The organism is Mesorhizobium sp. M1252, assembly GCF_040318265.1.
Classification (GTDB): Bacteria; Pseudomonadota; Alphaproteobacteria; order Rhizobiales; family Rhizobiaceae; genus Mesorhizobium.
Genome location: NZ_JAMYLX010000002.1, coordinates 169,703 through 226,535, shown reverse-complemented (window position 1 = coordinate 226,535; position 56,833 = coordinate 169,703). Strand labels below are relative to the sequence as shown.

Genomic DNA, 56,833 nt, shown 5'->3' with positions numbered 1-56,833 from the left:
TCACCGCATGGGTGGTGCCGGCAAACGAGAACGCCACCGGCGTCTCCTCCGGCACCATGCGGTTGGCCGCCGCGGTGCCACTTGCACGGTGGGCGAGGCGAGAGATCTGGCTGATTGGCTGGCGGGAGCGCATCAGGGTCCCTTCATCCAATCCGGTGTCAGTTCCGGAACATCGCGCGCGATGGATTCATAGGCCTTATGATGCCCGTAGCCCATTATGTACGCGACAATGCGGCGAAGGTTGTTGAAATCCTCCTCGGAAGCATGTCCCTGGATATCGAACAAAAACTGGTTCAGGTCGGCGCCTTGCTTCTCACATAGGCGCAGAAGCGTTTCGTAGGCTTCCTTTTGAGTCACTCTTGTTTCCTCCGGGGACGAGTCTACCCAGACTACTCCGCCGCCTGTAGCGGAGCGATGCGGCGGCTCTGCTCGGCCTGCTCGTTATAATCGCGCTGCCAGTCCGAAGGCCCGTTGGAGGCGCCGACCTGCACCGCGGTCACCTTGTACTCCGGGCAGTTGGTCGCCCAGTCCGAGAAGTCGGTGGTGATGACGTTGGCCTGCGTGTCGGGATGGTGGAACGTTGTGTAGACCACACCTGGCGACACCCGGTCGGTGATCAGCGCACGCAGCGTCGTCTCACCCGAACGGCTGGTCAGCCGCACCCAGTCGCCATCGCGCAGGCCGCGGTTCTCGGCATCGTGCGGATGGATCTCCAGCCGGTCCTCCGAGTGCCACATGACGTTTTCGGTGCGCCTTGTCTGTGCACCGACATTGTACTGGCTGAGGATGCGACCGGTGGTCAGCAGCAACGGGAAACGCGGCCCGGTCCGCTCGTCGGTCGCCACATATTCTGTGCGGATGAACTTGCCCTTGCCGCGCACGAAGCCGTCGATATGCATGATCGGCGTGCCGAGCGGCGCCTTCTCGTTGCAGGGCCATTGCACCGATCCGACACGGTCGAGCAGATCGAAAGAGACGCCGGCGAAGCTTGGCGTCGTTTTGGCGATCTCGTCCATGATTTCGGAGGGATGCTGGTAGTTCCAATCCAGCCCGATCGCGCGGGCAAGCTCCTGTGTCGCTTCCCAGTCGGCATAGCGCGCCTTCGGCTCCAGCACCTTGCGGACCATGTTGATGCGGCGCTCGGCATTGGTGAAGGTGCCGTCCTTTTCCAGGAAGGTCGAGCCCGGCAGGAAGACATGCGCGTAGTTAGCTGTCTCGTTGAGGAACAGGTCGTGCACGACGACGCATTCCATCGCCGCCAGGCCGGCCGCGACATGCTTGGTATCAGGGTCCGACTGCAGAATGTCCTCGCCCTGGATGTAGATGCCCTTGAACGAGCCGTCGACGGCGGCATCCAGCATGTTGGGGATGCGCAGGCCGGGTTCGTCGTCGAGCTTCACCCCCCAAAGGCTCTCATAGATGTCACGCACCGCCTCGCCCGAGATGTGGCGGTAGCCTGGCAGTTCGTGCGGGAATGAGCCCATGTCGCAGGAACCCTGCACGTTGTTCTGGCCGCGCAGCGGGTTCACGCCGACGCCGGGACGGCCGATATTGCCGGTCGCCATGGCAAGGTTGGCGATAGCCATAACCGTGGTCGAACCCTGGCTGTGTTCGGTGACGCCAAGGCCATAATAAATCGCGCCATTGCCGCCCTTGGCATAGAGGCGCGCAGCACCCCGGATCAGTTCGGGGTCGACGCCGGACAGCTTGCCCACGATTTCGGGGCTGTTTTCCGGCAAGGCGACGAAAGAAGCCCAATCCTGGAACTCCGCCCAGTCGCAGCGATCGCGGATGAAGGCTTCGTCGAAAAGCCCTTCGGTAACGATGACATGCGCCAGCGCCGTCAGCACCGCCACGTTGGTGCCGGGCTTCAGCGGTAGGTGATAGTCGGCCTCGATATGCGCTGACTTGACCATTTCGGTGCGGCGCGGATCGAGCACGATCAGCTTGGCGCCCTGGCGCAGCCGCTTTTTCAGCCGCGAGGCGAACACCGGGTGCGCGGAAGCCGGATTGGCGCCGATGATGACGGCGACATCGGTGAAGTCGACGGAATCGAAATCCTGCGTGCCGGCCGAGGTGCCATAGGTCTGGCCGAGGCCGTAGCCGGTCGGCGAGTGGCAGACGCGGGCGCAGGTGTCGACATTGTTGTTGCGGAAGCCTTGGCGCACAAGCTTCTGCACCAGATAGGTCTCTTCATTTGTGCATCGCGAGGACGTGATGCCGCCGATCGAGGTGCGGCCGTATTGATACTGGATACGGCGGAATTCCTTGGCCGTATGGGCGATGGCCTCTTCCCAACTCACTTCGCGCCAGGGATCGCTGACCTTTTCCCGGATCATAGGCGACAGGATGCGGTCCTTGTGGGTGGCATAGCCATAGGCGAAACGGCCCTTCACGCAGGAGTGGCCGTGGTTGGCCTTGCCGTCCTTGTAGGGCATCATGCGAATGACTTCGTCGTCCTTCACTTCGGCCTTGAACGAGCAGCCGACGCCGCAATAGGCGCAGGTGGTGACGGCGGAGCGCTCGGGCATGCCTTTCTCAAGCACGGTCTTTTCACGCAGCGCATCGGTCGGACAGGCCTGCACGCAGGCGCCGCAGGATACGCATTCGGAGGCGATGAAATCCTCGTGCATGCCGGCGACCATGCGCGATTCGAAACCGCGGCCCTCGATCGTCAGCGCGAAGGTGCCCTGCACCTCCTCGCAGGCCCGCACGCAGCGCGAGCAGACGATACATTGCGCCGGATCATAGGTGAAATATGGGTTGGACTCGTCGCGGGCGATGTAGTCGACCGCCAGCGAGCCATGGCCGGGCGCGACGCCGTTTTCCTGCTTGACGTGGTTGCGGCCCTCGATGCCGAAGCGGTTCTCGGTCAGGCCGACCGATTTCGCCACAACGTCGAACTCGCTGGCGCCGGTGCCGGCCTTCTCGTTCCAGCCGGTCGGGTGGTCGGAGACGTAAAGCTCCATGACACCGCGGCGGATGGCGTCGAGCCGCTCGGATTGCGTGCGCACCACCATGCCTTCGCCGACGGGGGTCGTGCAGGATGCCGGCGTGCCGCCGCGCCCGTCGATCTCGACCAGGCAGACGCGGCAGGAGCCGAACGAGTCCAGCATGTCCGTGGCGCAGAGTTTTGGGATCTCGACCCCGCCTTCCATCGCCGCGCGCATGATCGACGTACCCTCCGGCACGCTGATGCTGCGGCCGTCGACGATCAGCGTAACCTGCTTTTGCGCCTTCGATTCCGGGGTTCCGTAATCGAGTTCTTCGATGAGTGTCGGGAAGTCGGCCTTGATATTCATCTGCCAGCTCCTATTCAGCAGCCACGCGCGCCGGCGCGGGCTTGAAATCTTCGGGGAAATGGGTGATCGAGCTCATCACCGGATAGGGCGTGAAGCCGCCCAGCGCGCAGAGCGATCCGAACTTCATCGTGTTGCAGAGATCGGTGACCAGTGCCAGGTTCTTCTCCGGCTCGATGCCGGCGGCAAGCCGGTCGATGGTCTCCACCCCGCGTATCGAGCCGATGCGGCAGGGCGTGCACTTGCCGCAGCTTTCGATGGCGCAGAACTCCATGGCAAAGCGCGCCTGCTTCAGCATGTCGGCCGTGTCGTCGAACACGGTGATGCCGGCATGGCCGATCAGCCCGTCGCGCTTCGCGAACTCTTCGTAGTCGAACGGCGTGTCGAACAGGCCGCGCGGGAAATAGGCGCCGAGCGGACCGCCGACCTGCACCGCCTTCACCGGGCGACCTGTGGCCGTACCGCCGCCGATATCGTCGACGATCTCGCCCAGCGTCATGCCGAACGCCGCCTCGAACAGGCCGCCGAACTTGACGTTGCCGGCGATCTGTATCGGGATCGTGCCGCGCGAGCGGCCCATGCCGAAATCCTTGTAGAAGGCAGCACCCTTGTCCATGATGATGGGCACGGAGGCTAGGCTGATGACGTTGTTGATCACCGTCGGCTTGCCGAACAGACCCTGGATTGCCGGCAGCGGTGGCTTGGCGCGCACCACGCCGCGCTTGCCTTCAAGGCTGTTCAGCAGCGACGTTTCCTCGCCGCAGACATAGGCGCCGGCGCCGACGCGGATTTCCATGTCGAAGGCGTTGGGCGAACCCAGCACGCTGACGCCGAGCACGCCTGCCTTGCGGGCGACCTCGACAGCCTTGTTCATGACAGCCACCGCATGCGGATATTCCGAGCGGATATAGACGAACCCCTTGGTCGCGCCGGTGGCGATGCCGGCAATCGTCATGCCTTCGATGAGCACGAAGGGGTCGCCCTCCATAATCATGCGGTCGGCAAAGGTGGCGCTGTCGCCCTCGTCGGCATTGCAGACGATGTATTTGCGGTCAGATGTCGTATCGAGCACCGTCTTCCACTTGATGCCGGTCGGGAAGCCGGCGCCGCCTCGGCCGCGCAAGCCCGATTCCGTGACCTGTTTGACGATGTCGAGCGGCGCCATGGCCACCGCGTTCTGCAGGCCCTTGAGCCCGCCCAGTGACTTGTAGGCATCGAGCGATAGCGGGTCGTTGATGCCGCAACGCGCAAAGGTCAGGCGCGTCTGCTTGGCCAGGAACGGGATTTTGTCGGGCGCGCCCAGCCAGCGCTTGTGATGCCCGCCGGTGAGAAAGCCGCTGTCGAACAGGCTCTTGACGTCCGATGGCTTGACCGGCCCGTAAGCGACGCGGCCCTTTTCGGTCGCGACCTCGACCATCGGTTCGAGGAAATAGGCGCCGCGCGAGCCGTTGCGGACGATCTTGGCCTCGACGCCCCGTTCAGCCAGTTCCGCACGAACAGCCTTGGCGACCTTTTCGGCGCCGAGCGCCAGCGCGCCGGAGTCACCTGGAATGTAGATGCGCGGGATCATGAGCGTACCTCCCCGACGATCTCTTCGATCTTCTCGTCATCGAGCCGCCCGATCACCTCACCATCCAGCATCGCCGACGGTGAACAGGCGCACAGCCCGAGGCAATAGACAGGCTCAAGTGTAACCGATCCGTCGCGGGTGGTCTCATGGAAATCGATGCCCAACAACTGCTTGACCTTTGCGGCGATCGCATCCGAACCCATCGACTGGCAGGCTTCCGCCTGGCAGAGCTTGAGCACATGCCGGCCGGCCGGCCGGGCACGGAAATCATGATAGAAGGTCACAACGCCATGCACTTCGGCCCTCGACAGGTTCAGCCCATCGGCGATGACGGGCACGGCGTCCTGCGGCACGTGGCCAAATTCTTCCTGGATCTCGTGCAGGATCGGCAGCAGCGGGCCTTCGAGGCCCTTCAACTCCTGGATGATCGCCGCCGTGCGCGACTGTATCTCGGTACTTGCTGGCTGCATCGTCACGCAGCGCCCTCCCTATCGTAGCGATCGATGCATATATCGTCCAAAAGCATGAAGCGGTTTTGGAACAACGACATGCCTACGCCGCTTAATCGCTAAGTGCTTAAGAAATCAGAGAAAACCTCTGAAATCAATAAAGCGGTTTCGTTGCACGATAGAAAATTTCTATCGTGCCGATTGACCAGTTATGACTAGCTCAGCGATTGGCGCGGAAATCGTCTGCCAGCGCCATCGCCTCGTCCAGCAGCGCCTGCACCAGCGGCGTGTGCGGTTCGCGCGGCGCGGCGACCAGCCCGACCGTGTGGCTGGCATCCGGTTCGACGATCGGAATGGCCCGGATCGGCTCGGAAAAACCGAATGTTTCCGCCAGGTTGAGCGGCATGATCGACGACCATTTGCCTGTCCGTATGTGGGAGAACAGCACGATCATCGAGTTGGATTCCAGTGTCGGCCGCACCTGCACGCCGGCCTCGGCCAGATGCTGGTCGATGATGCGGCGGTTCTGCATGTCCGGCGTCAACAAGCAGAGCGGCAGCTGGCTGATTTCGGCCCATGTCACTTTGTCGCGATCCGAATAGGGATTTCCGACCGCCGTGATCAGCTGGTAGCGCTCGTCATAGAGCGGCACGCTGGTCACCCGTCCGAGAGGCTCGTTGTCGAGATAGGTGATGCCGGCATCGACGTCGAAATTGCCGAGCAGCGACAACACCTCGATCGAGGTGCGCGACAGGATAGAGAAGGTGACGCCCGGATGCTTCTCGCGAAATGGCGTCGTAAGCCGCGCCACCATGGCGAGGGCGGTTGGGATGGCGGCAATACGGATACGCCCGGACAGGCCATGTCGCGCCGCCCGCATCTCTTCGCGCATGGTCCTGGAATCGCCGACGATGCGACGCGCCCACACCAGCACCTGCTTGCCTTCCGGCGTCAGCCCCTGAAAGCGCGAACCGCGATTGACCAGCATGACGCCGAGCTGGCCCTCCAGCTGCTTGATCCCGGCCGACAAGGTCGGCTGCGTGACGCCGCACGCTTCCGCCGCCCGGCCGAAATGCTCCTCCTTGGCCAGCGCGATGAAGAATTCGAGCTTGTCGATCATACCATCCGTCCGTTCGTTGCGCGCAAGGTCGGGGAAATTGCCTTTCGCCGCAAGCTCTACCCGCAATTGGCCATGCATCCACATCTTTGGGCCGGCTGGCTGTTTCCCCCGGCCGAACACGGCGCTATGTGGTTGGATGGAATACGAGGAGATCGGACATGCTGGGCTGGTTCCGCAAGCTTTTGCCGCGCGAAGATCGCTTCTTCGACCTCTTTGAACGGCATTCCCGCACCGTGGTCGGCGGCGCCGAGGCGCTGGAGCAGCTCCTGCAGGGCAAGGACATCGATCGCTGGTGCCAGAAGATCATCGATCTCGAGGACGAGGCCGATCATATCACGGCCGAAGTCCTGCTGGCGGTGCGGCGTTCCTTCATCACGCCTTTCGATCGCGGCGACATCAAGGACCTGATCCAGTCGATGGATGACGCCATCGACATGATGCACAAGACCGTCAAGACGGTGAAGCTGTTCGAAAAGAAGGAATTCGACCCGCTGATGCAGGAGATGGGTGGCGTCATCGTTGCCGCCTCCAAGCTGGTTGCCGAAGCAATCCCGCTGCTCAGCAAGGTCGGCACGCACACGGTACGCCTCAACGCCATCGCCGAAGAGGTGATGCGCGTCGAAAGCCGCGCCGACGATCTGCATGAGCAGGGATTGAAGGACCTGTTCAAGCGGCATGGCCGCAGCGATCCGATGGCCTACCTGATCGGCTCGGAGATCTACGGCCAGCTGGAGAAGGTGGTCGACCGCTTTGAGGACGTCGCCAACGAGATCAGCGGCATCGTCATCGAGAACGTTTAGGCAATGGAAGCCACCATCGCCTTTCCCGTGCTGATCGGCCTTGTCGCCGTCGCGCTGTTTTTCGATTTTCTCAACGGCCTGCACGATGCAGCGAACTCCATCGCCACCATCGTCTCCACCCGCGTGCTGAGACCGCAATATGCGGTCCTGTGGGCGGCTTTCTTCAATTTCATCGCCTTCATGTTCTTCGGCCTTCACGTGGCTGAAACCGTGGGAAAAGGTATCGTCGACGTCAGCATCGTCACGCCGGCGGTGATCTTCTCGGCGCTCGTCGGCGCCATCGTCTGGAACATCGTCACCTGGATTGCCGGCATCCCGTCCAGCAGTTCGCATGCCCTGATCGGCGGGCTTGTCGGCGCCGGCGTTGCAAAGGCTGGGCCCGGCGCCATCGTCTGGACCGGGCTTGGCAAGACGGTCGCCGCAATCGTCGTGTCGCCGGCGACAGGGTTTGTTCTGGCGCTGGTCCTCATCCTGGCCGTTTCCTGGCTGTTCGTGCGCCAGACACCGTTCGCCGTCGACAGCACTTTCCGCGTCATGCAGTTCTTTTCGGCCTCGCTTTATTCGCTAGGGCACGGCGGCAACGACGCCCAGAAAACCATGGGCATCATCGCCGTGCTGCTCTATTCGCAAGGTATGCTCGGCGGGACGTTCTACGTGCCGCTGTGGGTCGTCCTCACCTGTCAGACAGCACTGGCGCTCGGCACTTTGTTCGGCGGCTGGCGCATCGTCCACACGATGGGCTCGAAGATCACCCGGTTGAACCCGATGCAGGGCTTCTGCGCCGAGACCGGCGGCGCCATCACCCTGTTTGCCGCCACCTGGCTTGGCGTCCCCGTGTCGACCACCCATACGATCACCGGGGCCATCATCGGTGTCGGCGCTGCCCGTCGCGTCTCGGCCGTGCGCTGGGGCATTGCCGGCAACATCGTCATCGCCTGGATCGTCACCTTGCCGGCCACGGCTGCAATTTCGGCGCTCACCTACCTTGCGGTTGGCCTGGCAGGGTGAGGCGGACACCGTGGTGCTTGGAGTCGCTGCCAATCTGCACTATCTGAGCCGCAGCCAAACGCCTTAGGGAATAATGCATGTCCGTCACCAAGGAAATCGTCACCGAGCGTCTGAAGACGGTCAACGGGCCGGACTTCACCGGCAACATCGTCGACCTCGGCATGGTTTCGGAGATTTTCATCGCCGATTCGAAAGTGTTTTTCTCGATCACCGTTCCCGCCGCCCGCGCACAGGAGATGGAGCCGCTGCGCGCTGCAGCCGAGCGTGTCGTCAAGGCGATCCCTGGTGTCGCCGGCGCCGTCGTCGCGCTGACGGCGGAGAAGAAGGGCGGCGGCATGGAGGCTCCGGTTGCGTCGCGCCCCGCGCCCAGGCCGGCACCGACGGCCGCGCCCGCCGCGCCGCGCCCAGCTCCACACTCTCCAGCCCCGCACGCCCCGGCCTCGCAAAGCTCGGGCAAGCGCGGCGTGCCCGGCATCGAGGCGATCATCGCGGTGGCGTCCGGCAAGGGCGGCGTCGGCAAGTCGACCACCGCTGTCAACATCGCGCTTGGCCTCGCCGCCAACGGTTTGCGTGTCGGCGTGCTCGATGCCGATATTTATGGCCCGTCCATGCCCAGGCTGCTCAACATCCATGGCCGGCCGCAGACCGTCGACGGCAAGATCCTGAAACCGATGGAGAATTACGGCCTTAAGGTGATGTCGATGGGCTTCCTCGTCGACGAGGAGACGCCGATGATCTGGCGCGGTCCGATGGTGATGTCGGCGCTGACGCAGATGCTGCGCGAGGTCGAATGGGGCCGCCTCGACGTGCTCGTCGTCGACATGCCGCCCGGCACCGGCGACGCCCAGCTGACCATGGCCCAGCAGGTGCCGCTGGCCGGCGCCGTCATCGTCTCGACGCCGCAGGACCTGGCGCTGATCGACGCCCGCAAAGGATTGAATATGTTCAAGAAGGTCGACGTGCCGCTGCTCGGCATCGTGGAGAACATGAGCTATTTCATAGCCCCCGATACCGGCAAGCGCTACGACATCTTTGGCCATGGCGGGGCGCGGCGCGAGGCCGAGCGACTCGGCGTGACCTTCCTCGGCGAAGTGCCGCTGGAAATGGGCATTCGCGAAAGTTCTGATGAAGGTGCTCCGGTGGTGGCGTCGAAGCCAGACAGCGCCGAGGCGAAGATCTATCGCGGCATTGCTTCGAAGGTCTGGGACCGGGTCAACGAAGAACGCGGCGCGGCCGAAGCGGCGGTGCCGAACATCGTGTTCGAGTAGCTCGGATATCCCTTCCCCTTGAGGGGAGGGTGGCCCGAAGGGCCGGGTGGGGTCCGCGGTGACACGCTCGACGCTATTTCTTTACAAGTCGAGGCAGCTCAACTCACGTTGAGGCAGCTGAGGCGACCCCACCCGCCTCGCTTCACGAGGCACCCTCCCCTCAAGGGGGAGGGGAGCCCACCTTCTCGCCAAAGCTTGAAAAGAACTGCCCGGCCAGCTTCTTCGAAGTCGATTCGATCAGCCGGCTGCCGAGTTGGGCGATCTTGCCGCCGACTTCGGCCTTGGCCGCGTATTTGAGGACCGTCGCATCCGGCCCGTCCGCCGTCAGCGTCACGTCGGCGCCACCCTTCGCGAAGCCGGCAATACCGCCCTTGCCCTCGCCCTGGATGGTGTAGGAGTGCGGCGGCTTCAGGTTCTTCAACGTCACCTCGCCGTTGAATGCCGCCTTGATCGGTCCGATCTTCAACACCACCGTCGCCGCCATTTCGGTCGGCGATTTCATCTCCAGGTGCTGGCAGCCGGGAATGGTCGCCTGCAAAACCTTCGGATCGTTCAGCGCGTCCCACACTTTCTGCAGGGGGGCGGCAATGCGTTCCTCGCCTTCGATCACCAAAGCCATCGACACCTCCCGGACAGACTTCGAAGGCCTAACGCACGGTCTGGTCTGTGTCTATCGCACCAAAGTCCGGTTGCGACGGTGCGCCCTCTTGCCTGCTTCCGCGCGTTGCCATATCGATTTGTCTTACAAATACGGAGACCATGATGGCAGGCGCCCCCACCGGAAAGAAGAAATTTCGCTCGCAGGAGTGGTTCGACAATCCCGACAATCCAGGCATGACCGCGCTCTACCTCGAGCGCTACCTGAACTACGGCCTGACGCGGGCCGAGTTGATGTCGGGCAAGCCGCTGATCGGCATCGCCCAGACCGGCTCGGATCTGTCGCCATGCAACCGCCATCATATCGAACTCGCCAAGCGCGTGCGCGAAGGCATCGTCTCGATGGGCGGCATCCCCTTCGAATTCCCGTGCCATCCGATCCAGGAGACCGGCAAGCGCCCGACCGCGGCACTGGACCGCAACCTTGCCTATCTCGGCCTGGTCGAAGTGCTTTACGGCTATCCGCTCGACGGCGTCGTACTGACCATCGGCTGCGACAAAACCACGCCGGCGCTGCTGATGGCGGCGGCCACCGTCAATATTCCGGCCATAGCACTTTCGGTCGGACCGATGCTCAATGGCTGGCACAAAGGCAAGCGCACGGGATCCGGCACCATCGTCTGGGAATCGCGCCAGCGGCTCTCCGCCGGCGAGATCGACTATGACGAGTTCATGGACATCGTCGCCTCATCGGCGCCGTCGACCGGCTATTGCAACACCATGGGCACCGCCACCACGATGAACTCGCTGGCCGAGGCGCTCGGCATGCAATTGCCGGGTTCGGCCGCCATTCCCGCACCCTACCGCGAGCGCGGCCAGATCTCCTATGAGACCGGCAAGCGCATCGTCGAGATGGTGCATGAGGATCTGAAGCCGTCCGACATCATGACGCGCAAGGCCTTCGAGAACGCCATTGTCGTCAATTCGGCGATTGGTGGCTCGACCAATGCGCCGATCCACCTCAACGCGATTGCCCGTCATCTCGGCGTGCCGCTCACCAATGACGACTGGCAGACGGTCGGCCTCCATGTGCCGCTCATCGTCAATCTGCAGCCATCGGGCGAATATCTCGGCGAAGACTATCACCATGCCGGCGGCGTGCCGGCTGTGGTGGCCGAGTTGATGAAGGCCAAGCTGCTGCCTTATCCCGAAGCGATGACCGTCAATGGCAAGACTATCGGTGACAATTGCAAGGGTGTCGCCAACGAGAACACCGACGTCATCCGCACCGTCGCCGAGCCGCTGAAGGCCAATGCCGGCTTCATCAATCTCAGCGGCAATCTGTTCGATTCCGCAATCATGAAGATGAGCGGCATCTCGCCGGAATTCCGCGAGCGCTATCTCTCCAACCCGAACGACCCGGAAGCCTTCGAAGGCAACGCCATGGTCTTTGACGGGCCGGAGGACTACCACGCCCGCATCGACGATCCGGCGCAAGGCATCGACGAGCACACCATCCTGTTCATGCGCGGCGCCGGCCCGATCGGCTATCCCGGTGGCGCCGAGGTCGTCAACATGCAGCCGCCCGCTTATCTCATCAAGAAGGGCATTCACGCGCTGGCCTGCATCGGCGATGGCCGCCAGTCGGGCACATCGGGCTCGCCCTCTATCCTCAACGCTTCCCCGGAAGCCGCCATTGGCGGCGGCCTGGCGCTGCTCAAGACCGGCGACCGTGTGCGCATCGACTTACGCAAAGGCACTGCCAACATCCTCGTCACCGACGAGGAAATCACGCGCCGCCGTGCCGAACTGCAGGACGATGGCGGCTACCACTATCCCAAGCACCAAACGCCATGGCAGGAAATCCAGCGCTCCATGGTCGACCAGTTCTCGGAGGGCATGGTGCTGAAGCCGGCGGTGAAATACCAGGACGTCGCGCACACCAGCGGCGTGCCGAGGGACAACCACTGAGCGTTGCAAGTTTGGTGAAATCGAAGGCGGCTTGCCATCGGGCAGGCCGCCTTTCATGGCAACGCTCTTGTATCGATTGGGCCAAGTCTACAGATACGTCGTGTCGATAGGTCCTGCACAAGGGATAACACCCATCAATGACGAAGCGGCGCTCTTCCCTCGGTTTCCTCGGCATGTTCGGCCGCTCGGGTGATTTGCGGGAACTGGACAACGCGCTGCGCGGCGCCGATCTTCATCCGGCGCTTGTTCCCGAGGGGGTAAAGCTCACCATCGTCAATTTGATGAAGGATCATTGGCCGGACGAGCCGCCGCCCGACGCCTACCGGTCCGTGGCGCAGCTGTTCGGCTTTTGCATCGCGGGCCCACAAACCTTCGAGCAGGCCAATGGGCCGGAGCGGCGGCTGGAGGCTGAGCGCCGCATGGAGGCTGCGCTTGAAACCGGCGACAGCCTGGATGCCCAGATCGTGTTGATGGCGCTGCATGGCAAGCTGATCAGCGCCGAAGTCGTCGAGCGCTTTGGGCTAAGTGCGGACTGACCTTCGTAAGGTGAAGCTTACCCGCCCATGCCGCTGCGTGGCAGCTTGATCATCTCGCCGAAGCGGGCACGCAATTTGTCGTCGAGCAGCTTCGGCACATGGCGCGGGAAGCGCTCGGCCAGCACGCGCTTCTTTTCGATGATCGCCCGCTGCAAGATGTCGGGCCGGCCCTTCTCGTTCCATTCCTTGGGCGAAAAGCGGTCGCCGACGGCAGGATAGAAATACTCCGTCTGCATCAGGCGCAGCGTCTGCTCATTGCCGAGATAGTGGCCTGGGCCATTCATGCAGACTTCGGTGATGGTGTCGATCGACAGCGCTTCGTCGGTCACTTCGATGCCCCGCACGCAGCGCAGGCAGTGGCCCAGCATGTCATTGTCTATGATCAGGCTCTCCAGGCAAAAGCCGAGCAGCGAGGCGTGCATGCCCGCCGATTCATAGACCAGATTGAGGCCGGCAAGGCCGGCCATCACATCGGTGATCCCCTTTTCATAGCCGGACTGGATGTCGGGCAGTTTCGAATCCGTCATGCCGGCGGCCGAACCGCCCGGCAGATCGTAGAACTGCGCCATCTGCGCACAGGCCGAAGTCAGTACTGCCTGCTCGGCCGAGCCGCCCGACATCGCACCGGTCCTGAGGTCGGAGACGAACGGCCATGTGCCGAAGATCGCCGGATGCCCCGGCTTGATGGCGTTTACATAGATGAGGCCGACCAGCACTTCCGCCACCGCTTGCACCACAGCGCCGGCAATCGCCGCGGGAGCGGTGGCGCCGGCCTGGCCGGCCGATAAAAGCAGGATCGGAATGCCGCCTTCGACGCAGGCTTCGAGCACGCCGCAGGCGTCCTCGGCAAACTTCATCGGCGGTACGACGAAGCAGTTGGAGTTCGACACGAACGGCCGGGCGCGGAAATTCTCCTCGCCGCCGGCGATCGCATAAAGCATGTCCAGCGCCGGCTGCACGTTCTCGCGCACCGTGAACGAGGTGCCGACATGCTTCGACGTCCCCATCACGCAGGCGTAGAGCGTGTTGAAGTCCATTTCGAGCGGATCGGGAATGTCGCGCGGCACCATCGGCCGCTGGAAGAAATGGATGTTGTCGAGCCCTTCGACGAGGCGGGCGGCATCGTAAATGTCCTGCACCAGCGACTCGCGGTATTCGCGCTTTTCGACATCGACCAGATGCACCGCCGCACCCGCCGTGCCGTAATGCACGCGCTTGCCCTGGATCAGCATGTCATGCCTGGGGTCCTGGCCGTGCAGCGTAAAATTTCGCGCGGCTCGTCTGATCGTGTCCATCACAAGCCCACGTGGGAAACGGACGCGGCCGTCGTCGCCGTAAACGGCGCCGACCCCGGTCAGAGCCTCGATGCAGGAGGGAATGGCATTGGCGAAGCCGACGGTCTCCAGTAGCGTCAGCACCGCTTCATGGATGCGCTCCTGTTCGTTCTGGTTGAGCGGCCCGTAGCTGCCGCCTTCGAGGCCGGCGCGCACCGGCCGGATATCGTCGGCAAGCGGTGCGGCCCGCATGGCGCGGCGCGCTTCGCGCCCGCCGGATCGGCGCGAACGCTGGTCGGCTGATGCATCCTTAGGAGCCGCATCCTGCTTCTCAACAGCCACTGACATGGGGGGGCACTCCACCTTTAGTTTGCGAAACACGACGCGATGATTGGTCCACCGTCGGCTTGCTTCGTCCCTCTGTCAGCCGACTATGCCGTTGCCATTGGCCCAGCCTATGGGCCAGTCAACGCAGCCGAGTATGCCAGAGAGCTAATGCAGAATGTTGGTGATCATGCCAAGGGCCGGGGCTGTTCAAAGCTCCGGCACAGGCAAATCAGGCTGCAGCGGGCCTGCGTCCGGCCGCGGTCGCGAGCTCGCGAATACCCGGCTCGATGTGCTGCAGTGCGATCGAGGAAATGCCCAAGCGCATGAAACGCGACGGCTTTTCGGTGCGATCGAAGAAGCGGTCGCCCGGCTCGATGATGACGCTGCGCGAGGCCGCGGCCTCGGCCAGTCCACGTGAATCGGTGCCGCGCGGGCCTTCCAGCCAGAGCGATGTGCCGCCGGCCGAATCGGTTGAGCGCCATTCCGGCAGGAATGCGGAAATCGCATGGACCAGACGCTTGCGCCGCTCGTCGAAGGCCGACGACAGCCGCCGCACCAGCGCCTCGTGATGGCCGAGCGACAGGAACAACGCGACCGCGCGCTGGTTGTTGGCCGGCGGGTGCCTGAGCATGAAGCGGCGCAGCGCCCTTAGCTCGGAGATTAGTCCAGCCGAAGCGACGATGTAGCCAAGCCGCAGGCCCGGAGCCAGCGTCTTCGACATCGAGCCGACATAGACGACGCGACCCGAGCGATCGAGGCTCTTCAGCGCCTGCTGCGGCGCCTCGTCGAGAAGCTGGCTGTCATAGCCGTCCTCGATGATGATCTGGTTGTGGCGGTTGGCGCGCGCCAGAAGGTCCTGCCGCCGCTCTGCCGACAGCGGCACCATGGTCGGGCAGTGGTGGCTGGGGGTGACGAAGACAAAGCCGGAATCGTTGGGAATGGACGAGGTGACGATGCCGGACTGGTCGACCGGGACCGGCTGGATCTCGGCGCCGGCCAGGCGGAAGATCGAGCGCGCGTCGGGGTACCCCGGGTCTTCCATCGCGACCTTGGAGCCCTTTGTCATCAGCAGTGTCGCCAGCATATAGAGCGCGTTCTGGGCGCCGAGCGTGACGATGATCTCGTCCGGATTGGCGAAGATGCCGCGCCGCGGCAACAGCCGCGCCTGGATCTGCTCGATCAAGAGCGGATCGTCGCGGTCGACCATGTCGGAGGCCCAGTTGCGGATTTCGAGCACGGCCAGCGCCATGCGGTTGCACTCACGCCATTCGGCTGTCGGGAACAGCGCCGGGTCGAACTGGCCGTAGACGAAGGGGTAGGACGACTTGATCCAGTTGTCGTGCTTGGCCGGCGGCGGCATGTCGCTGGCAGCGATCTGCCGGCGTGCCTTCCAGTCGATCTCGTTTTGCTGGTCCGGCGCCTTCTGGTGCGGCTTGGCGGGGGTGGCCAGCACATCCGGATTGACGAAATGGCCGCGCCGTTCGCGCGCCACCAGGAAACCTTGGTCGACCAATTGCTGGAACGCCAGCACCACAGTGCCGCGTGCGACGCCGAGTTTTTCAGCCAGGATGCGGCAGGACGGAAGCGGCATCGAAGCGGCGATCTGCCGGTCGAGAATGGCGGCGACGATCGCCTGACGGATCTGCGCCTGCAGGGTCTGGCCCGATTCCGCCGAAATCCGGAACAGGCCGGACCATATGGCCGTGTCGTTACGCTGTGGCATGGAAGGTGTTCCTCGATGGCCAGTCTTTTTTGCTTGGCTGGACCAGCGGAAGGTAACCGTGGCACAAGGGGTTGCGCCAATCAATTTTTCTGATCGCTGGGATTTATGCCAGTGATCTATGCGCGACGCGCAGCGTCGTCGCATCCCCGGGTGACGCTTGCGTCATCCCGCAGCGCGGACGCCCGCGCGATGCGAAGCGTCGTCGCGCCTCACTATCATCCAGCGCGACGCGCAGCGTCGTAGCTCCATCACATCGCACTATGCTGCACTGCGTCATCCCCACGCATTGAAACATGGGGAATTCGGCTCAATAAGATCAGCGCGACGACACGCGCCGGAAACATCCGGTCTGATAAGATGTCGTGAAAAACGATCAGGAGCCGGCAGTGGATCATTCCTCCTTCGACAAACAGCTTGTCGCCTTGCGTGCTGCGCGCGCGGCGGCATCGGGCACGATGCGCGAGGCGTTTGCCGCGGACCCCAAGCGCTTCGAGACATTTTCGGCCAGCGACGGCGACCTTTTGCTCGACTGGTCGAAATGCGCGGTCGACCAGCGCACGATGGAACTGCTCGAGAAGCTCGCCGCCGCCGCCGATCTCGAAGGTCGCCGGGCCGCAATGTTTTCCGGCAAGAAGATCAACATCACCGAGGATCGCGCCGTGCTGCACACGGCGCTACGGAACCTCTCGGGCAAGGGCGTCACGGTCGATGGCCAGGACGTCAAGGCGGATGTGCTGTCCGTGCTCGACGCCATGGGCGCTTTCGCCGATGCCATTCGCTCCGGCAAGGCCGCCGGCGCCACCGGCAAGAAAATCACCGACATCGTCAACATCGGCATTGGCGGCTCCGATCTCGGCCCGGCCATGGCGACGCTGGCGCTGGCGCCCTATCACGACGGCCCGCGCGCGCACTACGTCTCCAACATCGACGGCGCCCATATCCACGACACGCTGAAGGGCCTGTCTGCCGAAACCACCCTGTTCATCATCGCCTCGAAGACCTTCACCACGGTTGAGACGATGACCAATGCCGAGACGGCACGCGAATGGGTGCAGAAGGCGCTCGGCAAGGAAGCAGTCGGCAAGCATTTCGCCGCCGTCTCGACCGCGCTCGACCTGGTTTCCAAGTTCGGCATCGAAGCGGATCGCGTGTTCGGCTTCTGGGACTGGGTCGGCGGCCGCTATTCGCTGTGGGGCGCCATCGGCCTGCCGGTGATGATCGCCATCGGCCCGCGCAACTTCCGCGCCTTCCTCGATGGCGCGCATGAGATGGACGAGCACTTCCGCACCGCACCCCTGCAGAAGAACCTGCCGGCGCTGCTGGGGCTGGTCGGCTGGTGGCATCGCGTGATCTGCGGTTATCCGGCGCGTGCGGTCATCCCTTATGACCAGCGCCTTTCCAGGCTGCCGGCCTATCTGCAGCAGCTCGACATGGAATCGAACGGCAAGGGCGTCACCCTCGACGGCACGCCGGTGACGACGCCGACCGGACCGCTGGTCTGGGGCGAGCCCGGCACCAATGGCCAGCACGCCTTCTTCCAGCTGCTGCACCAGGGCACCGACTTCATCCCGGTCGAGTTCCTTGCCGCTGCCGTCGGCCATGAGCCTGATCTCAAGCACCAACACGATCTACTGCTTGCCAATTGCCTGGCCCAATCGGAAGCGTTGATGAAGGGCCGCACGCTGGACGAGGCGCGCGCGCAGATGCTGGCCAAGGGCATGAAGCCGGCCGATGTCGACAGAATAGCCCCGCACCGCGTCTTCTCCGGCAGCCGCCCCTCGGTGACGATCCTCTACCGCAAGCTCGACCCGCGCACCTTCGGCCGGCTGATCGCGCTTTACGAGCACCGCGTCTTCGTCGAAGGCACTCTGTTCAACATCAATTCCTTCGACCAATGGGGCGTCGAGCTCGGCAAGGAGCTGGCGACCGGCCTGTTGCCAGTCGTGGAAGGCAAGGAGAGCGCCGCCAAGCGCGACGCATCGACGGTCGGGCTGGTGGCGCGCATCCAGCAACTGCGGGGGGCTCAATGAAAAATCCGGCCGACATCAAGGGCATCTTGTTCGACAAGGACGGCACGCTTGTCGATTTCAACGCGACCTGGCTCGGCATCGCCGATTTCATGGCCATGGACGCCGCCGAGGGCGATCGCTGGAAAGCCGACAGGCTGCTTTCGGCGGCGGGCTTCGATTTTGTCGCCAAGCGTTTCAAGCCGGATTCCATCTTCGCCTCGGGCACCAACATGGATGTCGTCGAACTATGGTTCCCGCGCCTGTCCGACGAGGACCAGATGCTGGCCGTCGCCCGCTTCAACGAGATCACCTCGGTGCAAGGCTCATCGATGGCGGTGGCCCTGCCCGGCATCGTCGCGGCGCTGACGGCTCTGCACAAGCGATCCTACCGGCTCGGCGTCGCCACCAACGATTCGACTGCCGGTGCCGAAAAGACCATGGTCACGCTCGGCGTCGCCCAGCTGTTCACCGCCGCCTATGGCTATGACGCGGTCGCCAATCCGAAACCGGCGCCGGACACGATCGTCGCCTTTTGCGACCTGACCGGGTTGAAGGCGTCCGAGATCGCCATGGTCGGCGACAACCGCCACGACCTGGAGATGGCGCGTGCTGGCGGCTGCGGCCTGGCGGTCGGCGTGCTCTCCGGCACCGGCACGCGTGAATCGCTGTCGGCGATCGCCGATGTCGTTTTGGATTCGGTCGCCGATTTGCCAGACTTTCTCTCGGCGCGGGTCAAGGAGACGGTCTGAAGGGGGCCTGGGGCAAACTCAATTCGACTCGAGATTTCCCGCCAATGGCCGAGTTGGGCGAAGCAGCCCATGAAAACTATGGAGCTTCTGGTTTGTTTTCGGACACAGTGGGCCACTCATCAGCAGAGCAAACGTACCCGCATTTGCCGCACCTGATCTTGGCGCTTGCGTTATCGATGTCTTCGCCCGGCTGAAGGTCGAAGCCGCGATTTTCGCACTTTGGGCAAACTGTGAAACCGATACGTTGAACAACTTTAATCCACGCCATTCGACTTCTCCTATCAACGGCTAATCGAATCTATTTTCTGCCCCTTGAGGTTTGTCCACAATGAGTAGAATCCGGCCATTCAGAGCGACTGGGCTTTGCCGCGTCGCGCTAGCAAATCTTCCGGCTCGAACCAAAACACACCGCTCGGCCTCGTCGCAGCCCCCTTTGCGTCGCCGAAATCCGGCACTTGATACTCGGCCAGCAACCGCAGCCGTGACAACGGCAAGTCGTTGCGGCGGGGGTCGCCGACCAGCACTTCGATGCCGGCTGCCAGGCAGCGGTCGAGGAACGGGATCACCCGCAGAGCAACCTCGCGGCCGTAGAACACGTCGCCGGCAAGCACGAGGTCGACGGCCGGCGGCGGGCCTGTGGTGATGTCCTTGTCGACAATGGTGATCTCGACGCCGTTGGCCAACGCGTTGAGGCCGATCGCGGCGACGCCGTTGCGATCGATCTCGGCCGCGATCACCGCGCTGGCGCCGGCCTTGGCGGCGGCGATGCCGACGAGGCCGGAGCCGGCGCCGAGATCGAGCACGCGTCGGCCGGCTACGCTTTGCGGATGGTCGAGTATATAGCGCGCAAGCACCGCCCCGCCGGCCCATGGATAGGCCCAGTAGGGCGGCGGTGGCTGAGGCGCGTCGTCGACTGGCTCAACCGCATCGTCGTCCGCGCCTTGGTGCGGATCGACAAGCCGCCTCAGGCCGCTGCCGGGATGAGCCGTGTAGAGTTGGATTTCAGGAAGTGCTGGAACAGGCGCAAGGCGCATGTTCGCCTTGATGAACGTCGCCGCGTCGGGACGCGGATTGTCGTCTACACTTTCGCCGCGACTAGGCTCGTCGTTCAAATCTATTCCCGCAGCGCCCGGCGCAAAATCTTGCCCACCGGAGTCTTCGGCAGTTCGGTCCTGAACTCGATGTATTTCGGCCGCTTGTAGCCGGTCAGGTTTTCGCGGCAATAGGCGGTGATTGCCTCAGCGGTCAGCGCCGGATCTTTCTTGACGATGAACAGCTTCGGCACCTCGCCCGAATGCTCGTCCGGCACGCCGATCGCCGCCACTTCGAGCACGCCCGGATGCTGGGCGACGACTTCCTCGAGTTCGTTCGGATAGACGTTGAAGCCGGAGACCAGGATCATGTCCTTCTTTCGGTCGACGATCTTGGTGTAGCCGCGCTCGTCCATGAAGCCCATGTCACCGGATTTGAAAAACCCGTCCTTGGTCATCACCTTGGCGGTCTCGTCCGGCCGGTTCCAGTAACCGGCCATCACTTGCGGTCCGCGGATGCAGATCTCGCCGACTTCGCCCAGCGGCAGGTTGTTGCCGTCATCGTCGCGGATGACGATCTCGGTCGACGGCAGCGGCAGGCCGATCGTGCCGGTGAAATTGCTGTCACTGAACTTGTTGGCGGTGGCCACCGGCGAGGTCTCCGACAGCCCGTAGCCCTCGGTGATCGAATTGCCGGTCAGCGCCTTCCAGCGCTCGGCAACCCCCTTCTGTACCGCCATGCCACCACCCAGCGTCATGATCAGCGGCTTGAAGTCGAGCTTGCGGAAATCCTCGTTGTTGAGCAGCGCGTTGAACAGCGTGTTGAGGCCGGGGAAAATGTGCATCGGGTATTTCTGCAGCTCGTTGACGAAGCCGGGAATGTCGCGCGGGTTGGGAACGAGCACGTTCTGGGCGCCCTGCTGCATGCCCATCAGCGCGTTCACCGTCAGCGCGAAGATATGGTAGAGCGGCAGCGCGCAGATGAAGTTGAGATGCGCCGGTTTCGGCTTGATCGCATAGGCGTCCTGCAGCCACAGCGTGTTCTGCGCGACATTGGACAGCACATTGGAGTGCAGCAGCACAGCACCTTTGGAAATCCCCGTGGTTCCGCCGGTATATTGCAGGAAGGCGACGTCGCCGGCCTCCATCTTGGCCGGTTTGAAGGCGATGCCGGCGCCGGCCTTCACCGCCGCATTGAACTTGACATGGCCGGGCAGCGACCAGGCCGGCACCATCTTCTTCACCCGGCGCACGACTAGGTTGACGATCGTGCCCTTGAGGGCGCCGAGCATGTCGCCCATCGCCGCGACCACCACATGCTTGACCGCCGTCCTGGCAATCACCGCGTCCAGGGTGCTGGCGAAATTCTCCAGAATGACGATCGCCTGCGCGCCGGAATCCTTGAGCTGATGTTCGAGCTCGCGCGGCGTGTAGAGCGGATTGATGTTCACCACGACATAGCCGGCGCGAAGCACGGCCATCATCGCCACCGGATATTGCAGCACATTCGGCATCATCAGCGCCACGCGTGCGCCTTTCTGCAGGCCCTTCGATTGCAGATAAGCGCCGAAGGCGGCCGATTGCCGCTCGAGTTCGGCATAGGAGATCGACTTGCCCATGCAGACGTATGCCGGCTGGCCGGAAAACTGCTTACAGGCGCCGACGAGGAAGTCGCCGATCGAACTGTAGGGCAGGGCGCCGATCTCCGCCGGCACGACTTTCGAATAGCTTTTTAGCCATGGCTTTTCCGGCAAGCCCGCGGCAAGCGCCGTCAGCGTATTCGGCAGTTTTTTGGCCGCGCCCGGCGACGGCTTCGAGGCGGGCTTCGCCGCGGCTGTCTTGGCGGCTGGCGGCTGGGCGGGCTTTGCAGCGGGTGCTGTCTTCGCCGCGCGCTTGACCACAGGTTTCGCTGCCGGCTTGGCGCTTGCCTTCGCCGGCGTCGAGGTTGCCGTTGGCTTGACAGCGGGAGTGGCTTTGGCCGGTGGCGCTTTCGACTTGGCGGCAGCGGCGGCCGGTTTTGAAGCTTTCGCCGCTTTTGCTTTCGCCGGGGCCGTTGTCTTTGTTGCTTTCGCCACCTCTAGCCTCCCTCGGTCGTTCTGTTGCCTGCTCCTGCTACGCCGCCTCGATGTGGTGAGGCGTCCTCCGCTGCAGCGATGTCGCGGATTCCCGGAAAATCCAGCGTGTCATCTATCTATTGCGACTATCGGCGGCCGTGCAAGTCTTGCCCCAGCGGCAGGACGGCAAAGATTTGCCGCCGAAATCCTTCCCGCGACGCCGGCTCGGCAATGCCGTCCTGTCATCTCGGTGGCGAAACCCAGGCTTGTGGATTTTTGGCTTACGATTGCTGCGATCAATGAAAAAATGCGGTCGTTAACAATCCCGTGATTAGCAGATTTTGCTATTTGTTTCTGCAGTTCGTCAAAGACCGAGAAATATTTTCTGCTTACGGTGGGGTAGGCAAACAGGGTGTTCCAAAGCCGGAAAAACGGTGCTTATATGCGCGCTTCGCGAGCCTATAGAGGGGCTTGGAAGAACATCAGGGAGTGCTCAATGAAAAAGAAACTGACTTTTGCAGCCGCGTTGCTGGCTGCAAGCGTCCTCGGCGGTGTGGCCAATGCCAAGACGCTGGTCTATTGCTCGGAGGCCTCGCCGGCCAACTTCGACCCGGGTACCACGACGGGCGGCAACGACTTCGACGCCTCGTCGCGCACCGTCTATTCGCGCCTGGTCGAGTTCAAGCATGGCGGCACCGAAGTTGTGCCCGGTCTCGCCGACAAATGGGAGATTTCGGACGACGGCCTGGTCTATACTTTCCACCTGCATCCGGGCGTGAAGTTCCAGACGACGGATTTCTTCAAGCCGACGCGTGATTTCAATGCCGACGACGTCGTCTTTTCGTTCGATCGCCAGTTCAACAAGGAAAACCCCTGGAACGGCGAGAAGTACCTGCCGAACCTGACCTGGGACTACTACACCGGCATGGACATGCCGAAATACGTCGCCAAGTGGGAAAAGGTCGATGACCTGACCGTGAAGCTGACGCTGACCGAGCCGAACGCGCCGATGCTGGCCAATCTCGGCATGGACTTCGCCTCGATCGTGTCGAAGGAATATGCCGACCAGCTGGAAAAGGACGGCAAGATGGCCGACTTCTCGACCAAGCCGGTCGGTACAGGTCCGTTCCAGTTCGTCGACTACCAGCTGGATTCGGTCATCCGCTATGCGGCCAACCCGGACTACTTCAAGGGCAAGGAAAAGATCGACGATCTCGTCTTCGCGATCACGCCTGACGCCACCGCCCGCATCCAGAAGGTGCTCGCCGGCGAATGCGATATCGCGCCCTATCCGAATCCTGCCGACATCGGCACGATCAAGGCCAACGCCGACGTGACCCTGATGGATCAGGCTGGCCTCAACATCGGCTATATGAGCTACAACACCACCATCCCGCCGCTCGACAAGCCTGAAGTGCGCCATGCGCTCAACCAGGCGATCGATCGGGAATCGCTCATCAAGTCGCTGTTCCAGGACGCCGGCGCCACGCCGGCCGTAAACCTGATCCCGCCGACCATGTGGTCGTGGAACAAGGACGTGAAGTCCGACGCCTATGATCCGGAAGCAGCCAAGAAGGTGCTGGCCGATGCCGGATTGAAGGAGATCCAGCTTTGGGCCTCCGACCGCGTCCGTCCCTACAACCCGAACTTCCAGCGCGCCGCGGAACTGATCCAGGCTGACTGGGCCAAGGTCGGCGTCAAGGCGGAGATCGTCAGCTACGAGTGGACGAAGTACCGCGAAGAAGGCAAGAAGAAGGAACGCCCGGGCGCCTTCCAGATCGGCTGGACCGGTGACAATGGCGATCCGGACAATTTCTTCGCCACGCTGTTCGCCTGCTCGGCCATCGGCGTGTCGAACTACTCCAGCTGGTGCGACAAGGACTTCGAGGATCTGATCCAAAAGGCCAAGAAGACCAGCGACCAGGCCGAACGCACCAAGCTCTATGAAGAGGCGCAGGTTGTCTTCCAGAAGCAGGCTCCGGCCTTCCTCATGGCACACAGCCAGGTTTACGCAGTCGTGCGCAAGAATGTCAGCGGCTTCATGATGGACCCGCTCGGCATTCATCGCTTCGACGGCGTCGACAAGGCCGAATAGAACTGTTAGGCGGGCGGCGCGCAATCAGGCGCCGCCCGCTTTTCAAGATGCTCCGATATCTCCTAAACAAAATCGTCTTGGTGCTGCCGACGCTGATCGGCATCACCATCTGCGCCTTCGCTTTCGTCAGGCTGCTGCCCGGCGATCCCATTCTTGCCATGGCCGGCGAGCATGGCGTGTCGCCCGAGCGTTACGCGGAACTGAAGGAACAGTTCGGCTACAATTTGCCGATCTGGCAGCAATACGCGCATTATGTCCGCGATGCCGCGACCGGTAATTTCGGCGTGTCGATTTCGTCCAAGCGGCCGGTCATCGAAGATTTCATGACGCTGTTCCCGGCAACCATCGAGCTCTCCGTCTTCGCCATGATCTTCGCCATGGTGCTGGCCATACCGGCCGGCATCATTGCTGCGGTCAAACGCGGCTCCTGGTTCGACCAGGGGCTTATGGGCACCGCCCTCGTCGGCTATTCCATGCCGATCTTCTGGTGGGGCCTGCTGCTGATCATCTTTTTCTCCGGCTATCTCGGCTGGACCCCGGTTTCAGGCCGCATCGGCCTTCAGTTCTTTATCAAGCCGATCACCGGCTTCTTGACCCTCGACAGCCTGCTCTACGGCAAGTGGGATGCTTTCCGCTCGGCATTGAGTCACCTGGTGCTGCCGACAATTGTGCTCGGCACCATCCCGCTGGCGGTGATCGCGCGCCAGACGCGCTCGGCCATGCTCGAAGTGCTGGGCGAAGACTATGTGCGGACCGCCCGCGCCAAGGGCCTGTCGTCGTCCCGCGTCATCGGCGTGCATGCGCTGCGCAATGCGCTGATCCCGGTGGTCACCACCATCGGCCTGCAGGTCAGTACCCTGCTCGCCGGCGCCATTCTCACAGAAACCATCTTCGCCTGGCCGGGCATCGGCAAGTGGATGGTCGAATCCATATCCAAGCGCGACTATGTCGTCGTGCAGTCAGGCTTGCTGCTGATCGCCCTTATCGTCATGGCGGTGAACCTGATCGTCGACGTGCTTTATGCCGTCATCAACCCGCGCATCAGGGCGGCGTGATGAGCCAGTCGACCGAAATCGCCCCGATGGCCGCCGGCAACCCTGACCGACTGACCGGCTTCAGGACTTTCTGGCACTATTTCTCGGGAAACCGCGGCGCCGTCATCGGCCTGTTCGTCTTCATCGTTTTGGTGCTGGCCGCGCTCTTTGCACCGCTGCTCGCGCCCTATGCGCCCGACATCCAGGACAAGACCGCTTTCTTGCGTCCGCCGGCCTGGCAGGCAGGCGGCAGCATGGAATATCTGCTTGGCACCGACGCGGTCGGCCGCGACATGCTCTCGCGCCTGCTCTATGGCGCGCGTTTCTCGCTGCTCATCGGCGCCGTCGTGGTCACGCTGGCGCTTGTCGGCGGCATCACGCTCGGCCTTTTGGCCGGCTATTTCCGGGGCTGGGTCGACGTGGCGATCATGCGGGTCATGGATCTGATCCTGTCCTTCCCGTCGCTGCTCTTGGCGCTGGTTCTGGTCACCATCCTCGGCCCCGGCCTGTTCAACGCCATGCTGGCCATCGCGCTTGTCCTGCAACCCCACTTTGCCCGTCTGGTGCGCGCTGCCGTCATGGCCGAAAAGAGCCGCGAATATGTGGTCGCCGCCAAGGTCGCCGGCGCCGGCCATATAAGGCTTATGCTGCGCACCATCCTGCCCAACTGCCTGGCGCCGCTGATCGTCCAGGGCACGCTGTCCTTCTCCAACGCCATCCTGGAGGCGGCCGCTCTCGGCTTTCTCGGCCTTGGCGCCCAGCCGCCGACACCGGAATGGGGAACCATGCTCGCCTCGGCGCGTGAATTCATCCTGCGCGCCTGGTGGGTGGTGACCTTCCCCGGTCTGGCCATCCTCATCACCGTGCTTGCCATCAACCTGATCGGCGACGGTCTGCGCGATGCGCTCGATCCGAAGCTGAGGAGGTCGTAATGGCGCTGCTCGACATCCGCAATCTCGTCGTCGAGTTCCAGACCGCATCCGGCCCGTTCCGCGCGGTCGATGGCGTCTCGCTCCATGTGAACGAACGTGAAGTGCTGGCCATCGTCGGCGAATCCGGCTCCGGCAAGTCGGTGTCGATGTTGGCTGTGATGGGGCTGTTGCCGTGGACGGCGACGGTCACTGCCGACGAGATGAGCTTCAACGGCCGCGATCTCCTGAAGATGAGCCCGGCCGACCGGCGCAAGATCGTCGGCAAGGACATGTCGATGATCTTCCAGGAGCCGATGGCCAGTCTCAATCCGTGCTTCACCGTCGGCTTCCAGATCGAGGAGGTGCTGCGCTTCCATATGGGCATGGACAAGGCCCAGCGTCGCGAGCGCGCCATCGAATTGCTGACGCAGGTCGGCATTGCCGAGCCGGGCGAACGGCTGAACTCGTTTCCGCACCAGATGTCAGGCGGCCAGTGCCAGCGCGTGATGATCGCCATCGCCATCGCCTGCAATCCGAAGCTTCTGATCGCCGACGAGCCGACGACCGCGCTCGACGTCACCATCCAGAAGCAGATCCTCGACCTGCTGGTCTCGCTGCAGGTCAAATACGGCATGGGCCTGATCATGATTACCCACAATATGGGCGTCGTGGCCGAGACCGCCGACCGCGTCATCGTCCAGTACAAGGGGCGCAAGATGGAAGAGGCCGACGTGCTGTCGCTGTTTGAATCGCCGAAGAGCAATTACACCCGCGCGCTTTTGTCGGCACTGCCGGAAAATGCCGTCGGCGACCGGCTGCCGACCGTCTCGGACATGCTGTTCGAACCGGCTGCCGGGAGCGTCTGATGGGCATCAAGGTCGTCGAAGGCAAGGACATCCTGCGCGACTATCACGTCGGCGGCGGCCTGTTTCGCGGCGCGCGCACCGTGCATGCGGTCAAGGGCGTCTCGTTCAGCGTCGACAAGGGCAAGACGCTGGCCATCGTCGGTGAATCGGGCTGCGGCAAGTCAACGCTGGCGCGCATCATCACGCTGATCGATCCGGCAACGTCGGGCGAGCTGTTCATCGACGGCAACAAGGTCGACATCGCAAGGAACGGCCTGACCAGGGAGATGCGCCGCAAGGTGCAGATCGTCTTCCAGAACCCTTACGGATCGCTCAATCCGCGCCAAAAGATCGGAGATGTGCTGGGCGAGCCGCTGCTCATCAACACCGACAAGCCGGCCGAAGAGCGGCGCGACCTCGCCATGAGGATGCTGAAGAAAGTCGGCCTCGGTACCGAGCACTACAATCGCTATCCTCACATGTTCTCGGGCGGCCAGCGCCAGCGCATCGCCATTGCCCGCGCGCTGATGCTGAACCCGAGCCTGCTGGTGCTTGACGAACCGGTCTCCGCGCTCGATCTTTCGGTGCAGGCGCAGGTGCTCAACCTGCTCGCCGACCTGCAGGACGAATTCCAGCTGACCTATGTCTTCATCAGCCACGATCTGTCGGTCGTGCGCTACATCGCCGACGATGTGATGGTGATGTATTTCGGCGAAGCCGTCGAATACGGCTCGCGCGAGGAGGTCTTCGCCGACCCCAAGCACAACTACACCAGGACGCTGTTCGCCGCGACGCCGCGCGCCGACGTCGCCTCGATCAAGGCGCGGCTGGCGAAGAAGAAGGCCGCCTGACCTCTCACCGAGAATTGTTTTTGAACAATCGGAAATGCGTCGCGGCGGTGGTTTGCCGGCAGGATTGATCGCGATCTGCGAGCTGCCGGGCGCAAGCCGCGTCGCAGGTTGGGGTGCGCCCCATCACTCACCCGCTCCGTGCTGGTAAAGCTCGTCCATGCTGAGCATTGCCAGGGTTGCGAAGGGGGCCTGTTTTTTCACCCGACCGCGGCTCAAGATCACCACGTCGTCGCAGAACGATATGGTGCTGTAATGATGACTGATGACAATGGTGGTGCGGCGGCCGGCCCGCGATTTCAGCGTCTCGACAATAGCGGCTTCTGACAACCCATCCACCGCACTGGTGGCTTCGTCGAGGATGAGAATATCGGGATCGCGCACCAGCGCCCGCGCCAGGGCGATCCTTTGCCTTTGTCCGGCTGACAGGTTGATGCCCCGGTATCCGACCAGTGTCGCGTAGCCCTGCGGCAGGTGCTCGATGAATTGATGTGCCTCGGCCAGCCTTGCGGCGCGCATGGCGTCGCTGGCCGACGCCGTGTCGTAGCCGTAGATAATGTTTTCAAAAATGGTGCCATCGACCAGTTCCAGCTCCTGACTGGCCAAGGCAATGTTCCGCCGCCATTGGCTTGGGTCCACTTCATCGAGCGGTGCCCCATCGACGAGGATCCTGCCGCTGTCGGGTTTGACGAAGCGGCACAGGAGATTGACGATCGTCGTCTTGCCGGCGCCCGAGCGGCCGATCAGCGCCGTCGAGCGGCCGCTGCGGATGTCGAACACCGCCTTATGCAGCACCGCCTCGCGCGCGTCGGGGCCTGACAGGGGACCGGAATAGGCGAAGCTCACATCATCGAAGCTGATCCCTTGGCGCAAGCCGTCGAACGGCAGGCTGCCCTGCGGCGCCTCGGGCTTGTCGGAAGGATCGAGCAGCCATTGTACCTCCTCCAGCGAGCCGCTCATGCCTTGCAACTGACTCCAGGACATCTGCAAGGCCCGCATATGCGGCTGCAGTCGGTAGAGCAGGATGAGGAAGGCGACGGTCAGCGGGAAGCTTACATTCGCCAGCCAGGCTCCGATCACCACCGCCAGGAACAGCATCGCGTGCAATACCTCGGTCAGTGGCGGCAAGACGCCCTGGCGGATTGAAAGCACGAAAGCCGCCCGCCGCACCCCGTCGGACGCTTTGGCGAAGACCGCCTTTTCACGGTTCTCCTGCCCGAAGATGCGAATCAGGCGCCCGGCATGCACCAGATGCAGCATCTGCGACGCCAGTGCGCTGTTGCGCGAGACGACGCTGCGGCTCGGCGCCTTCAGATTGGACGACAAAACCCCGTGCGCCAGCTGGACAAGCGCCAGCCCTAGAGTCACCAGCAGCGTCATCTGCCAAGAGAGGAGCAGGAGGAAGGCGAGCAGGATGACGGCGGCCGAGGCACTGACGATCGCGCCGAGCAGGGCCTGGATAGCGTCGGATGCTCGCCAGGATTCGTTGGAGATGATGTTGAGCAGCCGCCCGGGGCTTTGCTGCAGGAAAAAGGGGTAGCCGACCCTGAGCAACTGCTCCGACAGTGCGCTACGGATCGAATAACCTGCCTTGCCGTAGATGTAGCTGGTCAGCAGAGTGTTGGCGAAGGCAAAGACATTTTTCAGTACGATCGAACCGAGGATCGCGGCCGAAATGGCGATCAGCCGCTGGCGCTCGCCGAGGTCCGCTCCAACCTGCTGGAGGAGGGCGGAGAAACCGGCCATGCCTGATGTTTCGCCACGTCCCATAATGATGCCGAGCAGCGGAATGATGAGACCGATGCCGAGGCCTTCCAGCGCGGCGCCCGCAAGCCCGAGCCCCACCACGACGGGAACGAGCCGCAACAGCCTGCCACCAAGCGCGCGGCGCAGCATTGGCAGGGCTGACGGAATCAGTGACATTATCGCGCTCTGGCCTCCGCATTGGCTTCGCTGGCTTCTCGGTCGTGGCGCAGCGGCAGCCGTTTTGGCCATCCCATCATGACGAGCAGCGCAAATCTGGCGGCACCTGCCAGATTCATTACGACAATAGGCCAGTGCGACAGATCGAGGTCGCGGTCAAAGCGAGGACGGCCCGCCAGTTCCCTGAACGCGGCCCGCGCGGACCAATAGACATGGCGAAGCAGCCAAGGGGCGTGGCGGACATGTTTCAGGCACAGCGCACCATTACCGAGGCTATAGTCGCGGTGCAGCCTGTCGATCGATTTGCGGTCTCGCCGGCCGTGATGATGCAAGACCGTCATGTCGGGCACATACTCGACCGGCATGCCGAGCAGCATCGCCCGCACGAGATAATCAGTATCTTCAGCCGAGCGTAGCGGGCCGCCAGCGCCGAAGCGTTCGTCGAACGACCCGATGCGGGCCGCGACGTCGCGGTGCATGGTCATGTTGCAGCCGAGCACGAAGCCGCCGGGGTGGACCGCCGGGGTCAGCCGCTCGCTTGCCTCGCAGAGCTTTATGGTGAAGGGCAGGTCCCGGGCATCACCGAGTTCGACCCGGCCGCCGCGGATCAGCCACTTCTCGCCACTCCGGTAGTGCCGCTCCAGGTCGCGGAGATAGTCGCGGTCGAGCTTGCAGTCGTCGTCGACGAAGACCAGCACGCGGCCTCGCGCTCGCGCCAATCCGGCATTGCGGGCAGCGGCTAGTCCGGGGCGAGTCTCCGAGACGGCTGTGACTGGGATGTCGGAAGTTTCGGCGATAGCGGCCAGCCGCTTTGACGTGCCGTCCCGTGAACCATTATCGACCACCACCAACTCTGCCGCGAAGGTGGCGTGCACCCGGCATGCGGCCTGGATCGAGGCTATGCAAGCCTCCAGCACAGCGGCGCGGTCGCGCGTGCAGACGATGAAACTGACCTCGAGCGACGGCCGCTCCGATCGGGGAGATGTCGGGACCGGCGCACTCGCAAACTGGTGATCGCGCAGGAGCGGGTGGGGCCTGTCGGTCATACCAGTCCCCGCTGATAACGCGCAAGCACCGCTTCGGCCGGCGTGGTTTTGAAGAAGTAGGCCACCGCGTCCGCCCGCTTTCCGGCCCTTATCGAGAGCAGGCTGAGCCAAGGCGCCCAGACGCCGGGACGCAGCGCATATTGTTCGCGGCGCCGGATGAAATTCCATCTCGCCGTCCGCGTGAGCAATTCGTGGGTCAGCGGCGGTTCTCCTTCGTCGCCGACGAGTTGGTAGAGGAAATAGAACAGGTTCAGCGCGCCTGCCTCGAAGCTTGGCCGTGTGTCGGTCGGCAGCTCGGAAATCCGCTCTTCGAGCGCACGGATGAAATCGGCTGCGCGCGAAACCGTGTCGAAAGAGACGGCCTCGCCGATGTCGCGCAGATCCGCTGTGGTTTCCGCAAGCCCCTCACGCTCGAGATTTTCGGCCACGATCCGCAAATGCGTCCTGCGCATTTCCTTGGCATGCCGCATGGTTACGCTTCCCGCATGGATGCGATAGACGAGCAGGCTATCGGGCAATATGGTCGCCGGGAAACGGCCGGCAAGCCGTCTGAAGAGATCAAAATCCTCGGCATGTCTATATTTGGGATCGTAATAGAGATCGTTGTTCCCAATGACATTCCTGTTGTAGATCACCGTCGGATGTAAGAATATCGTAAAGAACATCGACAATATGTCGAGCCGGCCGAGCCGGAACACCGGGTCTAGCCTGCCTTTGGCGATACGGCCGTGAAGCAAGGTATCAACGCAGGCGCCGCAGAAGCCGAGATCGGGCCGCCGCTCGAACAGTGCGACCTGGCGCGAGAGGCGCCGGGGATAGGCGACATCGTCCGCATCCATTCGCGCAACAAGCTCGCCCTGGGCCAGTCGTAGCCCTTCATTGAGGGTGGCGACGAGGCCGCGGTTCTCACGCGAGATGACAGAAACGCGATTGTCTGCCCGGCGGTATCGTTCGAGAATCTCGAGCGAGTTGTCAGTCGATCCGTCATCGATAGCGATGACCTCCAGGCGATCGTAGTCTTGCCGCAGAATGCTCTCCAGCGCAGCGGTGAGATAAGGCCCGGCATTGTAGACCGGCAGCAGGACGGAGACGAGCGGCGCGGTGGTCATCTCTGCGCATCCGTTCGCCGGAGTTCGAGTGCGGCGCGGCCATCGGGGGATCCGCCGGGATAGGCGTCCGCCGCCCTGCCGAGCCAGCCGGCATCGCCAGAGCGTGCCTGGGAGCGGCGGCGCGCTACATAGGGGAAGCGGCGCTTGAGGCCGTTGAGCGGCTTTTCGAAAGCCGTCCACGAGATCGAAGCGACGGCGATCGTGGCGGCGCTCGCGACCAGGAAACGCCCTGGCCCCTGCTCCGAGACATTGAGCGGGATCCAGGGCTGTGACTTGACGGCGAGCGACAGAAGGATCGGATGGTAAAGATAGACGCCGTAGCTGATGCGGCCCAGTGACAGCAGCGGTGGCAGTTCGAAAACCCTGCCGAGGACGCCGCCAAGGCCGGCTGAACAGGCGGCGACAACGGCCACCAGCGGCACCAGGGGCAGGATCTGCAGCAACGCCCAGCGGGCCCATTCCAGCATAGGATCGGCCGGCGCAGGGATAAGCCACTCAATCGCCAGGAAGACAGCCGCAAGGGCTGGCCAGCCTAGCCGCATCCATTGCGGCAGGCCGGCGCCTCTGGTCCGCCGGCAGGCAAGCAAAGCACCAAACGCCAGCGCGTCCATCGATGCTGGCGGCAGCAGGTCGCGCGCTAGCGCCGGGGTGGCGGTGATCGGCCAGTAGAAGCGATAGGCCAGCGACAACAGGATGACGCCGATAGTGATCGCTTCCACCCGCCGGCGGGGTGCGAGAAGCACGACCAGCGGCCAGGCGATATAGAACTGCTCCTCGATGCTCAGGCTCCAGAAATGGCAGAGTAGCCAGGGCGTCCATTCGTTGCGCAGCGCGTACCAAAAATTCGACAGGTAAAGCGCATGCCAGACGAGCGATCCACTGGACTGCTCCAGATCGGTCAGCCAGACGAACCCAAGCACGGCGAAATAGGGCGGGAATATGCGCAGCGCGCGCCTGATGTAGAAGGAACTCAATGCAGGGCCGGCTTTGAATTCGGCCGCGGCGCGCGCTTCGAGCAGCAGTCGTGTGATCAGGAAGCCGCTCAGCACAAAAAAAAGCCGCACCCCGATGTGGCCCCAAAAGGAGGACCCGTTGGGTGCAAGGAAATGGGAATAGAGAACCATCGTGACAGCGATGGCGCGCAGAGCGTCCAACTGATTGTCACGCGCGACCGCCATCAGCCATTTCCGCCGGTCTGAAATCTCCGATGAAGCCAGCGGCCCTGCATTCCGGGCCTCAGGTCGAGGCCTGCCAGCGTCGAGAGTGCGCCGACAACATCAAACCCGCGCCTTGTGCGCGGGACAGCCTCGAAATCGGTGCTGGCCAGCGAAAAATTCAAGCTGATCAACTTGGCGGAATTTTCCACGGCGCACTTCCCAGTACCAAATCCCCCAAGAAATGGTGCAACCGGGCAATGGTGCAGTGCAACACAAAATATCTATCGAGCTGTAATATTTGTGTGAGTTAGTGCTAAAAATGGGTATGATTTGCGAGTGCGTTGCGTCGCTGAGGGTTTTTCACGTCCGCAATGCTGCATGAGCAGTAGTACCATGTCAGAAAGGCACGGTTTAATTACACAACTATAATCCGGAGTGTCTGATATAGGTCAAAATTGACGAAGATTATTCTAAGATAGTGGTTTTGTATCTTATAAATTATGCTTGTATTGTCGGGTTCTCTAGGCTGTCGATCTTGCGCGATGCAGCATAGTCGATGGTCAAGCGTCTGACGACGCAATCCTGTGGCGGCGGCCATATGGCGCATGTCGACGAGGCAGACAGGAAGTGCCGGTGTTGGCGTAGGGAGTGACGTGCATTAGCCTTGCACCTGCCGTCACGCTTGCGTCGGATGGAGAACTGGTGCCGCTTAGGTGACTCGAACACCTGACCCCATCATTACGAATGATGTGCTCTACCAACTGAGCTAAAGCGGCCCAGGAAGCGCGAAGCCTCCAGGATCGGCTGGGTGATAGACTCAACCGGCCGCTAATTCAAGATGGGCAACCGTGATTTCAAGGCTGGATCCGGCAATTCGTCCCGTCATTTTCCATTGGCGCGGAATAAGCCATCGCCTCGTTTGCTTTTTCGATTACGCGGAGACGTCGCGCCGGACTGCGCGCAAATCGCCCGGCAAGGCGGCAAACGGACTGATTTTATTGCTAAAAGGCATCGAAATGGGCGTTGAACAGGCCTGTAAGGCAGAATGCGGGCGCTCGCCCGTTGATTGATTGGTCGCCTGCGGCTAACGATCATGGCAATGTAAGCGAACGGACAGGGGAATTCGCTTGGACGCGATCGAAAAAGCGATCCGCAACGCCTTCGAGAAAGGCAACGCCGAGGACCGGGCATTTCGCGAGCGGGTCTATCGGTCGGCTTTCGCGGCGCTCGACCGCGTGCTCCAGGCCAATCCCGGCGTGACGGTGGAAGCCGCCATCAAGCGCCGTAAGGCGGTGCAGGAAAAGATCGCCGAGATCGAATCCGAATTCCTGCCCGCGGTCCCCGATGTCGCCGCGCAGACGCAGAGCGCTGCGCAGACACAAGATACCGCGCTGACGCAACGCGTTGCGCAGCCGCAAGACGCCGTACAGGGCGCCGCCGAGGCGCCCGCGGTCGATGCCCCGACAGGTGTCGCGGCCGGACCGTCGCCGGCGATCGTCGTTGATGAACCGGTTCAGCCCGAGGCATCCGACGCGCCGCGTTCGCGCGTGCTGCCGGTCGTCCCCGACATCATGCCTGACGCCACGCTGCCCGGCGCCCCGGCGATCGATATGGCCGATTCCGCGCCGGCCGAGGCCGCGGCGGAAGTGGCGCCTGACCGTGATGAAAGGCGGATAAGGGGCCGCCGCCTGCCGCTGACGGCGATCTTCTTTGGCGTGACGTTGCTCGCCGCCGCCGGCATCGGCCTCTATTTCGCCGTGCAGACCGGGGTCTTCAAGACGCCGGCGCAACTCGACACGGCGCCGCCCGAAGCGCCGCCGACCGTCGACGATGACGACTTCACGCCGCCTGCCGATACAACTGAGCCGCAGCAGCCTGGCGCGCCGCAGCAGCCTGGTGTCGCCGAACAGACGCGCGAGTGGATCAACGTGTTTACACCCACCGATCCAACGCATGTGGCGACCCCGTCCGACGCCAAGGCCGATGTCGTGCAGGATGACACCGGCTCCTTCCTGCGCATCCGCTCCGGTGCTTCCGGCTCGGCCATCAGCTTCGATGTCGGGCAGGGCGTGCTGGAGAAGCTTGCCGGCAAACATGCCGTGTTCGACATCGTCGCCCGCGCCGAGGACGGCAAGGACACGCAGATCTCCGTCGACTGCAATTTCGGCGATCTCGGCGACTGCGGCCGCAAGCGCTATGCGGTCGGCCAGCAGCGTAACGAATATCTGTTCGACGTGAAATTCCCCGACAAGCCCCCGGGCGCGGCCGGCAGCATCGCCATCAACTCCGACTTCGACAAGCAGGGCAAGGCGGTCGACATCTACGAGATCCGCGTTTCGATCGAACCGTAAGCGCCGCCTAGCGATCAAGCAGCGCCTGCAGCGTCTCGATGCGGTCGGCTTCGGCGGTCGGCTTGTCCCAGCGCAGCCGTGAGATGCGGGGAAATCGCATCGCAACGCCGGATTTGTGGCGGGTCGAACGGTTGAGACCTTCGAACGCCACCTCCAGCACCAGGCCTTGGCTGCGGTCGGCGCGCACCGAGCGCACCGGGCCGAAACGCTCTACCGTGTTGTCGCGGACAAATTTGTCGATCTGCTTCAGCTCCTCGTCGGTGAAGCCGAAATAGGCCTTGCCGACCGGCACCAGTTCCTCTGCGCCTTCCGGCCCCGACCAGACGCCGAACGTATAGTCGGAATAAAAGCTTGACCGCTTGCCATGGCCGCGCTGCGCATACATCAGCACAGCATCGACCGTGTGCGGATCGCGCTTCCACTTGAACCACGGGCCTTTCGGCCGTCCCGCGAGATAGGGCGAATCCCAGCGCTTCAGCATCACGCCTTCGATGATCGGGTGCGGCGGCGCGCGGCGCAGTTCCTCCAGCGTTTGCCAATCCGGGAATTCGACGAATGGCGACAGATCGAAACGGTGCGGGTCCAGCGTTGTGATGAAGGCCTCAAGACGGGCCCGCCGCTCGCGGAAAGGTAGCGCGCGCAAATCTTCGCCGTTGATCTGCAGCGCATCGTAGCAGCGCATGAACGCCGGGTATTGCTGCTGTATCTTCGGGGCCACGCTCTTGCGATTGAGCCGCTGTTGCAGGTCCGAAAACGTGCCGGTCGCCGCGGGCTCGCCGACCAGCAATTCACCATCGAGCGCGGCGGAAAAATCCATTGCCTGGGCGAGATCGGGAAATGCGCCGGACACATCGTCGCCGGTGCGCGAATAGAGCCGGCGCACGCCGCCCTCGCACACCGCCTGAACGCGGATGCCGTCCCATTTCCATTCCGCGGCATAGGCGGCCGGATCGAGCTTTTCGAGGTCGCCGTCGCCGACCGGGTTCGACAGCATCACCGGACTGAACAGGGCAAGTGCGGTCCGCTTCGGCTTCTCGGCCTTGCCTTCCAGCCACGCGAACAGCGAGATATAGGGCGGCGTCAGCCCGTGCCACAGCTCCTCGATCTCGGCGACATCGACCTTGCCGAAATCGGCCAGCGCCTGTTTGGCCAGCCGCGCCGAAACGCCGATGCGCAAGCCGCCGGTGACCAGCTTGATGATGGCAAAGCGCGCCGAAATGCCGGCGCTGTCGAGCAGCCCGGCCAGCACCTTGGGTCCGTCGGAGCGGCTCGCCGCCTGCAGCGTCGCCACGACGTCGCCAAGCGTCGGCTCCCGGTTGGGGATATGTCCCGGCGTTTGCGGCCAGACCAGCGACACGGTTTCAGCGAGGTCGCCGACATAGTCGTAGGAATAGCCGAACAGCACCGGATCCATGCGCTCGGTGACCAGCGTGCGCAGCATCGCCGGCTTGACCGCCGCAATGTTGAGGTCGCCGGTGATCGCCGCCAGCGCCAGCCCGCGGTCGGGGTCCTCGACGCTGCGGAAATAGTCGACGAGCAGCGTCAGCTTGCCATTGCGCGACGGCGTCAGCACCAAGCGGTCGAGGAGTTCGGCGAAACGGTTCATGCGTCGCCCCACGCCAATGGTGAAAACCGGCGCGAGGCACCCCCCTCTGGCCTGCCGGCCATCTCCCCCTCAAGGAGGAAGATCGGATGTCGCGCCGGCCTTGGCCAATCTCCGATATTGGCGGAGATGAGCCGGCATTGGAGCTGCCAATATGCCCCCTTGACGGGGAGATGTCCGGCAGGACAGAGGGGGGCGCAACGGGTCGCGGCGCTGGTGATCACCATCAATCGCCCTCGTCCTCATAGCCCACAAGGTGCAGTGGCCTGGCGGCGATGCCTTCCAGCTCGCACCAGCGCACCAGCGCTTCCTCGCGGCCATGCGTCACCCAGATTTCGCCGGCGCCCGTCTCCTTGACGGTGGCGGTCAGTTCGTCCCAGTCGGCGTGGTCGGAAATGATCAGCGGCAGTTCGACGCCGCCTTGCTTGGCGCGCTGGCGGATGCGCATCCAGCCCGAGGCGAAGCACGAGATCGGGTCGGGAAAGCGCCGCGCCCAGCGGTCGGCGAAGGCCGATGGAGGGCCGACAACGATGACCCCAGTCAAATCCTGCTTGCCGCCGCTGTCGACGGTTGCCGGCTCCAGCGTGCCGAGGTCGATGCCCTGGCTCTGGTAATATTCGCTGAGCTTGGCCAGCGCGCCGTGGATATAGATCGGCCTGTCATAACCGGCATCGCGCAGCAGCCGCATCACCCGCTGTGCCTTGCCCAGCGCATAGGCGCCGACCAGATGCGATCGCTCGGGAAACTGCGCCGCCGATTTGAGCAGCCGGGCGATCTCCTCCGTGTCGGGCGGATGGTGAAACACCGGCAGACCGAAGGTCGCCTCGGTGATGAAGACGTCGCATTGGACCGGTTCGAACGGTGCGCAGGTCGCGTCCTTCTGGCGCTTGTAGTCGCCGGAGGCGACGATGCGCCTGCCCTTGTGCTCGACCGCGATCTGCGCCGAGCCCAGCACATGGCCGGCCGGATGGAAGGTGACGCTGACATCGTTCAGCGCCATAGCTTCGCCAAGCACGGCCGCTTGCGTTGTCCCGGCAAAATCCTCGCCATAACGCAACCCCATAATGTCGAGCGTCTGCTGCGTCGCCAGCACCGAACGATGGCCGGATCGGGCATGGTCGGAATGGCCATGCGTGATCAACGCCCGGTTGACTGGCCGCACCGGGTCGATGAAGAAATCGCCGCATGGGCAATAAAGGCCTTCAGGCCGGGGATGGAGCAGGTCGCTGGCGCGCATCCAGTCAAGATAGTGGCTAATTCCAGCGCGGGAAGCCTGTTGCAAGAGACTGCTGACTCGGCCTACAGCCAGCCACCGGCCGCATCAGCCGGCGGGGCCATCGCCATGCAACCGCTGAAAATCTCGTCCGGCGACCTGACCGCCGACCGTCGCGCCGACTATGCCGAGATGCTTTTCGGGTCGGGCGAGCACGCGGCAGCGACGGAGCTGCTGCTCGGCGCGCTGGAACTGGCGCCGCAATGGGCGGCGGGCTGGTTCCGCCTGGGCGAGATGCAGGAGGCAACGGGGCTGCTCGACCTGGCGACGCAGGCCTGGGCGACGGTGCTGAAACTGGACCCGGCGGATCGCCTGGGTGCTGCGCTGAAGCTGCAGCTGATCGGCAAGGCGCCGGCTGCCGCAGCGCCACCCAGCGCCTTCGTCGAGACGCTGTTCGACCACTATGCCGAGACTTTCGAGGACTCGCTGGTCGACAAGCTCGGCTACCGGCTGCCGGAGTTTCTCGATCGCGCCATTCGCGCGGCAAGACCGGGCCGCTTTTCGCTGGCGCTCGATCTCGGTTGCGGCACCGGTCTGATGGGCGAGAAACTGCGGCCGGTCGCCGAACGGCTGGAGGGCTACGACATCTCCGCCGCCATGCTGAAAAAGGCCCGCGCCAAGGGCGTCTACGACCTGCTCGCCAAGGCCGATCTGCAGCATTTCGCCTATGCCGGGCCGAAAGCCGATCTGGTGGCGGCGGCCGACGTGTTCATCTATGTCGGCGCGCTCGATCGCGTGGTGAAGACCGTCGCCGGCATTCTGGCCACCAATGGCCTGTTTGCCTTTTCCGTCGAAACGCCAGCCAAGGGCGGGGCGGGCGGCGACGCCGGTTTTGCGCTGCAGCCGTCTCGTCGCTACGCCCATTCTCAAGCCTATGTCGAGCGGGTGCTTGCCGCAAACGGCCTGTCGGTGCTGTCGATGCAGCCGACCGTCATCCGCTGGGATCGCCGCCAGCCGGTCGGCGGGCTTGCCGCGCTGGCGGTGCCCTCGTCCAAGGGTTGATGTCTCGTCTTGTTCGAAAACGTGAATAGGATTTTTGCGGCTGGCGCGGCATCAGGTAGGATACAAGCCGAGAAAAGCCCTCGGCAGGCATTGAGGAGGAACACATGCGCTGGAACATGATGGTCTTGGTGTCTTGCCTGGCAATGACCGGCTGCATGGGCAGTTCGATGTCGGAGCGGCAGGACCAGGACGTGCAATCGTCGCTGCAATATGACAACGTGGCTTGCGACCAGTTGCTGGCGCAGCGCAACGAACTGGCGCAGCAATACCATCTGTCGACGGACGCCAAGCCGAGCTTCTCCAATCCGGCGATGGGCTTCGGCCCGTTCACGCCGGATATGCGCTCCAAAAGCAAGCGCGATACTGATCTGGCAAGTGGCAAGATCGACGCCATGAACCGCTCGATCGTCCGCCGCGACTGCGGCAAGCCCAACAAACAGAAGAAGTTCACCCTGCCGAGCTGAACCTGAACTTCCTCAGTACCCCGCCTTGCGGTCGACCACGTTATCAAGCTTTTCGCCGCGCTCGAAGGCATCCATCTGCCGCAACATGCTCGGCGCCAGGTGGACAGGGTCGGAGGTCGCCGCCGCGTGCGGCGTCACGAACACTTTCGGGTGACTCCAAAGCGGACTGGTCTTCGGCAGCGGCTCGACCTCGAACACGTCGAGGCTCGCCTCCTTCAGCGTGCCGTCGTCCAGCGCTCGCAAGATGTCGGCGTCCTTCTGCAGCCGGCCGCGCCCGGCATTGATCAGCACCGAGCCGCCGAGGCCGTTTCGCTTGCGCAATTCCTTCAGCACGCCGTAATTGATGATGCCGTGCGTGTCCGGCGTCAGCGGCAACAGCACCACCAGTATGTCGGTGGCGTTGAGGAAGGGGATCAGCCCGGCCTCTCCGGCATAGGTCGCAACGCCTTTCATGGCCTTGTCGCTCCGCGACCAGCCATTGACGGCAAAGCCGAGCGACAACAGCACCGATGCCGCCGCGCGGCCGAGATTGCCGAGCCCCATAATGCCGACCGAGATGTCACCGGCCGGCCGCTGCGGCGGTTCGTGCCAGGTCTTCTTCGGCTGCTGCGCACGATAGAGCATGCCCTGGCGGTGATGGTCGAGCACGCGCCAGACGACATATTCGGTCATGTACTGCGTCAGGTTCTCGGCGACCACTTTGACGATCGGCACATCGGGCAGGCCGGGATCGGCGAAGATGTGGTCGACGCCGGCGCCGATCGAGAAGATTGCGCGCAGATTGGGCAGCGATTTCAGTAGGTTCGGCTTCTGCTTCCACACCACCGCATAGGTGATCGACGTATCCGAAGCGCCGTCCGGCTCCAGCACCACTTCGCGCTCGGCCGACAGCAGCTCGCGCCAGCGCTGCGGATGAAAGCCGGTGACGGCAAGCAGGATTTTGCCTTTTTCCATTTGCGGATTGTATTCCCTGTTATTCGCTGACGATACCGACCGGCGCCGTCTCGATCTTGAACGCGGCCGAGATCAGCGCCTTCGTATAGTCGGTCTGCGGCCGCTCGAAAATCTGTTCGGAAGGGCCGGCTTCGACGATCTTGCCATTGCGCATGACGATGACGTCATTGGCAAGGGCGCGAATGACTTTCAGATCGTGGCTGATGAACAGATAGGCAAGGTCGTGCCTGGCCTGCAGATTGCGTAAGAGGTCGACCACTTGCGCCTGCACGCTCATGTCGAGCGCCGAGGTCGGTTCGTCCAGCATGACGAAGCGTGGATTGAGCACCATGGCGCGCGCAATGGCGACGCGCTGGCGCTGGCCGCCGGAGAATTCATGCGGATAGCGGTTCCTGGTCGCCGGATCGAGCCCGACCTCCTTCAGCACGGCGACGACCTTGTCGTCGCGTTGATCGGGCGACAGCTTCGGCTCGTGGATCTTCAAGCCTTCCTCGATGATCTCCGAGACCGACATGCGCGGGCTGAGCGAGCCGAACGGGTCCTGGAAAACGATCTGCAACTCGCGGCGCAGCGGCCGCATGGCGTTGAAGGAAAGCTGGTTGATGTCGCTGCCATTGAACTGGATGGTGCCGGTCGATGAGATCATCCGCGCCAGCGCCAGCCCGAGCGTCGTCTTGCCGGAGCCGGATTCGCCGACGACGCCTAGCGTCTGGCCGGCGCGTACGGTGACGTCGATTCCGTCAACAGCCTTCACATTGTCGACGGTGGTGCGAAAGAAACCCTTTTTGATCGGGAACCAAACCTTGATGTCCTTGCCGGTCATAACCGGTTTGGCGGCGTCGTTGGCGGCCGGCGGCTTGCCCTTCGGCTCGGCGGCCAGGAGGTGCTTGGTATAAGCGTGCTGCGGGTTGGCGAAGATGTCCCTGGTCGGCCCGGTCTCGACGATCTTGCCTTTGGTCATCACGCAGACGCGGTCGGCGATCTTTCTGACAATGCCGAGATCATGGGTGATGAACAGCATTGACATGCCCTTGCGGCTCTTCAGCCCCGCCAGCAATTCGAGGATCTGCGCCTGGACAGTGACGTCGAGCGCCGTCGTCGGCTCGTCGGCGATCAGCAGTTCAGGCTCGTTGGCCAGCGCCATGGCGATCATGACGCGCTGGCGTTGGCCGCCGGACAGCTGGTGCGGATAGGCGTCGAGCCGCTTTTCCGGTTCGCGAATGCCGACCTCGTTGAGCAGCGCCAGCGTGCGCGCCTTGGCCTGGCGGTCGCCCATGCCCTGATGCAGCGCCAGGATCTCGACGATCTGCTGCTCGATCGTGTGCAGCGGATTGAGCGAGGTCATCGGCTCCTGGAAGATCATGGTGATCTTGTTGCCGCGCACGCTGCGCAACTGCTTTTCGTTCATCGCCAAAAGGTCGGCGCCCTGGAACAGGATCTTGCCCGAGGGATGGCTGGCCGTCGGGTAGGGCAGAAGCTTCAGCACCGACAGCGCCGAGACCGATTTGCCGGAACCGGATTCGCCCACAAGCGCCACCGTCTCGCCCTTGGCGAGATCGAAGGAGATGTGGTCGACGGCGGTCGACTCGTTGCCGCCTTGGGTGAAGGCAACGCTGAGATCGCGGACGGAGAGCAGGAGTTCGCTGCTCATCGGAACGCCTTGCGCGGGTCGAAAGCATCGCGCGTTGCTTCACCGATGAACACCAACAGCGACAGCATCAGCGAGATGACGATGAAGCCCGATATACCGAGCCAGGGGGCATTGAGGTTACTCTGCGCCTGTTTTAGCAGTTCGCCGAGCGACGCGGTGCCGGGCGGCAGGCCGAAGCCGAGATAGTCGAGCGAGGTCAGTGTCGAGATCGAGGCGCTGACCAGAAAAGGCATGAAGGTCAGCGTCGCCACCATGGCATTGGGCAGAAGATGGCGCAGCATGATGGTGCGGTTGGACACACCAAGCGCGCGGGCCGCGTTGACATATTCGAAGTTGCGCGCGCGCAGGAATTCGGCGCGCACCACGCTGACAAGCGACGTCCAGGAGAAGAGCAGCATCAGCCCGAGCAGGATGAAGAAGCCCGGCGGCAGGATGGCAGCGACGATCAGCAGCAGATACAGCAGCGGTATCGCCGACCAGATTTCTATGAAGCGTTGAAAGAGAAGGTCGGTCCAGCCGCCGAAATACCCTTGCAGCGCGCCGGCGGCGACGCCGATAACCGACGAACCCGCGGTCAGGATCAACCCGAACAGCACGGAAATCCTGAACCCGTAGATGATGCGCGCCAGCACGTCGCGCGCCTGGTCGTCGGTACCCAGCCAGTTCCAGTTGCCGACAATGCAGTCAGGATCGGCAGCGCCTTGCGGATATTGGCTGCATCGCCTCTGCGCGTCGTATTCCCATGACGGTTTTGCGGGAGCGGCGTCGGGGATCGCATTGTTGACGGTGCGGTAGGAATAGCGGATTGGCGGCCAGATCATCCAGCCATTGGCGTTGATCTCGTCGCGGATGACCGGGTCGCGATAGTCGGTGACGGCGTAGAAGCCGCCGAATTTTTCCTCGGGGTAGGCGACCGCCACCGGGAACAGGATCTCGCCTTTGTAGTAGGCGACGATCGGTCTGTCGTTGGCGATCAGTTCGGCAAACAGCGACAGCACGAACAGAGCGAGGAATATCCACAACGACCAGTAGCCGCGCCTGTTGGCCTTGAAGTTCTGCCAGCGCCGCTTGTTGAGCGGCGACAGCCAGGGGCGGGCGATCCTTGTCGGTGTGATCTCGGCTGCAGCCTGCGTCATCAGACGTCTCTCCGCTCGAAATCGATGCGCGGATCGACCCATGTGTAGATCAGGTCGGACAACAGCGTCACGAACAAACCAAGCAGCGAAAATATATAGAGGTTGGCGAACACGACCGGATAGTCGCGCGCCAACACGGACCTGAAACCGAGCAGCCCGAGACCGTCGAGGGAAAAGATGTTCTCGATCAAAAGCGAGCCGGTGAAGAAGGCCGAGATGAAGGCCGCTGGAAAGCCGGCAATGACGATCAGCATTGCGTTGCGGAACACATGTCCGTAAAGCACCCGCCGCTCCGACAGGCCCTTGGCACGGGCCGTCACCACATACTGTTTGCGTATCTCTTCCAGGAAGGAGTTCTTGGTCAGCAGCGTCGTCGTCGCGAAGGCCGACAGCACCAGCGCCGTCAGCGGCAAGGTCATGTGCCAGAAATAATCGACGATCTTGTCGGGCCACGACAATTGGTCCCAATTGTCGGAGACGATGCCGCGCAGTGGGAACCAGTCCCAGAAGGAGCCGCCCGCGAACAGCACCATCAGCAATATGCCGAACAGGAAGGCCGGTATGGCATAGCCGACGATGATCACGCCGCTGGTCCAGACGTCGAAGGCGGAGCCGTCCTTGACCGCTTTGCGGATGCCAAGGGGGATCGAGATCAGATAGGACAACAGCGTGATCCACAGCCCAAGCGAGATCGACACCGGCATCTTCTCCAGGATCAGGTCAAGAACCGAGATGTCACGGAAATAGCTGTCGCCGAAATCGAAGCGGGCATAGTTCCACAGCATCATGCCGAAGCGTTCGAGCGGTGGTTTGTCGAAGCCGAATTGCTTTTCCAGCTTCTTGATGAATTCCGGATCGAGCCCTTGCGCGCCGCGATACTTCGAGCCGACGTCACCGGCCACATCGAAATTGCCGCCGCCTCCTGCATCGCCGCCGCCGCTGCCGAGGCGGTCGCTGCCGCCCTGGTTGGTCAGGCTGGCGATGACCTGCTCGACCGGTCCACCCGGTGCGAATTGAGTGACGACGAAAGCAACCGCCATGATGCCGAACAGGGTCGGTATCATCAGCAGGATACGGCGCAGTATGTAGGCGCCCATCAGCTTTCACCCTCCCCCTTGTGGGGAGGGTCGATCCGCGAAGCGGAGCGGGGTGGGGGTAGTCTCGATCCGGCGTACGCCGTCACACCCCCACCCCGGTTCGCCATTCGCGCTGCGCACGAAGTGCTCACCGACCCTCCCCACGAGGGGGAGGGTAAAGTGCCGCGCAACAGCCTACCCTTTGCCAATTTTTGCCGCCTTGCCCTTGTCGACCCACCACAGCGCTTCGACCGGGAAGTCGAAATCGGGTTTCCGCTCGGGAAAACCGAACATGTCCCAATAGGCGCTTCGATGATTCGCCAGGAACCAACTTGGAATCCAATCCCTCCGTGCACGCAAGACCCGGTCGAGCGCGCGCATGGCAATTGTCAGGCTTTCGCGACCCTCGGCGGCACCTGCGGCGTCAACCAGGGCGTCGATGGCCGGGCTCGACGTTCCCGGCAGATTGCGAGAGCCCGATACGGTAGCTGCTCGCGAATGGAAAATGGTTTCGAGGTCGTCACGGGTTGGCGTCGCCGGAAACGAGGCCGCGACCGAGACGAGGTCGTAGTCGAACGAATTCTGCCGCAGCTGATATTGCGCGGCATCCACCAGCCGGATCGAGGCATCGATGCCGACCGCCTTCATGTTTTCGACCCAGGGCGAGTAGACCTGTTCGAAGACTTCGTCGTCGACAAGAAACTCTGCGGACAACCGACCACCCTTGTCGTTCACGACGAAATTGCCGGACCGTTTCCAGCCGGCCTCGGCCAGAAGCTTGGCCGCCTTGCCAAGCAACTGCCGGTCGCGGCCGGAGCCGTTCGACGCGTCCTGGATCACGGCTTCGCCAAAAGCCTCGGCGGGAATCTGCTCACGCAGCGGCTCAAGAAGAGCCAATTCTTGTGGCGACGGTCTGCCCTCGGCGCGAAATTCGGATTTCTCGAAGCAGGATTGCGAGCGCTCATAGGAACCGTAGAAGAAATTGCGCCGCGTCCATTCGAAGTCGAAGCAGAGCCCGATCGCCTGCCGCACGCGCGAGTCGCGAAACTGCTCGCGCCGCTGGTTGACGGCGGTGCCCTGCATCGAAGGCACCGTTTCGGCCGGGAATTCGTGCTTCACCACCTTGCCGGCAGTGAACGCTGGGAAGTCGTAGCCGGTCGCCCAGACGCGCGAGGTGAATTCCTCCCTGTAGAGGATTTCTCCCTTCTTGAACGCTTCGAAGGCAACGCTACGGTCCTGATAGAACTCAACGCGGATCCGCTGAAAATTGTTCTGGCCGCGATTGACCGGCAGGTCGTTGCCCCAATAATCAGCCACACGCTCATATTCGATCCAGGCCCCTGCCGACCAGCGACCGACCTTGTAGGCGGCTGACCCCAACGGCGGGTTCATCTGCGAGGAATCGAACGGGTTGGCCGTGTAGAACGCCTTCGACAGGACCGGGAACTCGACGACGTTGAGGATGGTGCGGCTTGTCTGCTTGCCGGAAAACCTAAGCTGCAGCGTGTGGGCATCCACGGCAATCGCGTCATCCAGATGCGTTAGCGGCAGGGAATAGTACGGGTGCCCCTTGTCCTTGAGCAGCTTGAAGGTGAAGGCGGCATCCTCTGCCGTCAATGGCGTGCTGTCATGGAAGCGGGCCTGCGGGCGCAGCGAGAAGGTGAAGTCGTTGCGGTCGTCGGAAATCGTCACGCTGTCAGCGATCAGCCCGTAAACGGCGTCAGGTTCGTCGTACGCTCTCACCATCAGTGAATCGAAGCACATCTCCGTGCGCTGGGGCGAATCGCCTTTGGGAACGAACGAATTCAGCGTGTTGAAGGTCAGCGGCGTCTGGTTGGCAAGCCAGTTGCGCGGCAGGAAGTTGAAGACGCCACCTTGCGGCGCATCGACATTGACATAGTCGAAATGAGTGAAGTCCGGCTTGTATTTGAGGTCGCCGAAAGCCGACAGTCCATGCAGTTTCACGCCGGTTGGGCTGGCGGCGAAAGCCTTGCCCGGCAGCAGCGCAGCAACGGCCGCGGCGCCACTGAGGGCCAGGAAATCGCGGCGAGGGAGCCCCGCCATCAATTGCTGCCCTTGTACTTGGCGGCCAGGGCCTTTTCCTTGTCCGCATCGATCCACCAGGAATCGATATCGGCGCCACGGTAGCCGGGCTGCTTTTCCGGGATGCCGAACTTGTTCCAGTAAGCCAGCCACACAACGGCGCGATAGTATTGCGGCACCACATAGTAATTCCACAGCAGCACGCGATCGAGCGCATGGGTGGTGGCGACGAGGTCATCGCGATCCGTGGCAAAAATGATGCGGTCGACAAGGGCGTCAACGACCGGGTTCTTGATGCCGGAATAATTGCGCGATGCCGGTGTGTCGGCGGCCTTGGAGCTCCAGAAATCGCGCTGCTCGTTGCCGGGCGATTCCGACTGTTGGAGCTGTCCTGTGATGACGTCGTAATCGAAGTTTCTGACGCGGTTGGTGTACTGGCTCGGGTCGACGATGCGCAGTGTTGCATCGACGCCGATCTTGCGCAGATTGGCGATCCAGGGGCTGGAAATGACCTGGTCGGTTTCATTCGAGCCTAGGATTTCAAACTTGAATGGCTCGCCGGTCTTGGCGTTGACCATCTTGCCGCCCTTGATCACCCAGCCGGCCTGGGCGAACAGGTCGACCGCCTGCTTCAGATATTTGCGCTCCGCCTGCGGCGAATCGTAGACCGGCAACTTGAATTCCTGGGTGAATACTTCCGGCGGCAGCTTGTCGCGGTACTTCTCCAGGATCTCCAATTCCTTGCCTTGCGGCAAGCCGCTGGAGGCTAGGTCCGTGCCCTGGAAATAGCTGTGGGTGCGAGTGTTGAAACCGAAGAACAGCGTGCGGTTCATCGATTCGAAATCGAACGGGTAGGTGAGCGCGGCCCTGACCAGACGATCGGCAAACAACCTATGTCTCTGGTTGAGCATGAAAGCCTGCATCGGCTCGGGCGAGGTGGTCTTGAACTCCTGCTTGATCACATCGCCGGCCTTGATCGCCGCGAAATCATAAAATGTCGCCCAGCGCTTCGAGCTGTTTTCCGGCTTGATATCGTCGAGGCCACCTTTCTTGAACGCCTCCCAGGAGGCGTTGTCGTCAAGAATGTAGGTGAAGTGCTGCGTGTCGAAATTCTCCCGGCCGATCTTCACAGCCAGCTTGGCGCCCCAATAGTCGGGGACGCGCTGCCAGACGATTTCCGACCCCGCCTTGAAGCTGGCGATCTTGTATGCAGCCGAGCCCAGCGGCGGCTCCAGCGTCCCCTTGGTGATGTCGCGCTTCTTGCCATTGTCGTCGGTGCCTTCCCACCAATGCTTGGGCAGCACGACAAGGTCGCCGAGGATCTTGGGCAGTTCGCGATTGCCCTTCTGGTCGAAGTGGAACTCGACCTCACGGTCCGAGACAGCGACGGCGTCGGTGACGTTTTCGAAATAGCGGCTGTACATCGGGCTGTTGGCCTTCAGCACCTGGAACGACCAGATCACGTCGTCAGTGGTGATCGGCTGTCCGTCATGCCATTTCGCCCGTGGGTCGAGCCGGTAGGTGGCCGAGGAATAGTCGGTAGGGTACTTGTAGGCATCGGCGATGAGCGGGTGGCTGACGCTGCCTTCGTCAGTCGCTTGATCCATGAGCGTGTCGTAGAGCAGGCCGCCGCCAAATGGCTGCAGGCCGGCCGCCGGCGAGCCCTGCACGACGTAGGGATTGAAGCTGTCGAACGTGCCGGAAACGACCGAATTGTAGGTACCGCCCTTCGGTGCATCCGGATTCACATAATCGTAGCGCTGGAAGTTCTCGCCATATTTGGAGGGGCCGATCAGCGAAGAGGTGGTGTGCCATTCCTGGGGGAAGGATGCCTGCAGGCCGCCTGCGAGGGCGCCCACAACCAGAAAGGACCTCAGAAGCGTTCGGCCAACCGTCATGCGTTCTCCTCGTCGCGATGCCCGGCAATCCTAAATGATTTGACGCCGGTGAAAACCGCCATGCGGCGGCTTTGTCGCCGCATATGCGATTTTCCTAACAAAAAGCCGGGCTGAACCCGGCTTTTTTGAGGTCATGGAGATGACAATTCGGTTATTTGGCGGGCGCCGGTGCCGGCGTCGCAGGGGCTGGAGCTGCACCTTCAGCCGGCTTGGCCGGAGCGGCACCCTCGGCCGGCTTGGCCGGCGCCGTTGCATCGGCGGCGGCACCTGGCGTCGGCAGCGGCTTCGGGCTATCCGACAGCGTGCGCAGATAGGCAATGACGTTGGCGCGGTCCTCGTCCTTCGGCAGGCCGGCAAAGCCCATCGCCGTGCCCTTCACGAATTTCTTCGGCGAGGTGATGAAGTGGTTGAGATTGTCATAGGTCCACTTCTCGGCGCCGCCCTTGGAAAACTCCTTCATGCCGGCCGAATAGGCAAAGCCCTCATGCTCGGCGACGGGGCGGTCGACGATGTCCCAGAGATCCGGGCCGACCTTGTTGGGGCCGCCTTTTTCGCCGGAATGGCAGGCCTGGCATTTCTTAAAGACGGCCGCACCTTGCTCGACATTGGCGGTGGCCAAAAGGTCGGCGATCGGCTTCGCCTCTGCTGCGGGTCCGGCGGCGCCGCCTTCGGCAGGCTCCGTCGCCTCGACGGCAAAGCCGGGTTTTTCCGGCGCCGGCGAGGCAAACAGGGCGTCGGACACCAAACCGACCGAGAAGACGACGAAACAGGTTCCAAGCAACCCGGCGAGCAGTTTGTTGACTTCGTTGGAATCCATACGCCCCAGGGCTCCCTTTTCCGGCGGACCTCTCCGTCCACTCCGTCCGTCGGTATCGTGACCCACCCCGTCGAGCCGGTCAAATCGGGCGGAAACTAGGTCTTTTGCTTGGGCGTTGCAACACCTATAAGGGCGCTTCCAGTGAGACCTTTTGCCACTTTCCCCATCCTCTTTCGAACGCCTTGCAACCTCGATGTCCACGCTCATCCTGATCCCGGCCCGCATGGCCTCGACGCGCCTGCCGGGCAAGCCGCTGGCCGACATAGCCGGCGCGCCGATGATCGTCCATGTCGCCCGCCGCGCCGCTGAGGCTGGGCTTGGCCGGGTAGTGGTGGCAACCGACACGCGCAACGTGGCCGAAGCGGTGCGCGCGCACGGTTTCGAGGCGGTGATGACGCGCACCGACCACGAATCCGGTTCCGACCGTATCTTCGAGGCGCTGACCGCCCTCGACCCCGATCGCAAGGTCGAAACCATCGTCAATGTGCAGGGCGACCTGCCGACCATCGATCCCAAGATCATCGGTGCGGCGCTGAAACCGTTCGAGGACGCTGCGGTCGACATCGCCACGCTCGGCGTCGAGATCGTCCGCGACGAGGAAAAGGCCAACCCCAACGTCGTCAAGATCGTCGGTTCGCCGTTGTCGGCGACGCGGCTGAAGGCGCTCTATTTCACCCGCGCCACCGCGCCCTGGGGCGAGGGGCCGCTCTATCACCATGTCGGCCTCTACGCCTATCGGCGCTCAGCCCTCGAACGCTTCGTCGCGCTAAAACCTTCGCCGCTCGAACGGCGCGAGCGGCTGGAGCAGTTGCGGGCGGTGGAGGCCGGTATGCGCATCGATGCCGAGATCGTGCAATCGCTGCCGCTGGGCGTCGACACGCCGGAAGACCTCGAACGCGCCCGACAAATTCTTTCCTGAGACCTTCAACCTGAGATATCGGCATGCCTGACAAGACCAACAGAATAGCCTTCCAAGGCGAACCGGGCGCCAATTCCGACACCGCCAGCCGCAACATGTTCCCTTCGATGGAGCCGTTGCCGTGCCCCACCTTCGAGGATGCCTTCAACGCGGTCGAGACCAACAAGGCCGACCTCGCCATGATCCCGATCGAAAACACCATCGCCGGCCGCGTCGCCGACATTCATCATCTCTTGCCGGAATCGAAACTCCACATCGTCGGCGAGTATTTTCTGCCGATCCACTTCCAGCTGATGGTGCTGCCAGGCGTCAAACGCGAAGAGATCAAGACCGTGCACAGCCATATCCATGCGCTGGGACAGTGCCGCAAATACATCCGCAAGAACGGTTGGAAGCCGGTGATCGCCGGCGACACGGCGGGCTCTGCGAAGCTGGTCTCGGAGCTCAAGGACCGCACCATGGCCTCGCTCGCCCCGGCGCTAGCCGCAGAACTCTACGGCCTCGACATCATCGAGAAGAACGTCGAGGACACGGATTCGAATGTCACCCGCTTTGTCGTGCTGACCAAGGACAAGCGATTGGCCGAACGGCCCTCGGCCGACACCAAGATGATGACGACCTTCATGTTCCGTGTCCGCAACGTGCCGGCTGCGCTCTACAAGGCAATGGGCGGTTTCGCCACCAACGGCGTCAACATGACGAAGCTGGAGAGCTATCAGTTGGGCGCCTTCACCGCGACGCTGTTCTACGCCGATATCGAGGGCCATCCCGACGATCCACTGGTCAAGCTGGCGCTGGACGAACTGCGCTTCTTCTCGCGCGAAGTGCGCATTTTGGGTGTCTATCCCGCCAGCGAGTCGCGCGAGCAGTGGAAGGTCGCGGACTAAGGTTCCCTAAACCAGCAGGGTCAGCGGCACATAGTCGATTTCCATGAAGGTTTCGACTTCCGGGATCCAGCGGTCGCGCACGAAGGCAACGTGGTCGGGATGCTCGTTATATCTGGTGTAGGCGGCCTGATCGACGAACTCCATCGAGAAGCCGAAGTGATAGTCGTTTTTCGGGCTGACTTGCCGCAGCGGCTCGAAATGGGTGACGCCCTTGATTGCGCTGAGAATGCGCTTGGCATCGGAGAGGAACCGCTTTTCCTCCAGCGAGTACTGCGGGTGCTTCAGGGTGAAAACCACGGTGTGACGGATCATTTTTTGCTCCCGTTAAGCAATTCCAGGAAAAGTGTGAAGCGGTTTTCCGTCCGGAATTGCGTAAAATAACAAGTCTTATTCGCTGTCGACCCAGGCGCGGATCAGATGATGCGCGATCGCGCCTTTCGGCGGCGTGACCAGATTGTCCTTGTGCGTCCTCTCCAGCATGGAACGCACCTCGTCGCGAAAAAACCAGCGGCAATCTTCCAACTCGTTGAGATCGGCCTGGATGTCGTCATTGAGCGGTTCGCCGAAACAGCCGATCATCAGCGAATAGGGGAACGGCCAGGGTTGGCTGGCATGGTAGACGACGCGGCCGAGCCGGATGCCGGCTTCCTCCAGCGTTTCGCGGCGCACCGCCGCCTCGATCGTCTCGCCCGGCTCGATGAAGCCGGCAAGCGCCGAGTACATGCCGGGCCCGAAATGCCGGCCGCGGCCGAGCAGGCATTTTTCCCGCGTCGCCGTCAGCATAATCGCCACCGGATCGGTGCGTGGAAAGTGCTCGGTGCCGCAATTTGGGCAATGGCGCTTGTAGCCGCCGGCCCGCATATGCGATTCATGGCCGCATTTGCTGCAGAAGCGATGGGTGGCATGCCAGGCAAGCAGGGCGGCGCCTTGCGCCAGCGCGCCCGCTGCCGCCTCGTCGATCAGCCCCTGCATATAGACCGAGCGATAATCGATCGCCTTCATGGTCTCCGGTAGCTGTTCGGGATCGAGGCCGACCGGCACGGCAAGGACCGGGCCGCTCTCGGCAAAGCCAAGCAGCACGCCTTGTGCGAGTGATGGCTGCAGCTTCTGGCTCTCAGCCAGATCGAACCAAGGGTCGAAGCTGCCATCGTGCAATTTCAGATACAGCCGTCCGCCATGCATCGGCAGAAGACGTGCCGAGGGATCGGCCAACGCCCTTTCGACGGAATCGTCGGCGCGGTTCTCGGATTGCCGATCAATCGTGTTTCCGGCGAAGCCGACGAACTGGCTCGGTTCGCGCAAGGGCGCGTCAAAAAGGCGAAAGGTCATGGAAGCTCGAACGTCTAGGGATGGACACAGGCGGCTTATAGCGCCGCCTTGATCTGTTGCGCAAATTGGCGGATGCCTGAACGCTCATAGGGCTCGCGCATGCCGTGCCCCCACACCGGCCCCGGCCAGCCCGGATCGCCTTCCGAGCGGGCGATGACGTGGACATGCAATTGCCGAACGATGTTGCCGAGCGCGCCGGTGTTGATCTTGGTGCAGCCCGTGGTTCTTTTCAGCGCCTGCGCCACCATGTTGGTTTCGAAGGTCAACATCGCCTGGTCGAGCGGCGTCATGTCGTGGATTTCTTCGGCCCCCGGCCGCTGCGGCACCAGGACCAGCCATGGCCAGCGGCTATCGTTCATCACCCTGAGCTCGCACAGGCCGAGCCACATCAGCTGCTCGCTATCCGCCTCCAGCCTGGAGTCGAGCGTGAATCCGGCCTTGAGGCCCGGTAGCATTGGCGTTTCCCTTGCGCTTCTCGCATTATTCCCAAACTCATGACGCTAGAGCGGCTGCACGGGGGCTGCAAGCGATTCATTGAGCGGCGGAGTTCAAGGGCATCCGATTCTCAATGCACCCTTGCATTTGATCGCTGAATTGCCGATATGGAACGCGGGAGGTTGGTGGTGGACGATCCACTCGCCAACCGGGTCAGGTCCGGAAGGAAGCAGCCCTAACGAGCCCGGAACGGGTCATTGTTCCAGCCTCCCACCTCATCGGCCCCTCTCGCGACATTGACGACGCATTGCAGCGCGGGCGAGACTATTGGAGCAATTCCAGGGAAAGTGTGAGCGGTTTCCCGTCCGGAATTGCGTTAAAGCAAAGGGTAGAGCGGTTTGCCGTTTCAGAAAACGGTGAAACGATCTAGCAGGAATCGGCTACGCTGAGACGCGGCCTTTTGGAGCTTTACGGGCGAATGAGCGAAGCCGGAAATTCGGACCCCGAAAACCTGGAGAAGCAAAAGGCCGTCGCCTATCGCGTGCTGGCGCGCAAATATCGTCCGTCGAATTTCTCGGAACTGATCGGCCAGGAGCCGATGGTCCGCACTTTGACCAACGCTTTCTCCACAGGCCGCATCGCCCAGGCCTGGATGCTGACCGGCGTGCGCGGCGTCGGTAAGACCACGACGGCGCGCATCCTGGCGCGGGCGCTCAACTACAAGACGCCGACGGTCGACCATCCCTCGGTCGACCTCGCCCTCCTGGGCGAGCACTGCCAGGCGATCATGGAAGGCCGCCATGTCGACGTCATCGAGATGGACGCCGCGTCGCATACCGGCATCGACGACATCAGGGACATTATCGAGCGCGTGCGCTATGCCCCGGTGTCGGCGCGCTACAAAGTCTACATCATCGACGAAGTGCACATGCTCTCCACCCAGGCCTTCAACGGCCTGTTGAAGACGCTGGAAGAGCCGCCGCCGCACGTCAAATTCATCTTTGCCACCACCGAAATCCGCAAAGTGCCGATCACCGTGCTGTCGCGCTGCCAGCGTTTCGACCTGAGACGCATCGATGCCGGCGCGCTGGTCGCGCATCTCGCCTCCATTGCCGGCAAGGAAGGCATTTCGGTAGACGACGACGCGCTGGCGATGATCGCGCGCGCCGCCGAAGGCTCGGCCCGCGATTCGCTCTCCATCCTCGACCAGGCAATCGCCCATGGCGGCGGCGCCGTCAGCGCCGAAGCGGTGCGCGCCATGCTGGGTCTCGCCGACCGCGCCCGCATCGTCGACCTGTTCGAACATGTCATGAAAGGCGATGTGGCGGCCGCCCTTGCCGAATTCCGCAACCAGTACGACACCGGCGCCGATCCGGCTGCCGTGCTGACCGATCTGGCCGAATTCAACCACCTCGTCACCCGGCTGCGCTTCGTGCCGACGGCTGCCGACGACGCTTCCCTGTCCGAGGATGAGCGCCGCCGCGGCGCCGACTTCGCCAGCACGCTGTCGGTCAAGGTTCTGTCGCGAACCTGGCAGATGCTCTTGAAAGGCATTCCCGAGGTGCAGTCGTCCAACCGACCGGTCAGCGCCGGCGAGATGGTGCTGATCCGGCTGGCGCATGCCGCCGACCTGCCGACGCTGGACGAGGCGCTGAAATCTCTAGAGAGCGGCGCTCCGGCGTCCGGTGGTGTTTCACGCCCGAATGGTGCGCCGGTAAATGCCGGCAATGGCGGCGGCGCCAGCGCGGTAGCGCAGACCCGGATGCCGTCCGGGCCAGCCGGTGCGCAAACCATGCGATTGGTCGACGCGCCCCCGGTCGCCTTTGTCGCGCCTCCGCAGCCGGTCGTCGAGCCGCAATCGCCGCCGCTGAAATCGCTGGCCGATATTGTCGCTCTTGCCGACGCGCAGCGTGACATCGCCTTCAAGGTGCTGGTCAAGAGCTGTATTCGCCTGGTGCGCATCGAGCCCGGCCGTATCGACGTCGGCCTGACCGCCGATGCGCCCAAGATGCTGCTCAACGACTTGACGACGAAGCTGCGGGCCTGGACCGGCCGCAACTGGCTGGTGTCATTGTCGAAGGAAGAGGGCGGCCAAACGCTGGCCGAGATGGAATCGACCAGGCGCGAGACCGCTTTCTCCGACGCGAAAAGCGATCCGGCGGTGGCCGCCATCCTCGCGCGCTTTCCCGGCGCCAAGATCATCGACGTGCGCATTCCCGACGCGCCGGAAGTCGACACCGACAAGGCCGAAGCGCCGGTCGAGCCGCCGTCCGACGACGACGAAACCTGACCATAGCCACGAATCCGCAAAGGACCCGACCATGAAAGATCTTCTCGGCCTGATGGGCAAGGCGAAGGAAATGCAGGCCAAGTTCCAGGCCATGCAGGACGAGATCGCGACGATTGAAGCAAGCGGGCAGGCGGGCGGCGGGCTGGTCAATGTCACGCTGACCGGCAAGTTCGAAATGAAGTCGCTGAAGATCGATCCGTCGCTGTTCAAGGAGGACGAGGTCGAGATTCTCGAAGACCTGCTGCTGGCCGCTCACAATGACGCCAAAAATAAGGTCGAGCAGATTATGCAGGAGAAGACCAAGGCGCTGACGGCAGGCTTGCCGATCCCGCCCGGAATGAAATTGCCGTTCTGAGCCGGCTCCAACCAGTTAATTGATTATGAAGGGAAATCGGCTGCGGGGGCTGTTGTTAAGACTTTCTCCGGCTTTGCTCACGCGGACATATCCGGGCATTTATAAAGTTTTACCTATGCTGCACGAAAGCTAATCCTTTAGCCATCTTTTTGCCTTTAAGAGTCTCATTCTTGCCACATCTCGGGGCGGGCTGGCATCTGGACAATGAGGCATTTTTTGTTGATCGCGACGCGATGGAAGACGCCGCTTCTGCTCGGCATCATCTTCTCCCCTATGTTCCTGGCCGGTTGCAGCCAGACCACGTCTTCGCACGGCCTGTCGGTCGCCAGCCTGACCGACGCCATCACGCCCAGCTTCCTTTCGACGCGCGCCTACCGCAACACGCCGAAGGAGAAGGAATGCCTGGAGCGGGCGATGTTCTTCGAGTCCAACCGCTCGAGCCGTGACGGCATGATCGCCGTCGGCACGGTGGTGATGAACCGGCTGCGCTCCGGCAATCATGGCAGCACCATTTGCCAAGTGGTTGGCGAACCGGGCCAGTTCGCGCCCGGCGTGATGACGCGGGCGATGAATTCGAAAGCGATGCCCGATGTCGAGGAGGCCGCCGATGCGGTGCTCAAGGGCGAGCGCAAGGCCAAGCTGAAGAACACGATGTACTTCCACACCGCCGGCCTGAGGTTCCCCTACAAGAACATGCATTACACCATGGTTGCCGGCGGCAACGCCTTCTACGAGAAGCGCGGCCGCAACTGGCAGCCGCTGCCGGATGAATCCACGACCATGGTTGCCTCGGCGCAGCCGCGCGCTCCTGTGCCTGAAGCGCCGGTGCAGGTTGCCTACGCCGAGCCGGTGGTGAAGACCATTGTCCGTCCAGATCCTGCCAAGCAGGCCGCGGCGGTTCGCGCAGCCAAGGCGACACGTGCCCCGGCCGAGCAGACCTATGTGACGGCTTCCGCGGCGCCCGCTAAGAGCGCCCGCGTCGCCGCCAAGCAGACGGAGGTGGCGATGCAGGAGCCGATGGCCGAGCCCGATGCCTCGCGTTTCGGCGGCACGCTGAACGCCCGCTACGTCACCTTGGTGCCATCGGCGACGCAGGAAGCGTCGATGGGCTTCCAGTCGACGCCTGAGAACACCGACGATATCGGCGCAATGATCGTCGATCAAACCCGGCCGCTCTCAGCCTACTGACGCCCAGAACATTTTCCGAGCCCGCCATGGCAGCATGGCGGGCTCGGTGCGTATGCGCATGTTTCAAAGCGCGCGGAAAAATCCTAGATCAGTGCGATGTCAAAGCGAATCGCCGGTCCCGAGATCGAACGCCTGATCCAGCTCCTGGCCAAGGTGCCGGGGCTAGGGCCTCGTTCGGCCAGGCGTGCGGCACTGCACCTGATCAAGAAGAAGGAGCAGCTTTTGTCACCGCTCGCCGCCGCCATGGCTGAAGCCGCCGACAAGGTGCGCATCTGCACGACCTGCGGCAATGTCGATACCTCCGACCCTTGCATGATCTGCACCGATCCGCGCCGCGATGCCTCGACGCTGATCGTCGTCGAGGATGTCTCCGATCTCTGGGCGCTGGAGCGGGCGGCGGCCATGAATG

50 protein-coding genes, 1 tRNA gene and 1 other RNA gene (2 of these 52 cut by a window edge) are annotated in these 56,833 nt (G+C 62.8%); 23 read left to right on the top strand and 29 right to left on the bottom strand.

Going from position 1 to position 56,833, the window contains the following annotated elements:
• From fdhD to NKH22_RS04615, 6 genes are all read right to left on the bottom strand, one after another.
• Positions 1–133, bottom strand: the 5' portion of a protein-coding gene (gene fdhD / locus NKH22_RS04640; RefSeq protein ID WP_023698930.1) for a formate dehydrogenase accessory sulfurtransferase FdhD. 695 nt of this gene lie to the left of the window's left edge; the window shows 133 of its 828 coding nt (coding positions 1–133); it begins with the start codon at positions 131–133; the stop codon falls past the left edge of the window.
• Entirely contained in the window at positions 133–357 is a 225-nt protein-coding gene (locus tag NKH22_RS04635) for a hypothetical protein (RefSeq protein ID WP_023688794.1), read from the bottom strand. The genes fdhD and NKH22_RS04635 overlap by 1 nt, the downstream gene beginning before the upstream one ends.
• A 32-nt stretch (positions 358–389) precedes the next feature.
• On the bottom strand, positions 390–3,302 hold the full coding sequence (fdhF, locus tag NKH22_RS04630) for a formate dehydrogenase subunit alpha (protein ID WP_352909032.1): 2,913 nt from the start codon (positions 3,300–3,302) through the stop codon (positions 390–392).
• A 10-nt stretch (positions 3,303–3,312) separates the two neighbouring features.
• A complete protein-coding gene (locus NKH22_RS04625; protein WP_023673426.1) occupies positions 3,313–4,869 on the bottom strand; it encodes a formate dehydrogenase beta subunit in 1,557 nt (518 codons plus the stop codon).
• The gene (locus tag NKH22_RS04620) at positions 4,866–5,345 is read right to left on the bottom strand and encodes a formate dehydrogenase subunit gamma (RefSeq protein ID WP_023688791.1); all 480 of its coding nucleotides are present in this window, start codon (positions 5,343–5,345) and stop codon (positions 4,866–4,868) included. The genes NKH22_RS04625 and NKH22_RS04620 overlap by 4 nt, the downstream gene beginning before the upstream one ends.
• Positions 5,346–5,538: 193 nt before the next feature.
• Positions 5,539–6,438: a LysR family transcriptional regulator gene (locus NKH22_RS04615; RefSeq protein WP_023688790.1), complete on the bottom strand. Its 900-nt coding sequence runs from the start codon at positions 6,436–6,438 to the stop codon at positions 5,539–5,541.
• 158 nt (positions 6,439–6,596) lie between these two features.
• Between NKH22_RS04615 and NKH22_RS04610 the strand changes: the two genes are divergently transcribed.
• The 3 genes from NKH22_RS04610 to NKH22_RS04600 all read left to right on the top strand — a co-directional run bounded on the left by NKH22_RS04610 (position 6,597) and on the right by NKH22_RS04600 (position 9,514).
• A complete protein-coding gene (locus NKH22_RS04610; RefSeq protein ID WP_023755757.1) occupies positions 6,597–7,238 on the top strand; it encodes a DUF47 domain-containing protein in 642 nt (213 codons plus the stop codon).
• A gap of 3 nt (positions 7,239–7,241) precedes the next feature.
• Entirely contained in the window at positions 7,242–8,246 is a 1,005-nt protein-coding gene (locus NKH22_RS04605) for an inorganic phosphate transporter (protein ID WP_023703518.1), read from the top strand.
• Between the two features lie 77 nt (positions 8,247–8,323).
• Positions 8,324–9,514, top strand: a complete 1,191-nt coding sequence (locus NKH22_RS04600; RefSeq protein ID WP_027049316.1) for an Mrp/NBP35 family ATP-binding protein — start codon at positions 8,324–8,326, stop codon at positions 9,512–9,514.
• Between the two features lie 160 nt (positions 9,515–9,674).
• Here NKH22_RS04600 and NKH22_RS04595 read toward each other — a convergent pair whose 3' ends face one another.
• A complete protein-coding gene (locus NKH22_RS04595; protein ID WP_352671707.1) occupies positions 9,675–10,133 on the bottom strand; it encodes an SRPBCC family protein in 459 nt (152 codons plus the stop codon).
• A gap of 143 nt (positions 10,134–10,276) precedes the next feature.
• On the opposite strand from NKH22_RS04595, the gene NKH22_RS04590 reads away from it, so the two are divergent.
• On the top strand, positions 10,277–12,082 hold the full coding sequence (locus NKH22_RS04590; RefSeq protein ID WP_023712598.1) for an IlvD/Edd family dehydratase: 1,806 nt from the start codon (positions 10,277–10,279) through the stop codon (positions 12,080–12,082).
• Between the two features lie 137 nt (positions 12,083–12,219).
• A complete protein-coding gene (locus NKH22_RS04585) occupies positions 12,220–12,618 on the top strand; it encodes a hypothetical protein (RefSeq protein WP_352909030.1) in 399 nt (132 codons plus the stop codon).
• Between the two features lie 17 nt (positions 12,619–12,635).
• Here the strand turns inward: NKH22_RS04585 and NKH22_RS04580 are convergent, their stop codons facing one another.
• Both NKH22_RS04580 and pdxR read right to left on the bottom strand, forming a co-directional pair.
• Complete coding sequence (locus tag NKH22_RS04580) at positions 12,636–14,240, bottom strand: trimethylamine methyltransferase family protein (RefSeq protein WP_023731380.1); 1,605 nt, start codon at positions 14,238–14,240, stop codon at positions 12,636–12,638.
• A 208-nt stretch (positions 14,241–14,448) separates the two neighbouring features.
• Positions 14,449–15,942: a MocR-like pyridoxine biosynthesis transcription factor PdxR gene (gene pdxR / locus NKH22_RS04575; protein ID WP_023669484.1), complete on the bottom strand. Its 1,494-nt coding sequence runs from the start codon at positions 15,940–15,942 to the stop codon at positions 14,449–14,451.
• Positions 15,943–16,328: 386 nt separating this feature from the next.
• Here pdxR and pgi point away from each other — a divergent pair, with 386 nt between their 5' ends.
• Both pgi and NKH22_RS04565 read left to right on the top strand, forming a co-directional pair.
• Entirely contained in the window at positions 16,329–17,972 is a 1,644-nt protein-coding gene (pgi, locus tag NKH22_RS04570; RefSeq protein ID WP_502908564.1) for a glucose-6-phosphate isomerase, read from the top strand.
• Positions 17,969–18,700 (top strand): HAD family hydrolase, encoded by a 732-nt coding sequence (locus NKH22_RS04565; RefSeq protein WP_023709202.1) that lies wholly within the window; start codon positions 17,969–17,971, stop codon positions 18,698–18,700. Before pgi ends, NKH22_RS04565 begins: the two co-directional genes overlap by 4 nt.
• Positions 18,701–19,047: 347 nt before the next feature.
• Here NKH22_RS04565 and NKH22_RS04560 read toward each other — a convergent pair whose 3' ends face one another.
• Entirely contained in the window at positions 19,048–19,734 is a 687-nt protein-coding gene (locus NKH22_RS04560; RefSeq protein ID WP_352909197.1) for a class I SAM-dependent methyltransferase, read from the bottom strand.
• An 80-nt stretch (positions 19,735–19,814) separates the two neighbouring features.
• On the bottom strand, positions 19,815–21,806 hold the full coding sequence (locus NKH22_RS04555; protein ID WP_352909029.1) for a long-chain fatty acid--CoA ligase: 1,992 nt from the start codon (positions 21,804–21,806) through the stop codon (positions 19,815–19,817).
• Positions 21,807–22,281: 475 nt separating this feature from the next.
• Here NKH22_RS04555 and NKH22_RS04550 point away from each other — a divergent pair, with 475 nt between their 5' ends.
• The 5 genes from NKH22_RS04550 to NKH22_RS04530 are packed head-to-tail and all read left to right on the top strand — an operon-like array spanning position 22,282 to position 27,521.
• Complete coding sequence (locus NKH22_RS04550) at positions 22,282–23,880, top strand: ABC transporter substrate-binding protein (protein WP_023669491.1); 1,599 nt, start codon at positions 22,282–22,284, stop codon at positions 23,878–23,880.
• Between the two features lie 47 nt (positions 23,881–23,927).
• Positions 23,928–24,935 (top strand): ABC transporter permease subunit, encoded by a 1,008-nt coding sequence (locus NKH22_RS04545; protein ID WP_023669492.1) that lies wholly within the window; start codon positions 23,928–23,930, stop codon positions 24,933–24,935.
• Between the two features lie 26 nt (positions 24,936–24,961).
• Positions 24,962–25,846 (top strand): ABC transporter permease subunit, encoded by an 885-nt coding sequence (locus tag NKH22_RS04540; protein ID WP_352805268.1) that lies wholly within the window; start codon positions 24,962–24,964, stop codon positions 25,844–25,846.
• Positions 25,846–26,691: an ABC transporter ATP-binding protein gene (locus tag NKH22_RS04535; protein WP_352909027.1), complete on the top strand. Its 846-nt coding sequence runs from the start codon at positions 25,846–25,848 to the stop codon at positions 26,689–26,691. Before NKH22_RS04540 ends, NKH22_RS04535 begins: the two co-directional genes overlap by 1 nt.
• The gene (locus tag NKH22_RS04530) at positions 26,691–27,521 is read left to right on the top strand and encodes a dipeptide ABC transporter ATP-binding protein (RefSeq protein WP_352909026.1); all 831 of its coding nucleotides are present in this window, start codon (positions 26,691–26,693) and stop codon (positions 27,519–27,521) included. Before NKH22_RS04535 ends, NKH22_RS04530 begins: the two co-directional genes overlap by 1 nt.
• Before the next feature lie 123 nt (positions 27,522–27,644).
• Here the strand turns inward: NKH22_RS04530 and NKH22_RS04525 are convergent, their stop codons facing one another.
• The 6 genes from NKH22_RS04525 to NKH22_RS04500 form a co-directional block, all read right to left on the bottom strand.
• On the bottom strand, positions 27,645–29,441 hold the full coding sequence (locus NKH22_RS04525; protein ID WP_027049321.1) for an ABC transporter ATP-binding protein: 1,797 nt from the start codon (positions 29,439–29,441) through the stop codon (positions 27,645–27,647).
• Positions 29,441–30,487, bottom strand: a complete 1,047-nt coding sequence (locus tag NKH22_RS04520; protein ID WP_023682048.1) for a glycosyltransferase family 2 protein — start codon at positions 30,485–30,487, stop codon at positions 29,441–29,443. The genes NKH22_RS04525 and NKH22_RS04520 overlap by 1 nt, the downstream gene beginning before the upstream one ends.
• On the bottom strand, positions 30,484–31,596 hold the full coding sequence (locus tag NKH22_RS04515) for a glycosyltransferase family 2 protein (RefSeq protein ID WP_023669498.1): 1,113 nt from the start codon (positions 31,594–31,596) through the stop codon (positions 30,484–30,486). Before NKH22_RS04515 ends, NKH22_RS04520 begins: the two co-directional genes overlap by 4 nt.
• Complete coding sequence (locus tag NKH22_RS04510) at positions 31,593–32,774, bottom strand: acyltransferase family protein (protein ID WP_023669499.1); 1,182 nt, start codon at positions 32,772–32,774, stop codon at positions 31,593–31,595. The genes NKH22_RS04515 and NKH22_RS04510 overlap by 4 nt, the downstream gene beginning before the upstream one ends.
• Positions 32,774–32,962 (bottom strand): hypothetical protein, encoded by a 189-nt coding sequence (locus tag NKH22_RS04505; RefSeq protein WP_023715289.1) that lies wholly within the window; start codon positions 32,960–32,962, stop codon positions 32,774–32,776. Before NKH22_RS04505 ends, NKH22_RS04510 begins: the two co-directional genes overlap by 1 nt.
• 491 nt (positions 32,963–33,453) lie before the next feature.
• A tRNA-Thr gene (locus NKH22_RS04500) sits at positions 33,454–33,529 on the bottom strand.
• Positions 33,530–33,601: 72 nt separating this feature from the next.
• Between NKH22_RS04500 and NKH22_RS04495 the strand changes: the two genes are divergently transcribed.
• On the top strand, positions 33,602–33,823 hold the full coding sequence (locus tag NKH22_RS04495) for a hypothetical protein (protein WP_155921595.1): 222 nt from the start codon (positions 33,602–33,604) through the stop codon (positions 33,821–33,823).
• A 57-nt stretch (positions 33,824–33,880) separates the two neighbouring features.
• Positions 33,881–35,104 carry a hypothetical protein gene (locus NKH22_RS04490; RefSeq protein WP_352461746.1) on the top strand — a complete coding sequence of 408 codons (1,224 nt, stop codon included), beginning with the start codon at positions 33,881–33,883 and terminating at the stop codon, positions 35,102–35,104.
• A gap of 7 nt (positions 35,105–35,111) precedes the next feature.
• On the opposite strand, the gene NKH22_RS04485 is transcribed toward NKH22_RS04490, so the two are convergent.
• Both NKH22_RS04485 and NKH22_RS04480 read right to left on the bottom strand, forming a co-directional pair.
• Entirely contained in the window at positions 35,112–36,710 is a 1,599-nt protein-coding gene (locus NKH22_RS04485) for a cisplatin damage response ATP-dependent DNA ligase (protein ID WP_352461745.1), read from the bottom strand.
• 223 nt (positions 36,711–36,933) lie between these two features.
• Positions 36,934–37,944 carry a ligase-associated DNA damage response exonuclease gene (locus tag NKH22_RS04480; RefSeq protein WP_352909195.1) on the bottom strand — a complete coding sequence of 337 codons (1,011 nt, stop codon included), beginning with the start codon at positions 37,942–37,944 and terminating at the stop codon, positions 36,934–36,936.
• 105 nt (positions 37,945–38,049) lie between these two features.
• On the opposite strand from NKH22_RS04480, the gene NKH22_RS04475 reads away from it, so the two are divergent.
• Entirely contained in the window at positions 38,050–38,982 is a 933-nt protein-coding gene (locus NKH22_RS04475) for a methyltransferase domain-containing protein (protein WP_023682041.1), read from the top strand.
• Positions 38,983–39,086: 104 nt separating this feature from the next.
• Positions 39,087–39,446 carry a hypothetical protein gene (locus NKH22_RS04470; protein ID WP_352909023.1) on the top strand — a complete coding sequence of 120 codons (360 nt, stop codon included), beginning with the start codon at positions 39,087–39,089 and terminating at the stop codon, positions 39,444–39,446.
• A gap of 12 nt (positions 39,447–39,458) precedes the next feature.
• On the opposite strand, the gene NKH22_RS04465 is transcribed toward NKH22_RS04470, so the two are convergent.
• The 7 genes from NKH22_RS04465 to NKH22_RS04435 form a co-directional block, all read right to left on the bottom strand.
• Positions 39,459–40,400 carry a 2-hydroxyacid dehydrogenase gene (locus NKH22_RS04465; protein ID WP_352909022.1) on the bottom strand — a complete coding sequence of 314 codons (942 nt, stop codon included), beginning with the start codon at positions 40,398–40,400 and terminating at the stop codon, positions 39,459–39,461.
• 19 nt (positions 40,401–40,419) lie between these two features.
• Complete coding sequence (locus NKH22_RS04460) at positions 40,420–42,051, bottom strand: ABC transporter ATP-binding protein (protein ID WP_023688772.1); 1,632 nt, start codon at positions 42,049–42,051, stop codon at positions 40,420–40,422.
• Positions 42,048–43,187, bottom strand: a complete 1,140-nt coding sequence (locus NKH22_RS04455) for an ABC transporter permease (protein ID WP_023682037.1) — start codon at positions 43,185–43,187, stop codon at positions 42,048–42,050. The genes NKH22_RS04460 and NKH22_RS04455 overlap by 4 nt, the downstream gene beginning before the upstream one ends.
• A complete protein-coding gene (locus NKH22_RS04450) occupies positions 43,187–44,284 on the bottom strand; it encodes a microcin C ABC transporter permease YejB (protein ID WP_023669509.1) in 1,098 nt (365 codons plus the stop codon). Before NKH22_RS04450 ends, NKH22_RS04455 begins: the two co-directional genes overlap by 1 nt.
• A gap of 174 nt (positions 44,285–44,458) precedes the next feature.
• Positions 44,459–46,327 carry an extracellular solute-binding protein gene (locus NKH22_RS04445; RefSeq protein ID WP_023682036.1) on the bottom strand — a complete coding sequence of 623 codons (1,869 nt, stop codon included), beginning with the start codon at positions 46,325–46,327 and terminating at the stop codon, positions 44,459–44,461.
• Entirely contained in the window at positions 46,327–48,204 is a 1,878-nt protein-coding gene (locus tag NKH22_RS04440; RefSeq protein WP_023682035.1) for an extracellular solute-binding protein, read from the bottom strand. Before NKH22_RS04440 ends, NKH22_RS04445 begins: the two co-directional genes overlap by 1 nt.
• A gap of 151 nt (positions 48,205–48,355) precedes the next feature.
• The gene (locus tag NKH22_RS04435; protein ID WP_352909020.1) at positions 48,356–49,021 is read right to left on the bottom strand and encodes a c-type cytochrome; all 666 of its coding nucleotides are present in this window, start codon (positions 49,019–49,021) and stop codon (positions 48,356–48,358) included.
• 193 nt (positions 49,022–49,214) lie between these two features.
• On the opposite strand from NKH22_RS04435, the gene NKH22_RS04430 reads away from it, so the two are divergent.
• The gene (locus tag NKH22_RS04430; protein WP_023669513.1) at positions 49,215–49,940 is read left to right on the top strand and encodes a 3-deoxy-manno-octulosonate cytidylyltransferase; all 726 of its coding nucleotides are present in this window, start codon (positions 49,215–49,217) and stop codon (positions 49,938–49,940) included.
• 23 nt (positions 49,941–49,963) lie between these two features.
• The gene (locus NKH22_RS04425; RefSeq protein WP_023682034.1) at positions 49,964–50,827 is read left to right on the top strand and encodes a prephenate dehydratase; all 864 of its coding nucleotides are present in this window, start codon (positions 49,964–49,966) and stop codon (positions 50,825–50,827) included.
• Positions 50,828–50,833: 6 nt separating this feature from the next.
• Here NKH22_RS04425 and NKH22_RS04420 read toward each other — a convergent pair whose 3' ends face one another.
• The 3 genes from NKH22_RS04420 to NKH22_RS04410 all read right to left on the bottom strand — a co-directional run bounded on the left by NKH22_RS04420 (position 50,834) and on the right by NKH22_RS04410 (position 52,611).
• Complete coding sequence (locus NKH22_RS04420; protein ID WP_023669515.1) at positions 50,834–51,139, bottom strand: Dabb family protein; 306 nt, start codon at positions 51,137–51,139, stop codon at positions 50,834–50,836.
• Positions 51,140–51,214: 75 nt separating this feature from the next.
• Positions 51,215–52,156, bottom strand: a complete 942-nt coding sequence (gene nudC / locus NKH22_RS04415; RefSeq protein ID WP_023682033.1) for an NAD(+) diphosphatase — start codon at positions 52,154–52,156, stop codon at positions 51,215–51,217.
• Positions 52,157–52,191: 35 nt separating this feature from the next.
• Positions 52,192–52,611, bottom strand: a complete 420-nt coding sequence (locus tag NKH22_RS04410) for an HIT domain-containing protein (RefSeq protein WP_023682032.1) — start codon at positions 52,609–52,611, stop codon at positions 52,192–52,194.
• Between the two features lie 157 nt (positions 52,612–52,768).
• Here NKH22_RS04410 and ffs point away from each other — a divergent pair.
• The 5 genes from ffs to recR form a co-directional block, all read left to right on the top strand.
• Positions 52,769–52,865: signal recognition particle sRNA small type (ffs, locus tag NKH22_RS04405), an RNA gene on the top strand.
• Positions 52,866–53,069: 204 nt separating this feature from the next.
• Complete coding sequence (locus NKH22_RS04400; RefSeq protein ID WP_352909018.1) at positions 53,070–54,881, top strand: DNA polymerase III subunit gamma/tau; 1,812 nt, start codon at positions 53,070–53,072, stop codon at positions 54,879–54,881.
• A gap of 31 nt (positions 54,882–54,912) precedes the next feature.
• Positions 54,913–55,236 (top strand): YbaB/EbfC family nucleoid-associated protein, encoded by a 324-nt coding sequence (locus NKH22_RS04395; RefSeq protein WP_023669519.1) that lies wholly within the window; start codon positions 54,913–54,915, stop codon positions 55,234–55,236.
• Between the two features lie 219 nt (positions 55,237–55,455).
• Positions 55,456–56,424, top strand: a complete 969-nt coding sequence (locus NKH22_RS04390) for a cell wall hydrolase (protein ID WP_023703499.1) — start codon at positions 55,456–55,458, stop codon at positions 56,422–56,424.
• A gap of 96 nt (positions 56,425–56,520) precedes the next feature.
• Positions 56,521–56,833, top strand: partial view of a recombination mediator RecR gene (gene recR, locus NKH22_RS04385; protein WP_023688760.1) — the 5' portion only. Its footprint extends 293 nt past the window's final position; the window shows 313 of its 606 coding nt (coding positions 1–313); its start codon is at positions 56,521–56,523; the stop codon falls past the right edge of the window.

What these genes read in the sequence shown, in the direction of transcription:
- NKH22_RS04455 (WP_023682037.1), bottom strand. Translation starts at nt 43,187, where the DNA reads ATGACGCAGGCTGCAGCCGAGATCACACCGACAAGGATCGCCCGCCCC.
- NKH22_RS04580 (WP_023731380.1), bottom strand. Translation starts at nt 14,240, where the DNA reads ATGTCAGTGGCTGTTGAGAAGCAGGATGCGGCTCCTAAGGATGCATCA.
- nudC (WP_023682033.1), bottom strand. Translation starts at nt 52,156, where the DNA reads ATGACCTTTCGCCTTTTTGACGCGCCCTTGCGCGAACCGAGCCAGTTC.
- NKH22_RS04625 (WP_023673426.1), bottom strand. Translation starts at nt 4,869, where the DNA reads ATGATCCCGCGCATCTACATTCCAGGTGACTCCGGCGCGCTGGCGCTC.
- NKH22_RS04400 (WP_352909018.1), top strand. Translation starts at nt 53,070, where the DNA reads ATGAGCGAAGCCGGAAATTCGGACCCCGAAAACCTGGAGAAGCAAAAG.
- NKH22_RS04560 (WP_352909197.1), bottom strand. Translation starts at nt 19,734, where the DNA reads ATGCGCCTTGCGCCTGTTCCAGCACTTCCTGAAATCCAACTCTACACG.
- NKH22_RS04465 (WP_352909022.1), bottom strand. Translation starts at nt 40,400, where the DNA reads ATGGAAAAAGGCAAAATCCTGCTTGCCGTCACCGGCTTTCATCCGCAG.
- NKH22_RS04585 (WP_352909030.1), top strand. Translation starts at nt 12,220, where the DNA reads ATGACGAAGCGGCGCTCTTCCCTCGGTTTCCTCGGCATGTTCGGCCGC.
- NKH22_RS04600 (WP_027049316.1), top strand. Translation starts at nt 8,324, where the DNA reads ATGTCCGTCACCAAGGAAATCGTCACCGAGCGTCTGAAGACGGTCAAC.
- NKH22_RS04565 (WP_023709202.1), top strand. Translation starts at nt 17,969, where the DNA reads ATGAAAAATCCGGCCGACATCAAGGGCATCTTGTTCGACAAGGACGGC.
- NKH22_RS04480 (WP_352909195.1), bottom strand. Translation starts at nt 37,944, where the DNA reads ATGCGCGCCAGCGACCTGCTCCATCCCCGGCCTGAAGGCCTTTATTGC.
- NKH22_RS04510 (WP_023669499.1), bottom strand. Translation starts at nt 32,774, where the DNA reads ATGGCGGTCGCGCGTGACAATCAGTTGGACGCTCTGCGCGCCATCGCT.
- fdhF (WP_352909032.1), bottom strand. Translation starts at nt 3,302, where the DNA reads ATGAATATCAAGGCCGACTTCCCGACACTCATCGAAGAACTCGATTAC.
- NKH22_RS04475 (WP_023682041.1), top strand. Translation starts at nt 38,050, where the DNA reads ATGCAACCGCTGAAAATCTCGTCCGGCGACCTGACCGCCGACCGTCGC.
- NKH22_RS04610 (WP_023755757.1), top strand. Translation starts at nt 6,597, where the DNA reads ATGCTGGGCTGGTTCCGCAAGCTTTTGCCGCGCGAAGATCGCTTCTTC.
- NKH22_RS04440 (WP_023682035.1), bottom strand. Translation starts at nt 48,204, where the DNA reads ATGACGGTTGGCCGAACGCTTCTGAGGTCCTTTCTGGTTGTGGGCGCC.
- NKH22_RS04410 (WP_023682032.1), bottom strand. Translation starts at nt 52,611, where the DNA reads ATGCTACCGGGCCTCAAGGCCGGATTCACGCTCGACTCCAGGCTGGAG.
- NKH22_RS04530 (WP_352909026.1), top strand. Translation starts at nt 26,691, where the DNA reads ATGGGCATCAAGGTCGTCGAAGGCAAGGACATCCTGCGCGACTATCAC.
- NKH22_RS04425 (WP_023682034.1), top strand. Translation starts at nt 49,964, where the DNA reads ATGCCTGACAAGACCAACAGAATAGCCTTCCAAGGCGAACCGGGCGCC.
- NKH22_RS04515 (WP_023669498.1), bottom strand. Translation starts at nt 31,596, where the DNA reads ATGACCACCGCGCCGCTCGTCTCCGTCCTGCTGCCGGTCTACAATGCC.
- NKH22_RS04545 (WP_023669492.1), top strand. Translation starts at nt 23,928, where the DNA reads ATGCTCCGATATCTCCTAAACAAAATCGTCTTGGTGCTGCCGACGCTG.
- NKH22_RS04420 (WP_023669515.1), bottom strand. Translation starts at nt 51,139, where the DNA reads ATGATCCGTCACACCGTGGTTTTCACCCTGAAGCACCCGCAGTACTCG.
- NKH22_RS04605 (WP_023703518.1), top strand. Translation starts at nt 7,242, where the DNA reads ATGGAAGCCACCATCGCCTTTCCCGTGCTGATCGGCCTTGTCGCCGTC.
- NKH22_RS04450 (WP_023669509.1), bottom strand. Translation starts at nt 44,284, where the DNA reads ATGGGCGCCTACATACTGCGCCGTATCCTGCTGATGATACCGACCCTG.
- pdxR (WP_023669484.1), bottom strand. Translation starts at nt 15,942, where the DNA reads ATGCCACAGCGTAACGACACGGCCATATGGTCCGGCCTGTTCCGGATT.
- NKH22_RS04395 (WP_023669519.1), top strand. Translation starts at nt 54,913, where the DNA reads ATGAAAGATCTTCTCGGCCTGATGGGCAAGGCGAAGGAAATGCAGGCC.
- NKH22_RS04445 (WP_023682036.1), bottom strand. Translation starts at nt 46,327, where the DNA reads ATGGCGGGGCTCCCTCGCCGCGATTTCCTGGCCCTCAGTGGCGCCGCG.
- NKH22_RS04540 (WP_352805268.1), top strand. Translation starts at nt 24,962, where the DNA reads ATGGCCGCCGGCAACCCTGACCGACTGACCGGCTTCAGGACTTTCTGG.
- NKH22_RS04550 (WP_023669491.1), top strand. Translation starts at nt 22,282, where the DNA reads ATGAAAAAGAAACTGACTTTTGCAGCCGCGTTGCTGGCTGCAAGCGTC.
- NKH22_RS04615 (WP_023688790.1), bottom strand. Translation starts at nt 6,438, where the DNA reads ATGATCGACAAGCTCGAATTCTTCATCGCGCTGGCCAAGGAGGAGCAT.
- NKH22_RS04520 (WP_023682048.1), bottom strand. Translation starts at nt 30,487, where the DNA reads ATGACCGACAGGCCCCACCCGCTCCTGCGCGATCACCAGTTTGCGAGT.
- NKH22_RS04430 (WP_023669513.1), top strand. Translation starts at nt 49,215, where the DNA reads ATGTCCACGCTCATCCTGATCCCGGCCCGCATGGCCTCGACGCGCCTG.
- NKH22_RS04460 (WP_023688772.1), bottom strand. Translation starts at nt 42,051, where the DNA reads ATGAGCAGCGAACTCCTGCTCTCCGTCCGCGATCTCAGCGTTGCCTTC.
- NKH22_RS04535 (WP_352909027.1), top strand. Translation starts at nt 25,846, where the DNA reads ATGGCGCTGCTCGACATCCGCAATCTCGTCGTCGAGTTCCAGACCGCA.
- NKH22_RS04590 (WP_023712598.1), top strand. Translation starts at nt 10,277, where the DNA reads ATGGCAGGCGCCCCCACCGGAAAGAAGAAATTTCGCTCGCAGGAGTGG.
- NKH22_RS04470 (WP_352909023.1), top strand. Translation starts at nt 39,087, where the DNA reads ATGCGCTGGAACATGATGGTCTTGGTGTCTTGCCTGGCAATGACCGGC.
- NKH22_RS04485 (WP_352461745.1), bottom strand. Translation starts at nt 36,710, where the DNA reads ATGAACCGTTTCGCCGAACTCCTCGACCGCTTGGTGCTGACGCCGTCG.
- NKH22_RS04595 (WP_352671707.1), bottom strand. Translation starts at nt 10,133, where the DNA reads ATGGCTTTGGTGATCGAAGGCGAGGAACGCATTGCCGCCCCCCTGCAG.
- NKH22_RS04435 (WP_352909020.1), bottom strand. Translation starts at nt 49,021, where the DNA reads ATGGATTCCAACGAAGTCAACAAACTGCTCGCCGGGTTGCTTGGAACC.
- NKH22_RS04525 (WP_027049321.1), bottom strand. Translation starts at nt 29,441, where the DNA reads ATGTCACTGATTCCGTCAGCCCTGCCAATGCTGCGCCGCGCGCTTGGT.